At 70.6% G+C, this 57,671-nt stretch carries 47 protein-coding genes (1 of these 47 cut by a window edge); 18 read left to right on the forward strand and 29 right to left on the reverse strand.

What is annotated here, in order from left to right; genetic code table 11:
- The 4 genes from AB0C25_RS13455 to AB0C25_RS13470 form a co-directional block, all read left to right on the forward strand.
- Positions 1–852: hypothetical protein (locus AB0C25_RS13455; protein ID WP_357372848.1), on the forward strand; the 852-nt coding region annotated here is incomplete at its 5' end.
- 644 nt (positions 853–1,496) lie between these two features.
- The gene (locus AB0C25_RS13460) at positions 1,497–2,528 is read left to right on the forward strand and encodes a hypothetical protein (RefSeq protein ID WP_357372850.1); all 1,032 of its coding nucleotides are present in this window, start codon (positions 1,497–1,499) and stop codon (positions 2,526–2,528) included.
- On the forward strand, positions 2,525–3,625 hold the full coding sequence (locus AB0C25_RS13465; RefSeq protein ID WP_357372852.1) for a hypothetical protein: 1,101 nt from the start codon (positions 2,525–2,527) through the stop codon (positions 3,623–3,625). The genes AB0C25_RS13460 and AB0C25_RS13465 overlap by 4 nt, the downstream gene beginning before the upstream one ends.
- Before the next feature lie 133 nt (positions 3,626–3,758).
- Positions 3,759–4,301, forward strand: a complete 543-nt coding sequence (locus tag AB0C25_RS13470; RefSeq protein WP_357372854.1) for a hypothetical protein — start codon at positions 3,759–3,761, stop codon at positions 4,299–4,301.
- Positions 4,302–4,347: 46 nt separating this feature from the next.
- Here the strand turns inward: AB0C25_RS13470 and AB0C25_RS13475 are convergent, their stop codons facing one another.
- Complete coding sequence (locus AB0C25_RS13475; RefSeq protein WP_357372856.1) at positions 4,348–4,815, reverse strand: NUDIX hydrolase; 468 nt, start codon at positions 4,813–4,815, stop codon at positions 4,348–4,350.
- 338 nt (positions 4,816–5,153) lie between these two features.
- The gene (locus AB0C25_RS13480; RefSeq protein WP_357372858.1) at positions 5,154–7,844 is read right to left on the reverse strand and encodes an RICIN domain-containing protein; all 2,691 of its coding nucleotides are present in this window, start codon (positions 7,842–7,844) and stop codon (positions 5,154–5,156) included.
- Positions 7,845–8,407: 563 nt separating this feature from the next.
- Between AB0C25_RS13480 and AB0C25_RS13485 the strand changes: the two genes are divergently transcribed.
- The 3 genes from AB0C25_RS13485 (at position 8,408) to AB0C25_RS13495 (ending at position 11,563) form a co-directional block, all read left to right on the forward strand.
- Positions 8,408–9,526 carry a LacI family DNA-binding transcriptional regulator gene (locus AB0C25_RS13485; protein WP_357372860.1) on the forward strand — a complete coding sequence of 373 codons (1,119 nt, stop codon included), beginning with the start codon at positions 8,408–8,410 and terminating at the stop codon, positions 9,524–9,526.
- A 513-nt stretch (positions 9,527–10,039) separates the two neighbouring features.
- Positions 10,040–10,843, forward strand: a complete 804-nt coding sequence (locus AB0C25_RS13490) for an HAD-IB family hydrolase (protein WP_357372862.1) — start codon at positions 10,040–10,042, stop codon at positions 10,841–10,843.
- Between the two features lie 87 nt (positions 10,844–10,930).
- On the forward strand, positions 10,931–11,563 hold the full coding sequence (locus tag AB0C25_RS13495) for a TetR/AcrR family transcriptional regulator (RefSeq protein WP_357372864.1): 633 nt from the start codon (positions 10,931–10,933) through the stop codon (positions 11,561–11,563).
- 7 nt (positions 11,564–11,570) lie between these two features.
- Here the strand turns inward: AB0C25_RS13495 and AB0C25_RS13500 are convergent, their stop codons facing one another.
- Positions 11,571–12,317, reverse strand: a complete 747-nt coding sequence (locus tag AB0C25_RS13500; protein ID WP_357372866.1) for an oxidoreductase — start codon at positions 12,315–12,317, stop codon at positions 11,571–11,573.
- 333 nt (positions 12,318–12,650) lie between these two features.
- On the opposite strand from AB0C25_RS13500, the gene acs reads away from it, so the two are divergent.
- The 4 genes from acs (at position 12,651) to AB0C25_RS13520 (ending at position 21,564) form a co-directional block, all read left to right on the forward strand.
- Entirely contained in the window at positions 12,651–14,615 is a 1,965-nt protein-coding gene (gene acs / locus AB0C25_RS13505; RefSeq protein ID WP_357372868.1) for an acetate--CoA ligase, read from the forward strand.
- A 268-nt stretch (positions 14,616–14,883) separates the two neighbouring features.
- Positions 14,884–17,679, forward strand: a complete 2,796-nt coding sequence (locus AB0C25_RS13510; protein ID WP_357372871.1) for an immune inhibitor A domain-containing protein — start codon at positions 14,884–14,886, stop codon at positions 17,677–17,679.
- A gap of 343 nt (positions 17,680–18,022) precedes the next feature.
- Positions 18,023–20,461: an immune inhibitor A domain-containing protein gene (locus AB0C25_RS13515; RefSeq protein WP_357373358.1), complete on the forward strand. Its 2,439-nt coding sequence runs from the start codon at positions 18,023–18,025 to the stop codon at positions 20,459–20,461.
- A 170-nt stretch (positions 20,462–20,631) separates the two neighbouring features.
- Positions 20,632–21,564: an alpha/beta hydrolase gene (locus AB0C25_RS13520; RefSeq protein ID WP_357372873.1), complete on the forward strand. Its 933-nt coding sequence runs from the start codon at positions 20,632–20,634 to the stop codon at positions 21,562–21,564.
- Positions 21,565–21,568: 4 nt separating this feature from the next.
- Here the strand turns inward: AB0C25_RS13520 and AB0C25_RS13525 are convergent, their stop codons facing one another.
- Positions 21,569–21,934 carry a hypothetical protein gene (locus AB0C25_RS13525; protein WP_357372875.1) on the reverse strand — a complete coding sequence of 122 codons (366 nt, stop codon included), beginning with the start codon at positions 21,932–21,934 and terminating at the stop codon, positions 21,569–21,571.
- Complete coding sequence (locus AB0C25_RS13530) at positions 21,931–24,873, reverse strand: SseB family protein (protein ID WP_357372877.1); 2,943 nt, start codon at positions 24,871–24,873, stop codon at positions 21,931–21,933. Before AB0C25_RS13530 ends, AB0C25_RS13525 begins: the two co-directional genes overlap by 4 nt.
- A 152-nt stretch (positions 24,874–25,025) precedes the next feature.
- On the opposite strand from AB0C25_RS13530, the gene mycP reads away from it, so the two are divergent.
- Positions 25,026–26,249 carry a type VII secretion-associated serine protease mycosin gene (gene mycP, locus AB0C25_RS13535; protein ID WP_357372879.1) on the forward strand — a complete coding sequence of 408 codons (1,224 nt, stop codon included), beginning with the start codon at positions 25,026–25,028 and terminating at the stop codon, positions 26,247–26,249.
- Between the two features lie 85 nt (positions 26,250–26,334).
- On the opposite strand, the gene AB0C25_RS13540 is transcribed toward mycP, so the two are convergent.
- Entirely contained in the window at positions 26,335–26,628 is a 294-nt protein-coding gene (locus AB0C25_RS13540; protein WP_357251558.1) for a WXG100 family type VII secretion target, read from the reverse strand.
- Between the two features lie 22 nt (positions 26,629–26,650).
- Positions 26,651–26,971, reverse strand: coding sequence for a WXG100 family type VII secretion target (locus AB0C25_RS13545; protein WP_357251555.1), 321 nt, complete (start codon positions 26,969–26,971; stop codon positions 26,651–26,653).
- Between the two features lie 444 nt (positions 26,972–27,415).
- Here AB0C25_RS13545 and eccE point away from each other — a divergent pair, with 444 nt between their 5' ends.
- The 4 genes from eccE (at position 27,416) to rarD (ending at position 31,161) form a co-directional block, all read left to right on the forward strand.
- Positions 27,416–29,182 carry a type VII secretion protein EccE gene (eccE, locus tag AB0C25_RS13550; protein WP_357373360.1) on the forward strand — a complete coding sequence of 589 codons (1,767 nt, stop codon included), beginning with the start codon at positions 27,416–27,418 and terminating at the stop codon, positions 29,180–29,182.
- A 61-nt stretch (positions 29,183–29,243) separates the two neighbouring features.
- Positions 29,244–29,630: a phage holin family protein gene (locus AB0C25_RS13555; RefSeq protein ID WP_357251549.1), complete on the forward strand. Its 387-nt coding sequence runs from the start codon at positions 29,244–29,246 to the stop codon at positions 29,628–29,630.
- Between the two features lie 116 nt (positions 29,631–29,746).
- Complete coding sequence (locus AB0C25_RS13560; RefSeq protein WP_357372880.1) at positions 29,747–30,244, forward strand: GNAT family N-acetyltransferase; 498 nt, start codon at positions 29,747–29,749, stop codon at positions 30,242–30,244.
- Positions 30,241–31,161 (forward strand): EamA family transporter RarD, encoded by a 921-nt coding sequence (gene rarD / locus AB0C25_RS13565; RefSeq protein WP_357372882.1) that lies wholly within the window; start codon positions 30,241–30,243, stop codon positions 31,159–31,161. The genes AB0C25_RS13560 and rarD overlap by 4 nt, the downstream gene beginning before the upstream one ends.
- Positions 31,162–31,186: 25 nt before the next feature.
- On the opposite strand, the gene AB0C25_RS13570 is transcribed toward rarD, so the two are convergent.
- Both AB0C25_RS13570 and AB0C25_RS13575 read right to left on the reverse strand, forming a co-directional pair.
- Positions 31,187–31,906: a zf-HC2 domain-containing protein gene (locus AB0C25_RS13570; RefSeq protein WP_357372884.1), complete on the reverse strand. Its 720-nt coding sequence runs from the start codon at positions 31,904–31,906 to the stop codon at positions 31,187–31,189.
- Complete coding sequence (locus AB0C25_RS13575; protein WP_357373362.1) at positions 31,903–32,397, reverse strand: sigma-70 family RNA polymerase sigma factor; 495 nt, start codon at positions 32,395–32,397, stop codon at positions 31,903–31,905. Before AB0C25_RS13575 ends, AB0C25_RS13570 begins: the two co-directional genes overlap by 4 nt.
- 248 nt (positions 32,398–32,645) lie before the next feature.
- On the opposite strand from AB0C25_RS13575, the gene AB0C25_RS13580 reads away from it, so the two are divergent.
- Positions 32,646–34,760, forward strand: coding sequence for a PhoX family phosphatase (locus AB0C25_RS13580; RefSeq protein WP_357372886.1), 2,115 nt, complete (start codon positions 32,646–32,648; stop codon positions 34,758–34,760).
- Positions 34,761–34,875: 115 nt separating this feature from the next.
- On the opposite strand, the gene AB0C25_RS13585 is transcribed toward AB0C25_RS13580, so the two are convergent.
- A complete protein-coding gene (locus AB0C25_RS13585) occupies positions 34,876–35,658 on the reverse strand; it encodes an IclR family transcriptional regulator C-terminal domain-containing protein (protein WP_357372888.1) in 783 nt (260 codons plus the stop codon).
- Between the two features lie 154 nt (positions 35,659–35,812).
- Between AB0C25_RS13585 and AB0C25_RS13590 the strand changes: the two genes are divergently transcribed.
- Positions 35,813–37,051: an MFS transporter gene (locus tag AB0C25_RS13590; RefSeq protein ID WP_357372890.1), complete on the forward strand. Its 1,239-nt coding sequence runs from the start codon at positions 35,813–35,815 to the stop codon at positions 37,049–37,051.
- Between the two features lie 51 nt (positions 37,052–37,102).
- On the opposite strand, the gene AB0C25_RS13595 is transcribed toward AB0C25_RS13590, so the two are convergent.
- The 19 genes from AB0C25_RS13595 to AB0C25_RS13685 all read right to left on the reverse strand — a co-directional run.
- Positions 37,103–38,188, reverse strand: a complete 1,086-nt coding sequence (locus tag AB0C25_RS13595) for a polyprenyl synthetase family protein (RefSeq protein ID WP_357372892.1) — start codon at positions 38,186–38,188, stop codon at positions 37,103–37,105.
- A 90-nt stretch (positions 38,189–38,278) separates the two neighbouring features.
- The gene (gene nuoN, locus AB0C25_RS13600; protein ID WP_357372894.1) at positions 38,279–39,832 is read right to left on the reverse strand and encodes an NADH-quinone oxidoreductase subunit NuoN; all 1,554 of its coding nucleotides are present in this window, start codon (positions 39,830–39,832) and stop codon (positions 38,279–38,281) included.
- 55 nt (positions 39,833–39,887) lie between these two features.
- Positions 39,888–41,420 (reverse strand): NADH-quinone oxidoreductase subunit M, encoded by a 1,533-nt coding sequence (locus AB0C25_RS13605; protein ID WP_357372896.1) that lies wholly within the window; start codon positions 41,418–41,420, stop codon positions 39,888–39,890.
- Positions 41,421–41,484: 64 nt separating this feature from the next.
- Positions 41,485–43,410 (reverse strand): NADH-quinone oxidoreductase subunit L, encoded by a 1,926-nt coding sequence (gene nuoL, locus AB0C25_RS13610; RefSeq protein WP_357251521.1) that lies wholly within the window; start codon positions 43,408–43,410, stop codon positions 41,485–41,487.
- Between the two features lie 12 nt (positions 43,411–43,422).
- On the reverse strand, positions 43,423–43,740 hold the full coding sequence (gene nuoK, locus AB0C25_RS13615; RefSeq protein ID WP_357251518.1) for an NADH-quinone oxidoreductase subunit NuoK: 318 nt from the start codon (positions 43,738–43,740) through the stop codon (positions 43,423–43,425).
- Positions 43,741–43,855: 115 nt separating this feature from the next.
- Positions 43,856–44,626, reverse strand: a complete 771-nt coding sequence (locus tag AB0C25_RS13620) for an NADH-quinone oxidoreductase subunit J (protein WP_357372897.1) — start codon at positions 44,624–44,626, stop codon at positions 43,856–43,858.
- On the reverse strand, positions 44,623–45,264 hold the full coding sequence (gene nuoI / locus AB0C25_RS13625; protein ID WP_112585694.1) for an NADH-quinone oxidoreductase subunit NuoI: 642 nt from the start codon (positions 45,262–45,264) through the stop codon (positions 44,623–44,625). Before nuoI ends, AB0C25_RS13620 begins: the two co-directional genes overlap by 4 nt.
- Position 45,265: 1 nt before the next feature.
- Positions 45,266–46,618, reverse strand: coding sequence for an NADH-quinone oxidoreductase subunit NuoH (nuoH, locus tag AB0C25_RS13630; protein ID WP_357372899.1), 1,353 nt, complete (start codon positions 46,616–46,618; stop codon positions 45,266–45,268).
- A complete protein-coding gene (locus AB0C25_RS13635) occupies positions 46,615–49,116 on the reverse strand; it encodes an NADH-quinone oxidoreductase subunit G (protein WP_357372901.1) in 2,502 nt (833 codons plus the stop codon). The genes nuoH and AB0C25_RS13635 overlap by 4 nt, the downstream gene beginning before the upstream one ends.
- The gene (gene nuoF, locus AB0C25_RS13640; RefSeq protein WP_357372903.1) at positions 49,116–50,432 is read right to left on the reverse strand and encodes an NADH-quinone oxidoreductase subunit NuoF; all 1,317 of its coding nucleotides are present in this window, start codon (positions 50,430–50,432) and stop codon (positions 49,116–49,118) included. The genes AB0C25_RS13635 and nuoF overlap by 1 nt, the downstream gene beginning before the upstream one ends.
- Positions 50,429–51,613: an NADH-quinone oxidoreductase subunit NuoE gene (gene nuoE / locus AB0C25_RS13645; RefSeq protein WP_357372905.1), complete on the reverse strand. Its 1,185-nt coding sequence runs from the start codon at positions 51,611–51,613 to the stop codon at positions 50,429–50,431. The genes nuoF and nuoE overlap by 4 nt, the downstream gene beginning before the upstream one ends.
- Positions 51,610–52,935, reverse strand: coding sequence for an NADH-quinone oxidoreductase subunit D (locus AB0C25_RS13650; protein WP_357251500.1), 1,326 nt, complete (start codon positions 52,933–52,935; stop codon positions 51,610–51,612). The genes nuoE and AB0C25_RS13650 overlap by 4 nt, the downstream gene beginning before the upstream one ends.
- A 37-nt stretch (positions 52,936–52,972) precedes the next feature.
- Positions 52,973–53,710 (reverse strand): NADH-quinone oxidoreductase subunit C, encoded by a 738-nt coding sequence (locus AB0C25_RS13655; RefSeq protein ID WP_357372907.1) that lies wholly within the window; start codon positions 53,708–53,710, stop codon positions 52,973–52,975.
- Entirely contained in the window at positions 53,707–54,384 is a 678-nt protein-coding gene (locus tag AB0C25_RS13660; RefSeq protein ID WP_030486262.1) for an NADH-quinone oxidoreductase subunit B, read from the reverse strand. Before AB0C25_RS13660 ends, AB0C25_RS13655 begins: the two co-directional genes overlap by 4 nt.
- A gap of 14 nt (positions 54,385–54,398) precedes the next feature.
- Positions 54,399–54,764 (reverse strand): NADH-quinone oxidoreductase subunit A, encoded by a 366-nt coding sequence (locus AB0C25_RS13665; protein WP_007454588.1) that lies wholly within the window; start codon positions 54,762–54,764, stop codon positions 54,399–54,401.
- Between the two features lie 135 nt (positions 54,765–54,899).
- Positions 54,900–56,177: a geranylgeranyl reductase family protein gene (locus tag AB0C25_RS13670; RefSeq protein ID WP_210785486.1), complete on the reverse strand. Its 1,278-nt coding sequence runs from the start codon at positions 56,175–56,177 to the stop codon at positions 54,900–54,902.
- A gap of 139 nt (positions 56,178–56,316) precedes the next feature.
- Positions 56,317–56,541 (reverse strand): hypothetical protein, encoded by a 225-nt coding sequence (locus AB0C25_RS13675; protein ID WP_357372910.1) that lies wholly within the window; start codon positions 56,539–56,541, stop codon positions 56,317–56,319.
- A 126-nt stretch (positions 56,542–56,667) separates the two neighbouring features.
- Positions 56,668–57,378, reverse strand: a complete 711-nt coding sequence (locus AB0C25_RS13680; RefSeq protein WP_357251490.1) for a demethylmenaquinone methyltransferase — start codon at positions 57,376–57,378, stop codon at positions 56,668–56,670.
- 170 nt (positions 57,379–57,548) lie between these two features.
- Positions 57,549–57,671, reverse strand: the 3' end of a protein-coding gene (locus tag AB0C25_RS13685; protein WP_357372912.1) for an LPXTG cell wall anchor domain-containing protein. It continues 1,209 nt past the right edge of the window; only the last 123 of its 1,332 coding nucleotides appear in the window; its start codon lies beyond the right edge, outside the window; its stop codon occupies positions 57,549–57,551.

Here is a 57,671-nt window from a genome sequence, read left to right on the forward strand (position 1 = left end):
GGCCTCGCCCTGACCGCCCGTGTCACCCTGCGAACCCTGCGCGCCCTGAACGCCCGCCGTGCCCTGAACGCCCTGCGCACCCTGTGCGCCCTGAACCCCCGCTTCGCCCTGAGCTCCCGTGTCACCCTGCGAGCCTTGAAAGCCCTGCGCGCCCTGAGCGCCGGCCACGCCCTGAGCGCCCGTCACACCCTGCGCACCTTGGGCGCCCTGAACCCCGGCCTCGCCCTGACCGCCCGTGTCACCCTGCGAACCCTGCGCGCCCTGAACGCCCGCCGTGCCCTGAACGCCCTGCGCACCCTGTGCGCCCTGAACGCCCGCCTCGCCCTGAGCTCCCGTGTCACCCTGCGAGCCTTGAAAACCCTGCGCGCCCTGAACGCCGGCCACGCCCTGAGCGCCCGTCACACCCTGCGCACCTTGGGCGCCCTGAACCCCGGCCTCGCCCTGAGCCCCCTGAGCGCCCTGGACCCCCGCGCCACCTTGCGTCCCTTGAGCACCCGCGTCGCCCTGTGCACCCTGGAAACCTTGGGCGCCCGTGCTGCCCCGAGCACCTGCGTCGCCCTGCGCCCCTTGAGCACCTGCGTTTCCCTGCGCTCCTTGAGCACCTTGCGAACCCTGAACGCCGGCATCGCCTTGGGCGCCGGTAGCGCCCCGGGAACCCTGGAAACCTTGCGCACCCGCGTCACCCTGCGCACCCTGAGCGCCCGCGTCACCCTGGGGGCCTTGAGTGCCCTTGGCGCCGTGCGGGTAGTGCGGGTAATCCGACTTGGGCTTCTTGCCCTTGTCGTTCCCACCCCACGGACCCTGCCAGCCCTGGGGGCCACAGTCCGGTGGCGTGTCCGGGTGCTGGTCTGACGAATCAGGTCCATCGCCGTCCTGGCGAACGCTCGACCCGGACAACGGCCAGCTGGCGTACTGGCCGAGCGGACCGGGCGTACCGATGTGCATGCTCCGAGCAGAGGATGTCGCCTCCTCGGGTTGCGCTGCGGCTGCGGGTCCGCCCGTCATCCCGACTACCAGCAGAGCAGAGCTCAGCCCTGACGCGGCGCGACCATGCTTCAGGACGCGCTGCAGCCGCCGGTCGTTGTTCATGACCCCTCCAGAGAGCCACTCCGGACACACCCAGAGCTGCTTGGCAGTGACTTGCCGCCACGTCGTAGGCGAGGTGCGGCGTATTTGGCCGATTCAGACCTTACGTACGCTTTTGCCGTACATGGCAGTTTTCGTCAAGGTGGATGTTCGTCATGATTCGACGGACAGGCCGCAGCGCGATGCTCCTGTCCGGACCACCCTTCCCGAGTACTCGTCATATTTGGCCACGTGACTGCCGAGAGGGGACGTGACGCGCGTGGGCGAACGTCGATCACCGCTCCGAGCCTGCGACGACTGCTGACTCACCATGGGCCGGGATGTCGACAGCCGACGTTCCCCCGGTGGAGGGACGGCGTTGGCCCCTGCTGGGGAGGAGTGGTGCCCCCACCGGCACGGATGATCGGCCCATGACTGTCGATGAAGTGTCGCGTGGTCCCGGCCTCGACGGGCTGGCTCTCGGCCGCTCGCCGCGGGCGCGGGTGACCCGAATGCTGATCGGCTACGGGGTGGTCGCCGCGGTGCTGCCGTACCTGTTGCTGAAGATCTTGTGGATCGGCGGGGTGATGGTCGGCGTGCCGGAGGGTTCGCCGGCGCGTGGCACGGACTTCGTCGCACCGAACATCGTCACCGCGGCGATGGATGTCGTGGCGATCCTTGTCGCGGTGGCGTTCACGCACCGCTGGGGAATGCGGCTGCCCGAGTGGCTGGTGCTGGCACCGGTCTGGGTCGGCACCGGGCTGCTGACCCCGGCCGTGATCGAGGTGGTCAACGGCGCGGCGGCCGGCGCGGTGACAGGTGGCCGGGAGGTGAGTCTTTCCGGAGGCCTCGTGGCCCCATGGACCTATGTGGTCGTCTACACCTCGTTCGCGTTGCAGGGCGTGCTGCTGTCTGCCGCCTTCCTCGGGTACGCGCGGTCACGCTGGTCGTACCTGTTCGACCGTCCGTCGGCCGCCGGCATCGGCGCGACCCGTGGCCTGCAGGTGGTGCTCGCCCGCGCGGGTGGCGCGGCCGCTGCGGCGATCGCGGTCGCGCACCTGGTGATGGCGTTCGGCGCGGAGGGCGCATTCCGGGGTGCCTACCAGGAGGGGTGGGAGTACACGGCTCGCTCGGGCGAGGTCGTGAACGCGCTGATGGCGGTGTCCGCCGCCGTTGGTGTTCTGCTCATGCTGCGCCGGCCGTCCGGCGGCAGCCGCACGGCGGCGCGGGTGGGGTTGGCGCTGACCTGGCTCGGCACGGGCGCGATGTTCGGGTACGCGCTGCTCACCCTCCTGGCGGTGGTCCTCGGCGCGCCGGAATCGGACAACGTCACCGCCCTGAACGGGCTCACCCAGTTGGGCGCGCTGCTCGCCGGGGCCGCCCTGGCGATCACCGCCGCCCTGCATCTGCTGGAACGTCGCCCCGGTCACGAGCACCCTGCGTTCGCCGAGGGCACGCTGTGACGGCGGCGAACCGGCCCGACCGGGTCCGGACCCGGGACCGGTACGGCTACGCCGCCGTGATCGTCACCGGTGGACTCGCCGTGCTGGCGCTCATCTGCGCGGCAACCGGGAAGGGCTACCCGTTCGGACCGAACGATCCGGTCGATGACATGTCGCTGATCCGGGCCGTTCCGCCGGGAGCCGGTGCGGCACTACTGGCAGGCGTCCTGCTGGGCGCAATGCTGATCATGCTCGGGACGGCGGCGCGACGTACCGCGCGTCCAGGTGGTGCCGCTCGTGCCGCCGTGCTCGTAGCGGGGTACGCGGCGGTGGTCGTCATGCTGTTCGTGGTGCCCGACATCCGGCTCCTGGCCCTGGTCGCCTACCTGCCGATGCTCGTACTGGGGGCGCCGTTCGGTTGGCCGGACGTGGACTACCGCTCGATCGTGACCGCGGTGATCGCCTGGCAGGGCGTCAGTGTGTCCGTAGGACTGTTGGTGGCCGTCCGCCTGGTGCGCTGGCAGCGCGCCAGTCGGGACGCCTGCGTCTCGTGCGGCCGGGCGCACATCCGTACCGGATCGCCTTTCCACGCGGCCACCGTGGGTCGATGGGCGACCGGCGTCGCGGTCGCCGTGCCGTTGCTGTTCGCGATCACCCGGTACGCCTGGATGGCCGGTGTTCCCCTCGGTATCAGTGACGCGGCGATGCGGCACCTGCTGGAGACCGACGGACGCTGGCGAGGCGGTGCCCTGGCCACCTTCGCCGTGGTCGGGGCGGGGCTGACGCTGGGACTCGTGCAGCGTTGGGGCGAGGTGTTCCCCCGGTGGGTCGTGCGGCTCGGCGGGAGGCGGGTGCCGGTGCGCCTGGCGGTGGTCCCGGCCATGGTGGTTGCCGCGCTGGTCATGTCGGCCGGGCTGGGTCTGGTCAGCAACACCGACATCTTCTTCGGCGAACTCGGGGCGCAGCCGTGGCTGGTCGGCACCCACGTGCTGTGGCCGGTGTGGGCCGCCGCGCTCGGTGTCGCGGCCTACGCCTACCACCTTCGCTGCCGTGAACGATGTGCCACCTGCGGCGCCGGCGACAACGAGCGGCAGCCAGACGATCGGGAACGTACGTGACAGCGGTCATCGTTGTTCAGGACCGGGTCGGTCGTCCCCATCGATTCCGTGGGTCTGTGTATGTTCCGCAGGTGATCTTCGTGCGGATCCGCGACAGACCGGGGTTGCCGTGACGTCGGCACCACGTTGGCCGGTGGTCGCACCCACGGTCGCGGTCGGCCTCCTGGTGCTCGGCCTGGCGCTCAACGGCGCAACGATGGTCTACGACCTGACGAACCACGACGTGGTCTATCCCGTGCCGCCCGAGGAGGCCGGCAACCGCAACGGGCTGGCGGACCTCGGCCTCCTGGTGTTCAACCAGGTGGCCACCGTCGTGTCCGGCCTGGCCATGGCCGTTCTCCTGCTGTCGATGGTGGGGCTCGTACGCGGCCGGACATGGGCGCATGTCACCGCTTGCCTCGTGGCCGCCCCGTTCGCTCTCTGCTGCGGCGTGGCGTTCATCGACGGGCGAGGTTCCTTCGCCGGAAACCCAGACGGCCCGAGCGCCAACACGCCTCAACACACGTCGGCGTCAACCTGGGTCCTCGTCGCGGACGCGCTGGGGCCGCCCCTGATCGTCGGCGCGGCGATCACCGTCCTGATCCTGCTGTTCATCCCGATCACCTACCGGCGCTTCCACCCGCCCCGTGAGCAGAACGGCCCCGGATTCCGGCGAACGCTGTTCGGCGAGGAGTAGGCACGGCTTCCACCCGGCCTGGACAACCCGCTCCCGCACCAAAGGCCTAGCTGGCGCTGCCGTGTTCCGCGTACGCGGACATGCCGTTGATGCGGGCTGCGATCGCAGTGCGGATCCTCCGGGCGAGCCGGGGTGGGCCGTACTGCTCCAGGGACTCTGCGAGCACGTAACGCCACTCGGTCAGCTCACCGTCCGCGAAGCGGATCTCACGCTCCTGCTGTGCGCCGAGTGATCCGCCATCGAAGATGAAGAGCAGCTTGTCGCCTTCGTGTTCGGCGGGCGCCCAGTCCACCACGAGCATCGGCCCGAGCGCCGGGGTGAGAGCAAGCTCTTCTTGAATCTCACGCCTGCACGCGGCACGAGGCGACTCGCCGGGCTCGACGTAACCGCCGGGGATCTCCCAGTGCTCTTTGTAGCTGGGACGTACGAGGAGCACGCGACCTTCGTCGTCGAAGAAGAGGACGCCTGCGGCGACACGTGGGGTTGCCACGGCTGGCATCTCGTCGGTCGTCACCAGGGCAGCCTAGATGGGCGACTTCAGTCCAGCACCGTGAGTCGCGGGCCAATCCGACCAACTCGGCCGAGGGCTTGCCACGCTGCCGACGCGCTGCGGGACGCCTGTACGACGCGGTCACGACGACGGCCGGAACCTTGCGAGGTGCGGCCGACGTCGGCGAGACCGCGAGCCGGTCGGTGGCCCGCGCGAACAGCACCACGCACCCGTAGGCCGCCCTGCGGGATGGTCACCGATTGATCGCGGCCGACTCGGGCGCACAAACCGTGCCCCCGAGTCGGCGCGACAATCGGCAGCCCGTTACCGGCGGCCGAACCTGGCACTCACCTCCGCCACTGTCAGGCGGGTACGAACTGCCACTGCTGGTTGGTCCCGCCGTTGGCGGTCCACTGCACGACCTGCGCCCCGTCGCTGGTCGAGGCGGCGGAGACGTCAGCCACGAGTCCGCTGCTGCGGCTGACGATGGTGTAGTACCCGTCGCCGGTGGGCCGCAGATACCACGACTGGTTGGCGCCGCCATTGGCCGACCACTGCTGTAGTTGCAAGCCCTGGGTGGTGCTGCCGGCGTTGACGTCGAGCATCTTTCCCGAGGCGGTGTAGCGCAGGGTGTACGAGTCCTGCGCGGTGCTGATCGTCCACGTGGGGGAGCCGCTCTGCTGGACCGCCTTGGCACCGTCCGCGGTGGAGTTACCGGCGATGGCGAGGGGCTTACCGCTGTTGCGGTTGACGATGCGGTACGTGCCTGCTGCCGGCCCGGTTCCACCGCTTCCACCGAGGTTGAGGTACTCGACCGCGTCGGTGAAGACGGTGCTGCCGGACTTGGCGGTCGACAGCTGCAGGTACACGCGGCTGCCGGTGGCGGGGGCGGTGAAGGACACCGGTTGGGTGACCCGCGTGCCAAGTGGGATGGTCAGGTTGCTGCTGCCGGACGCGACGACCGCGCCGGTCGGGCTGTCGAGCCGGGCGGTCCAGGTGAAGCCCACCGAGGTGTTGGTGAGGTCGTCGTTGAACACGGTGATGTTGCGGGTCACCGTGGCGTTGCGGGCGTAGGTGGGCACCGCCTGTGCCAGCGGGAAGTTGCCGTTCGAGTCCGAATTGCCGGAGGCGGACCAGTAGGGGAGGTCGATCGCGGCCACCGGGTTGAACGCCGCCTGCACGCGCTGGATCTGCGGGTTGCTCCACGGATCGGGCAGGTTGTCCACTCCGTAGATCGGGTGACCGCCCTCTTCCGGGGTGAAGTCGGTGGACCGCACGCCGGGCACGACGCTGGCCCAGGCGGACAGCAGCGTGTACGGACGCAGGTCGGTGGCGCCCTTGCCGCGCTTGGCGGCAGTCGCGGTGGCGAACCACTCGAAGCCCTGCTTGTTGTTGCATGCCGGCCAGATGAACTCGCCCTCGCCGTCGGGCCGCCCGTTCACGGTGACCACGCCCTCCCCGTACCTGCCGAAGCCGTCGACGTAGTGCGGGATCACCGCGAAGTTGGCGTACGTCATCCCGGGATACAGGCTGACATTGTTGCCGACGCCCACCTCGACAATGATCGGCCGGGTGCCGTCGGCGCCGTTCATCGCCGCGTACAGGTCCTTTTCGAACTGTTCGGAATCCTGGCCGCTCTGGTTCGGCTCGTTGTTCTGACTCCAGCGGATGATCGCGGGGTGGTTGCGGTCGCGCAGGACCAGCGCACGGGCATGGTTGATCATGTTTTCGCGCCCGACGGAGTTCTGCCACTCCTGCGAGGACTGGGAGCCCCGAATCGCGACCTCGTCGATGATCATCAGGCCCATCTCGTCGGCGACATCCAACATGTACGGGCTCCCGGGCTCCTGGTGGATGCGCACCACGTTGTAGTTCAGCCGCTGGTAGTTGTCCACCGCCTGCGGCCAGCCGCCGTTGCCGGACGACGGGGGCAGGAAGCCGGGCAGGGTGTGGTACGCGTCGCCCTTGCCGCCGTTGTTGATCCGGTCGTAGTCGGCACCCTGGAGGTTGTCGCCGCGGAAGTTCACGCGCACGCCGTTGAGGTAGTAGTAGTCACCGTTCTGGGTGGCCTCGCGGAACCCGAACCGGTACTCGGCGTCGCTCGTCCGGCCGTCGTCGGTGACGGCATGCACCGTCAGTCCGTGCAGCTGCGCCCGGTACCCCGACCGGTACGGCACGTTGGGCCACCAGTACGAGGTGCTGTCGAGGTTCCACGCGACCGGCCCGACGGTCACGGTCGCGGTCGAGCGGGCCGCCACGGTGACCGTACGGCTGGGCAGTGCCGGGTAGCTGAAAGCCGTTCCGTTGCTGGACGCCAGCGACCCGGTCAACGTCACCGACCGGGAACTGCCCGACGTGTTCCGCACCGTCACGTCGTAGGTCAGCGTCTTGTTCGCCACCGACGTACGCACGAATGTGTCGCTGACGTACACCGCCGGGTACACCCGCAGGAACGCGGACCCGAAGATCCCCTGCGGTACCGCCTCGGACCACGTGGCGGCGTCGGGCACCAGGTACCGGCCGTTGGATGCCTTCAAGGCGCCGCGGCCCTTCACGTTCACCGTGATCGTGTGGGTGGTGCCGGGCGCCGCGTATGCGCTGATGTCGAAGTTCGACGGGGTGAACGCCGTCGTCTGGGTGGCGACCACGCGGCCGTCGACCGACAGTGTCGCCTGGTGGTTGACGGCGCCGAACTCGATCCAGGTCGACTGCGGCTGCCCCGAGTCCGGCACGGTGATGCTGCGTGAGTACACCGCCTCGTTCACGGTGGTGAAGCCCTGCTTGTACCAGCCGCCACCGGGTACCGCGATCGTGGTCGCCGCCCGGCCCGCAGGCGTGAAGGCCCACGTCCCGGCCAGGTCGACCGAGGAGATCGCGGCGTTCCCGGCCGCCACACCGTCGACACCGGCGGCCGCGACACTCTGCGTCGCGACCGGCGCCGCCAGGGCCAACCCGGGGGTCGCCAGGGCCACGCTCGCGGCGACCACGGCTACGGCCAGCCCTCCAGCCGCTGCCGGCAACCAGCCGCGCCGGCGGGCGTTCGAACGATGCATGCCAACCTCCTGTGACTCATCCGCCAGCTCCGCAACAACCGGTTCGGGGCACAGCCTCAAGGCCAATGCTCGAACCGGTTCGACAAATCTGCCGGCGTCGCCGATCACCCAGGAAGGGTGATTACGGCCCGATACATAGCTATGTATTAATGGGCGTATCGCGCGTGAAGTCAAGGTTTCGAGACGGTTAATTCCTGCTCCTGACGCCTCGCCGGCTTCGAGTGACCGACGATTAGTACGACCCTTCCGGAGCGCTGGGGCATCCCGCTCAGGCATTCCGTGTCGCCGGCTCATCGACGTGACGTCGATCGGGTAGCGAATCGATTCGCCTCTGCGGCACCCGGCCGCGCGGCACGTCGGAGGCGTGGACGGCACCGGGGTCCTCAGCGAAGTCGGCGGGCGTCCGGCCTGACCTGTTGAGTTCGAACTGGGGTTAGGGTGCCGGTGAGGGAACGTGCTTCGCCAACGTCACGGGCGGGTTACGGGACCTTGATGGCGAGTGTCTGATTGCGCAGACATGACTGCGCAATCATACCGGACTATGGCCGGCGATGGGAGGTGCCATGACGCGACTGGCGAGGCCGGGTGGAAGCCCTCCGACGCCGCGCAGCGTGGACGTCGCGCGGCTGGCCGGCGTCTCCCAGAAGACGGTGTCCAGGGTCCTCAACGACGAGCCGTACGTCTCGGCCGACGTGCGCCGGCGGGTCCTGGACGCCGCCGAGGAGCTCGGCTACCGGCGCAACCAGGCGGCCCGGGCGCTGGCCTCCGGGCGGACCCGGTCGATCGGCGTGGTGACGCTCGGCAGCGCCTTGTACGGGCCGGCGTCGTGGCTCATGGGCATCGAGCAGGCGGTCCGGAAGATGGGCTACACGCTGCGGGTGGCCACCACGATCGAGGGCGACCCGGGCGGCATCGCGAGCGCTCTGGCGTCGCTGCTGGACCAGGGCGTGGACGGCGTCGTCATCTCCGAGCCGATCGACGAGGGCGTCGGCCTCATCAGCGTGGACGTGCCGGTCCTTGTCCTCGGCGCGCCGCCCACCTTCACCGCGCCGCAGGTGGTGACCGCCAGGGTCGGCGCGGGCCGGCTCGCGCGGGCCGCGACCGAGCACCTGCTGGAGTTGGGACACGGGACTGTCCATCACCTGGCCGGCCCGCAGCGGTGGTATTCGGCACGGGACCGTATCGCCGGCTGGCGCGAGGCGCTGCGAGCCCACGGCGCGGACGAGCCGCCGGTCGTCGAGGGCGACTGGTCGGCCGCGTCCGGTTACGCGGCGGGCCGGGAACTGGCCGGCGACGGCACCGTGACCGCAGTGTTCGCCGCGAACGACGACATGGCGATCGGTCTCATCCGCGCGCAGCTCGAGGCCGGGCGCCGGGTGCCCGAGGACATCAGCGTCGTCGGGTTCGACGACATCCCGGTCGCCGCCTACGTCACTCCCCCGCTCACCACCGTGCGGCAGCCGTTCGACAAGGTCGCGCGGCAGGGCCTCGCGCTGCTGATACAGGTCATCGAGAAGCCGGACGTCGAGCTTCCACCGGCGGCCGAACAACCGGTCGAACTCGTCGTCCGCGCCTCGACGGCGCCACCACCGCCCCGGCCGATTCCGGAACGTGGCCGCCGAGCGATTCCCCCTGCCCGCGGTCAGCTCGCCGACAGCGAGGCCCCAGCCACCCGGCCCTGATCAGCGTCGATCTGCTCACCTACGGCGGCACGTCACCCGAGGCCCGCACTGGTCAGGATGGCGACGCCAGCACCAACTCCGCGCCCGCAGAGCTCAGCACACCCGACGCCTCAACCTCGAACTTCAGCCATGATCCCGAACGGCGGCTGCCGTACCAGCCGTCGCCTGGCCGGGAGCGCTCCCCACAAAGGGACGACCCCCGTCGGGGGGAGACGGGGGTCGTCGAAGGTTCGGCTCCGGGGGGGTCGAGCCGAACCACTCAGCGGCCACGGGGGGTGCAACCGCTGAGGGTCTTTGCCTGTTCGGGGATGTGAAAGCTCGTCGTACGGATAAGTCTGCCTGAGCGGACCCGTCACGTCGAGTGGTGCCGACCCCACTCACTGCGAAAATCTCCTTGCGGAGTGTGATCGTGATCACGCAGAGCGGGACTTTTGGTGTCAGCCCGCAGGTCTGAGGGGTGGCCTGACCCCGGGCACCCGCCGACGATAGACCATCCGGCTAGACTTTCGCGCCGTGGGCCGAAGTGCCGCTTTCTTCGATCTGGACAAGACCGTCATCGCCAAGTCGAGCGCCCTGGCGTTTGGTCGGCCGTTCTACCGGGACGGGCTGATCACCCGGCGTGACGTGGTCAAGTCGGCGTACGCGCAGCTGATGTTCCGGCTGGGCGGCACCGACGAGCAGACCATGGCCCGAACACGGGACTACCTGGCTGCGCTCTGCAAGGGCTGGCAGGTGGAGCAGGTCCGCCAGATCGTCGCGGAGACGCTGCATGAGCTGATCAACCCCTACGTGTACGCCGAGGCCGCTGTCCTGATCGCGGAACACCAGGCCGCCGGGCGGGACGTGGTGCTGGTGTCGGCGTCGGGCGAGGAGATGGTCCGGCCGATCGGCGAGCTGCTCGGGGTGACCGACGTGATCGCCACCCGGATGACGGTTCGGGATGGCCGGTACAGCGGCGAGGTCGAGTTCTACGCGGCCGGTCCGAGCAAGGTCGAGGCGGTCGGCGAGTTGGCCGCCGCACGGGATTACGACCTGGCCGACTCGTACGCCTACTCCGACTCGTACAGCGATCGTCCGCTGTTGGAGTGTGTCGGTCACCCGAGTGTGGTCAACCCGGACCGGCAGTTGCGCAAGCTGGCCGCGGAGAACGCGTGGCCGGTGCTGGAGTTCCGGCACCCGATCCCGCTGGGTCGCCGCCTGCGGGAACGCCCTGCCGTGCCGGTGGCCGCGGCGGCCCTGGGTGTCGGGGTGGGCGTGGCCATCGGTATCGCCTGGTACGGCCGGCATCGCCGGACCCGCGCCGCCGCGACCGCCTGACCGGTCCGGCCGCGCGACCTGGCTCGCCCACCTGGTCAGCGATGCGATGATCGCACCGCCGCACCCGGCCCGCCCCCGAGGAGAGCCATGTCCGACACCAAACAGCGCCTCCTCGACGGCACCATCGCCGCCATCCGCGAGCACGGCATCGCCGGCGTCTCCGCCCGTACCATCGCCGCCGCCGCCGGGGTGAACCAGGCGCTCGTCTTCTACCACTTCGGCACTGTCGACGTCCTGCTCGCGGCGGCCTGCCGGACCAGCACGGCAGCGCGGGTCCAGCACTGGTCGGCACGGTTGGCCTCGGCCGGGTCGCTGCGCGAGCTGCTCGCCGTCGGGCGGGCGCTGCACGACGAGGAACGCCAGCTCGGCAACGTCACCTTCCTGGCCCAGATGCTGGCCGGGGCACAGGCGGACCAGCGGATGGCCGCGCCGACGGCCGCGGCGCTCCAGCTCTGGGTGGACGAGATCGAGGCGGTCCTGCGCAGGCTGCTCGCCGGGTCGCCGTTCGTCGAGGTGGCCGACGTGCCCGGCCTGGCCCGCGCGGTGTCGGCCGCCTTCATCGGGCTGGAGCTCTACGAGGGGGTGGACCGGGCGGGCGCCGACCAGGCGTTGGCCGCGCTCGACCAGCTCGCGCTGCTGCTGGAGATCGTCGACGATCTCGGGCCGATCGCCCGCCGAGCGCTGCAAGCCAAGGTCAACCGCGCGGTACGGCGGGAGTGACCGTCACTCAGGCGGCGGCGAGGATCTCGTCGCCGATGACGGTGAGCTGGTCGGCGCCGACCTCGACCGCCGCCAGGTAGTGGCGCAGCCACGAGCGCAGCCCGTCCGGGGTGCCGGTGGCGAAGGCGCCGGCCGAGCCGACGTACTCGGGCTCCCGCTCGCGGTGACCGACGTCGACGGCGAGCAGCCCGCGCGGGTCGAGGCCGCTGGCGAGCAGCACCAGCCGGGCGGCGCCCCGGGCCACCACGCCGGACGGCCCGGCGAACGGGCGCAGGTTCAGCAACTCGCCGTGGACCACGGCGGCGAGCACCAGCGGTGAGACGGTGCTGCCGCCGGCGACCAGCCCGGCCAGCCCGTCCAGCCGGGCGGCGACCACGGGATCGGCCACCGGCCGGCCCAGCTCGGCCTCCGGCACCAGGTCCCGGGCGGCGAGCACGTGCAGTTTCGCGAGGGCCTGCCGCGGGGCCTTCGGCCAGAGCTCACTCAGGCCGGGCAGCGCCCCGGCGACCCGCAGCGCCCCCTGGAGCACGGGGTCGGTGACGGTGCCGGCGCGGACCGCCTCGCGTTCGTGCCCGGCCCCCTCCAGGGCGGCGCTGGCCACCGCCGAGCGCAGGCTCACCTCGGCGGCGACCTGCCCGCCGTGCCGACGCAGCGCACGATGCCCGAGCGCCTGGTCGAACCGCTCGCGGGCACGCTCGACGGCGGCGGCGATGTCGGCGAGCGCGAGCAGGGGCGCGAGCGGGTCGGTGGTCACCCCGCCACGCTAGCGACCCGGCCCGGCCCGACGGGTCGCACCCGGCCACGACGCGACCCGCACCACCCGCCCAGGCGCCCCCGTTCGGGCCGACACAGGTCGCGGGCAAGATCAACACGGGTTCCGTGAAGTCGGGGTGTCCGCCTGGCCTGGACACCGCGATTTCAAGGAACCCGTGTCGATCAAGGTGCCACCGGCGGCGACCCGGGCCGTCGGGCGCGCGGCGGGAGCCGCTCGGCGCGACGGGGCGGGCAGCGGTCGCCTGGCGCAGGACCCGGGACTACCCTCGTGCCCAGCGAGACGCAGGTCACCCGAGGACGAAGGAGTCACGGCATGAGCGAGGCATTGGCAAATCTGCTGAACGAGACGCGCCAGTTCCCCCCGCCGGCCGAACTCGCCGCGCACGCCAACGTCACCATCGACGCGTACGCGGAGGCCGACACCGACCGCCTCGCCTTCTGGGCGAAGCAGGCCGACCGGCTGGCCTGGTCGAAGAAGTGGGACGAGGTGCTCGACTGGTCGAACCCACCGTTCGCGAAGTGGTTCGTCGGTGGGCAGCTCAACGTGGCGTACAACTGCCTGGACCGGCACGTCGAGGCGGGTCGGGGCGACAAGGTCGCCATCCACTGGGAGGGCGAGCCGGGTGACACCCGGACCCTCACGTACGCCGACCTGCACGAGCTGACCTGCCGGGCGGCGAACACACTCACCGAGCTGGGTGTGACGGCCGGCGACCGGGTGGCGATCTACCTGCCGATGATCCCGGAGGCGGCGGTCGCGATGCTGGCCTGCGCCCGGATCGGCGCGGCACACAGTGTGGTCTTCGGCGGCTTCTCCGCCGACTCGCTGAGCAACCGGATCCAGGACGCCAGCGCCAAGGTGGTGATCACCGCGGATGGCGGCTACCGGCGGGGGAAGCCGTCGGCGCTGAAGCCGACCGTGGACGAGGCGGTGGCGAGCTGCCCGTCGGTGGAGGCCGTGCTGGTGGTCCGCCGCACCGGCGAGGACGTGGCGTGGTCGGAGCGGGACCACTGGTGGCACGAGACGGTGGAGACCGCGTCGGCGGAGCACACCGCGCAGCCGTTCGACGCCGAGCACCCGCTGTTCATCCTCTACACCAGCGGCACCACGGCCCGCCCGAAGGGCATCCTGCACACCACCGGCGGCTACCTGACCCAGGCGTCGTACACGACGCACGCGGTCTTCGACCTCAAGCCGGAGACGGACGTCTACTGGTGCACCGCCGACATCGGCTGGGTCACCGGCCACTCCTACATCGTGTACGGCCCGCTCTCGAACGGCGCCACGCAGGTGATGTACGAGGGCACCCCGGACACCCCGCACAAGGGCCGGTTCTGGGACATCGTCGAGAAGTACAAGGTCAGCATCCTCTACACCGCTCCGACGCTGATCCGCACGATGATGAAGTGGGGCGAGGACATCCCGGCCGGGCACGACCTGTCGTCGCTGCGGCTGCTCGGCAGCGTCGGCGAGCCGATCAACCCCGAGGCCTGGATGTGGTACAGGGAGTTCATCGGCGGCGGAGCGCTGCCCATCGTCGACACCTGGTGGCAGACCGAGACGGGCGCCATCATGATCTCCCCGTTGCCAGGGGTGACCGCGACCAAGCCGGGATCGGCGATGGCCCCGCTGCCGGGCATCGTGGCCGACGTGGTCGACGACCAGGGCCAGTCGGTGCCGAACGGTGGCGGCGGTTACCTGGTGCTGCGCGAGCCGTGGCCGTCGATGCTGCGGACCATCTGGGGTGACGACAACCGGTTCATCGAGACCTACTGGAGCCGGTTCGACGGCATGTACTTCGCCGGTGACGGGGCCAAGAAGGACGACGACGGGCACATCTGGCTGCTCGGCCGGGTCGACGACGTGATGCTGGTGTCCGGGCACAACATCTCGACCACCGAGGTGGAGTCGGCACTGGTGTCGCACCCGGCGGTGGCCGAGGCGGCGGTGGTGGGCGCGACCGACCCGACCACCGGGCAGGCCATCGTCGCGTTCGCCATTCCGCGCGGCAGCACCGACATCGCCGGCGACGCCGGTGAGCAACTCATCGCCGAGCTGCGCAACCACGTGTCGAAGACGCTGGGGCCGATCGCCAAGCCGCGGCAGATCATGCTGGTGGCGGAGCTGCCGAAGACCCGCTCCGGCAAGATCATGCGCCGGTTGCTGCGCGATGTCGCGGAGAACCGGTCGCTCGGTGACGTGACCACGTTGCAGGACTCGTCGGTCATGGAGCTGATCTCCTCGGGGATGAGCGGGGCGAAGTCCGACGAGGACTGACGGCAGTCGTACACACCGGAGGGTGGCGGTCCGTGCGGACCGCCACCCTCCGTCGTGTCTTACGGGTACGACTCACACCGGCGCGCCGCTGTCACATCGGTCGGTCGGCTGACCCGATAGCGGCTAAACGGCCACAGACGGTGGGTCACCTCTGTCCTTTCGGCCAGTTGTGACTTAGGTTCACGCAGGTTGGAAGAGTTCGACACTCGTCACATCGACGGTCGGGCGATCCCACGTCCTCCTCCCCATGCCCGAGAAACGGAGCGGCATGAACCACAAAACCCAGTCCGGGTCGCGGCGACGACTACTCGTCGCACTGCCCGCCATCGCCCTCGCAGCCACGTCACTGACCGTGACCGGCAGCGCGGCGGCCCAGTCGGCGTCCCCGACGCCCCGGGCGGTGATCGGCGCGGATGAGCACTACATCAACTACGCCGAGCCCGAGGTGCAGCCGGACACCACCGGCCGCGAGGTGAAGGGCAAGGGTGGCGTCTACACCCCTGCCATGCAGTCCGCGCGTGAGTTCGACCAGAAGCACGCTCGGGGCAACCCGGTGACCGCGCGGCAGTTGGCCAAGGACGAGGCCAAGTCGCTGAAGACCGGCCAGAACCCCCGCAAGTTCAAGAAGGCGCCGACCACGCAGACGGCGAAGCTGTTGACGCTGCTTGTCGAGTTCAACGACAAGGCCAACGACGACTTCACCGACGTGATGGTCCCGAAGACGGTGTTCGAGGACCGCACCTGCGTGCCCGGCACCGTGCAGAACGGGCCGAAGCACAACAAGATCCCGGACCCGTCGAGGCTCCCGCACGAGGACAACAACTCGATGTGGGTGCCGGACTTCTCGCCGTCGCACTACAACAAGATGCTCTACAGCAAGAAGGGCATCACCGAGCGGGTCCGCACGGACCTGCGGGGCCCGGACGGCAAGAAGGGCATCGACCTGTCCGGTCGCACCATGCACAACATGTACCTGGAGATGTCCAAGAACGCGTACACGGTGGACGGGCAGGCCAGCCCGTGGATCACCGTGCCGCACTCGGAGGGCTGGTACGCGGCCAACCGCTGCTTCCAGGACGAGACCGGCGCCTGGGTCCCCGGCCGTGAGCAGTCGATGAACGGCCACCCGGACAACCCGGCCGGCGCGGGCCGCCTGGCGACCGACGCGATCGACGCGCTCGTCGCGAAGGACCCGAACTTCCCGTGGGCCGACTACGACATCGAGGACCAGGCCGACCGTGACGGTGACGGCAACGTCTACGAGCCGGACGGCGTGATCGACCACCTCGTGCTGGTGCACGCCGGGCAGGGCAAGTCCCGCGGTGGCGGCGACCAGGGCGTGTACGCCGTGTGGGCGCACTCCTCCACGGTTGCCGGTGGCTACACCATCCCGGGCACCAACCTGAAGGCGTCGAACTACATCGTGCAGCCGGAGGACGCCGGCGTCGGCGTCTTCGCCCACGAGTTCGGCCACGACCTGGGCCTGCCGGACCTCTACGACACGTCCGGCAACGCCGACTCCGACGTGGACTTCTGGGACCTGATGGCCTCGGGCTCGCACTCGGGTGAGATCTTCCAGGCGCTGCCCACGCACATGGGCATCTGGGACAAGTGGGTGCTCGGTTGGGCCGACCCGCTGACCATCCGCCCCGGGTCGAACCCGCGTGAGGTGAAGCTCGGGCAGACCTCGCGTACGCCGATCGACTCCGAGGACGGCATCAAGGTCGACCTGCCGGACAAGGTGACGACGCTGGCAACCCCGCACAGCGGCACCAAGATGTGGCACAGCAACAACGACCAGGAGTGGGCCGACGTCAAGCTGAGCCGCTCGGTCGACGTGCCGGCGGCAGCCGACTCGAAGTTCTGGATGTGGAACAACTACATCATCGAGGAGGACTGGGACTACGGCTTCGTCGAGCTCTCCACCGACGGCGGTACGACCTGGACCGAGCAGAAGGTGTACGACGAGGCCGGCACGGTGGTCACCACGCCGGACGGCTACGCGGACCCGAACGGCCGGATGAACGACTTCGGCGGCAAGAAGTACGGCCTGACCGGCAGCACCGACGGCTGGCGGCACGACTACGTCGACCTGTCGGCGTACGCCGGGACGACCGTGCAGCTGCGGCTGCGTCAGGCCACCGACGAGGCGTTCCAGGAGCGCAACTGGTTCGTCGACGACTTCTCGGTCACCGGCGGCGGCGCCACCACCTGGAGTGACGACGTCGAGGGCGGCGCCAACGGCTGGACGGCCACCGTCGGCACCTTCGTCGACACCACCGGCGGCGGCTGGAAGGTCTCCAGCGGCACCGAGGTCCACGCGCAGTTCTACCTCGCCGAGTGGCGCAACTTCGACGGCTTCGACAAGGGCCTGAAGTACGCGTACGACACGATCTACTCGCACGAGGCGTGGAAGGTCGACCGGATCTCGTACAACGCGCCGGGCATGCTCGTGTGGTACCGGGACAGCGCGCTCGGCGACGTCAACCACGTCACCGGGCAGATGACCGCGCTGCCCAGCTACGGCGCGAAGGGTGGGTTGCTCATCGTCGACTCGCACTTCGACCCGTACCGCCGCACCGGGGTGGCGGCCGAGAAGGACCCGTCGGTGACGGACAACCTGCCCAGCCGCCCGCAGTCGGCCAACGCGGCCTTCACGCTCCAGAAGACGTACCCCTTCACGGAGTGCCTGGAGGCGGCGGACGAGCCGTACAGCGAGTACTGCACCAAGTTCAAGGCGCAGGCGCCCGTGAAGTCCTTCACCGACGCCAAGACCTGGTACCCGGGCATCGAGATGCGCGACGGGGCCGCGTACGCCCGGGACAACGACGCGTCGGTGGTCGTTCCGTCGCGGAACAACGCGCCGTACACCACCCGGGTCACCCACCCGGACGGCAGCCCGGCGCCGGAGTTCTACGGCGTCACCCTGGGCGGCGGCGCGATCGTGCTGGGCACCGGCAACCCCGGTGACGCGGGCGTGAACTACGGCGTGTCGCTCACCATCAAGAAGGCCGCGAAGGACAACTCGTCCGCGACGATCTTCGTCACCCCGGCGAAGAAGTGACGATCTGCTGAGCGGTAACCGATAACAGCGGTGTGGTGGGGCCGGTGGCGGAGACGCCTCCGGCCCCACTGTCGTACATTGATCACATTGATCGAAATCTGTCGCTGCGCACCGGCACCGTCGGCCCGCCGCAGGTCACTGTGGCTGGTGAAGCGCTGGGGGTGTGACGGCGGAACGCATTACCAACAAAATCTTGCAACAAATCGACGCGTTCATCTTCCCAGGTGTCCCAGCAGTAACTATGTTCACCCTTGGTCCCACTCGTGGGATCGATCTCCCACCGGCCCGTACCCCCGTGGGGCCGGTTCCCTCACACCGGAGGTACCACGTGCGCAAAGTCGCAGTGGGTCTGCTCGGGCTCTCACTGACGGCGACAGGCCTGTTCTACGGCCCGTCCGCCTCGGCGGCGCCGCAGCCCAAACTGCCGGCAGCACCGGCCGCTGCGGAGCCGCAGGCGCTGAAGGACGAACTCCCCGACAAGCTCGAGGACAAGCGCCGCGCGCTGCGTCAGCAGGGTCTCAGCGACGTGCTGAGCGGTCGTAGCAAGCCGATCGAGCGCAACGGCAGCACTGTCGTCAAGGTCGGCGAGGTCGGCAAGGCGGCCACCAACGGCAACGCCCGCTCCGCCGCCGGCGCTCAGGCCACCCAGGATCAGTACGTCGAGCTTGAGCGTGAGCGGACCGACAAGATTTTCGTGATCCTCGCCGAGTTCGGCGACGAGCGGCACCCGTCCTACCCGGACAAGGACATCGCCCCGGAGATCCCCGGGCCGGCGACCTTCGAGGGGCCGCTGCACAACAAGATCCCCGAGCCCAACCGGGCCGTGGACAACTCCACCATCTGGCAGCCGGACTTCAGCCCGGAGCACTTCCGCCAGATCTACTTCGGCACCAACCCGGGCGACGAGTCGCTCAAGCAGTACTACGAGGCGCAGTCCTCGGGTCGCTACACCGTCGAGGGTGAGGTGACCGACTGGGTGAAGGTCCGGTACAACGAGGCCCGCTACGGTCGCTCCGACGACCCGATCGCGGACGACGACCCGGACAACCCGGCCAACGACCCCGCCGTCTGCGGCGACAACGTCTGCTCGAACACCTGGGCCCTGATCCGCGACGCCGCCAACCAGTGGGTCGTCGACCAGAAGGCCAAGGGCCGGACGGACGCGCAGATCGCCGCGGAGATGAAGTCCTTCGACCAGTGGGACCGGTTCGACTACGACGGTGACGGCGACTTCAACGAGTCGGACGGCTACATCGACCACTTCCAGATCGTCCACTCCGGCGGCGACCAGGCCGACGGTGACCCGCAGCAGGGTGAGGACGCGATCTGGAGCCACCGCTGGTCGGCGTTCAACAGCTCGCCGGTCGGCCCGCCGAACTTCCCGATCGGCGGCACCCAGATCGGCAACACCGGCGTCTGGATCCGCGACTACACGATCCAGCCGGAAAACGGCGGCCGCAGCGTCTTCTACCACGAGTACGGCCACGACCTGGGCCTGCCGGACGACTACGGACCCGCGGACAACAACAACGAGCACTGGACCCTGATGGCCCAGAGCCGGCTCGGCGCCAAGAACGACGCCGGCATCGGCGACCGGGGCGGCGACCTCGGCGCGTGGAACAAGCTCCAGCTCGGCTGGCTCGACTACAAGGTGATCGTGGCGGGCCAGGACAAGAAGGTGGAGCTCGGTCCACAGGAGTACAACTCGGATAAGGCACAGGCCGCCGTGGTGGTGCTGCCCCAGCGGGAGTACACCTTCAATTACGGCGCACCTATCGAAGGCTCCAAACAGTATTTCTCCGGTAACGAGGACGACCTCGACAGCAGCATGACGAGGACGTTCGACCTCACCGGCAAGTCCTCGGCGGCGCTGTCGCTCAAGGGCAAGTACAGCATCGAAGCCAACTACGACTACCTCTACTTCGAGGCGTCGACCGATGGTGGCCAGAGCTGGACCGACCTGAACGGCACGGTCAACGGCCAGCCGATCGGCGTCGACGGCGCCGGCCGCCCGGCCCTCTCCGGCAGCAGCAAGGGCGCCTGGGCCGACATCAACATCCCGCTGACCGCGGTCGCCGGGAAGGTGGCACAGCTTCGCCTGCACTACGTCACCGACGGCGGTGTCTCCGAGGGTGGTTTCTTCGGTGACGCGATCACCGTGACCGCCGACGGGCAGACCGTGTTCAGCGACGGCGCCGAGACCGACGCCGGCTGGGCCCTGGAGGACTTCCAGGTGGTCGGCGCGACCTACACCCGGCTGTTCGACAACTTCTACATCGCCGGCAACCGGTCGTACGTCTCGTACGACAAGTACCTGAAGACCGGCCCGTACTTCTTCGGCTACGCGAACACCCGCCCGGACTGGGTGGACCACTACGCGTACCAGGAGGGCCTGCTCATCTCGTACTGGAACACCCGGTTCTCCGACAACAACACCGCGCCGGTGTCCGAGGCCAACCCGGGTGGTCACCCGGGTGAGGGTCGCAACCTGTACATCGACGCGCACCCGGAGCCGATCTACAACCTGACCGGTGCTCCGTGGCGGGCCCGGATCCAGGTCTACGACGCGCCGTTCAGCCTCAAGAAGGCCGACTCGTTCACCCTGCGCCTCAACAGCCAGCCGCAGTACATCCGCGGTGAGGCTGCGCAGCCTCTGTTCGACGACACCAAGAAGTACTTCTACGAGGAGCTGCCGAACCACGGCGTCAAGCTCCCCGCGACCGGTGTCAAGATCAAGGTTCTGGAGCAGGACGGCACCTCGATGAAGATCCGGATCTTCTGACCGACGATCCCGCACCACCCAGCGGCGCCCGGGCAGCTCGTCTGCCCGGGCGCCGCCCTTTGTCCAGCCGGCACCGCGAACCCTCCACCGGTAGGGGACAACCCGGGCTTCTCCCTGTTCAACGCGACCGCCGGGGCCGCCTGCGACAACCGGGTCCTAGGCTGTCTGCCATGACCGACCAGCGCGGCGGAGTCGTCGACGAGTCCTGTGTCCTCACCGAGGGGCCGTGGACGCACCGTTTCGTCGGCGCCAACGGCACCCGGTTCCACGTGGTCGAGGCCGGTACCGGGCCGATGGTGCTCTTCCTGCACGGCTTCCCGGAGCACTGGTGGGCGTGGCACCAGATGCTGCCGGCGGTCGCCGACGCCGGCTTCCGGGCGGTCGCCGTCGACCTGCGCGGCTACGGCGCCAGCGACAAGCCACCCCGGGGGTACGACGGCTACACCCTCGCAGCCGACATCGCCGGGTTGATCCGTGCGCTCGGTGAACGGTCGGCGACGATCGTCGGCAGCGGCGTCGGCGGCATGGTGGGCTGGACGGTGGCCTCCTTCCACCCGCCCCTGGTCCGCCGCCTCGTGGTGTTGGGGGCGCCACATCCGCTGCGACTGCGCGCCGGCATCTTCGCCGACCCACGCGGGCAGTTCGCCGCCTCCACTCCCGCGCTGAAGTTTCAGCTACCCCGCTACGAGCACGTACTGACCCGGGACGGCGCGGCGGCCATCGCGGAGATCCTGCGCCGCTGGGGTGGGCCACGTTGGGTCGCCGGGCCGGACTTCGAGGCGTACGCCGAGCGGTGCCGGGAGGCGATGTGCATCCCACAGGCCGCGTTCTGCGCGCTTGAGGGTTACCGCTGGGCGTTCCGCTCGCTACTGCGGCTGCACGGCTACCGGTTCGTCCGCCTCATGCAGAAGCCGCTGGCCACCCCGACCCTGCAACTGCACGGCGCGCTGGACACCGCCTCCCTGCCGCGTACCGCCCTGGGCTCCGGCCGCTACGTCGTCGCCCCCTACGAGTGGCGGCTGCTCGACGGGGTGGGGCACTTTCCGCACCTGGAGGCACCGGAGTTGGTGCTCGGCGAAATCCTGCGCTGGGCCAAGAGCTGACCGCTCAGACCCGCTGCTCCCGGAGGTCGGTGACCTCGGAGGCCGGCGCCCAACCCTGGTAGACGCCGAAGTCGAAGACCTCCAGCCGCATCGCCTCGGCCACCGGCCAGCGGCCACCCGTGTATTCCACCCGCAACCAGGCGTCGTGCTCGCCGAGCACGATGAACGGCTGCCCCTGCCAGGTGCAGGTGGTCCGCACGTACGCCAGGTCCTCGATCTCGCTCGTCGGCAGCACCCGGACGTACCGGCCGGCGCGGACCTCCTCGAAGCCCTCGCCCGGCTCTCGTTGGTAGAGGCGGATGTTGTCGCCATCCGGGCTGGCCTGGTATTCCCGGCCCTGCCACCGGGCCACGTAACCGTCGCGCATCACGCCTCACCGACCCGTCGCCAGGCCACCGTGTCGGTGTCCAGTTCGGCGATCACCCGCTCGGTGCCGTCCGCGCCGATCCGCCAGAGCTGCGCGCCGTGCGGGAGCCGCGCGCTGTCCACTTTGAACTCCGCTACCACGTCGCTGCTCTCGCCCGGGGCGAAGCCGTTGCCTCGGAAGGGGGGACGCTCGATGACCCACCCCTCCATGGCCCGCATCGCCGGCTCGTTCTGACCGCCGTAGGGGATCCGGTAGAGGCTCGGCCGGTGCGCCGGCCAGCGCAGCACGTAGATCTCCTCGGCGTCCCGGGCGAACGGCGAACCGGGGTAGCTGAGGCCGAGTGCTTCGTACACCTGCGCGGGCGTGGTCAGGTGGGCCAGCTCACCGGCGCGGTGCACGAAGCCGGAGACCCGGTCGTACCCGCGGTCCAGGTAGTAGGCGAGTTGGCTGGGCGCGACCGCCTTCTGCATGACCGTCGGTCGGGTCGGGTCGACCGCCGTCGGGGCGTACCGGGGGCGGGCGGTGGGCTCCGCCACGGCCGGCGCTTCCTCCGGGTCCACCTCCAGGTCGTCACCGAGCCCCACCTCGGCGGCCCAGTTGGCCAACGCGACGATCTGCTCACCGGGCAACTTGGCACCGACCGGAGTGCCCGGGTTGACGGCGAACGACCAGTCCTCGTCGGGCCACCGCCGGATCAGTTGGGCGAACTTCACGCGGACGGTGACCACGTCGCCCTCGACGTGGTCGGCGAGGCGCTCCGGTGACGTGTAGACCACCACGTACGTCTCGCCGTCGAGCTGCGCCGTCCGCCAGACGAAGCCCGAATCACCGGGACGGCTGCCCGGCAGCGAATCCGGGGCGGCCGGCAGCAGCACCCGGGCCAGCAGCAGCGTGGACAGGAACGTGTCGGTGCTGCCGGCACCTGCGGCACCGAGGAGGTCCTCCTCGACGGTGTTGGCCGGCTCGAACTCGACCGGGGCCGGCTCGTCGACGGGCGGCGGCTGCCCGGTGCCGTGCCCGGTCGCGTTCTCGCCGCCGGCGACTCGATCCGCCCCGGTCACGCCTACCGACGAGCCGTCGACGTCGGTGCGGTCGCCACTGACCGCGACGCCGCCGTGGTCGTCGGTGTGCCCGCCGCCCGTGCCGACGCCGCCGAGGTCGTCCAGGGTGTGGCCCCCGTCCAGCGGGGCGCTGGAGGGCGACGCCGATGGACTCGGACCGGGGTCGAACGACGCGGGACCGGACGGGCTGGGGCTGAAGGACGACGGCCGGAACAGGTCCGGACCGGAGGGCGCCGGCTCGTACCGCGGCGGGGCGGCCTGGGCGGGGCGGGACGGCCGGGCCGGGTCGAACAGACCGCTTGTCTCGACCGGCTCGGTGAGGTCGCGGGACTCGATGATGGTGCCCTCGATGACGATGGGCGTGAAGCCGCGGCGCGGCGCGGGCGGGCTGGAGACCGGCTCCGCGACGGACGGCGACAACTCCTCCACCGGCCCGAATCGGCTCGGCCGGTCGTGCGGGATCGCCTGGGTCACGTCCGCCGACGGGCTGGGCCGCTCCGGCACCCGGCTCAGCGGCTGCTCACCTGTCATCCGGAAGGCGCGGGTCGGCTCCTCGGCCACCGGGGCGGGTCGGCGCGGTGGCAGTGGCTGGGTGATCTCCTCGCCGGGCGCGGGTGCGCGTGCCCCTCGGAACGCGCCGAGGTCGCCGGTCGGCGGTCGCAGCGGCCTGGTGGCGTCCGGATCCGTCATCGGAAAGGCCCGGGTCGCGGCCTCCTCGGCCGGCGCATCGGCCGGACGGCGGCGAGGGAAGGGTTGGCTGCCCCGCCCGAAGCGGGTCGGCGGAGCCGCCCGGCCAGCGGAGCGCCCACCGCCCAGCGGCGGGTCGGACGCCCGTTCCCGGGCGGTGGTGGGTTCGAAGAAGGAGCGCCGAGCGGGCTGGGGGCCTCCGTTGCCGTTGGCCGCTGCCGGGCCGTCGGCATCGCTGGGCCGATTCGCTGCCGGCCAGCCCACGCCCGGCCCGGGGGCGTCGGCCGGACCGACACCGGGACGGTCGGTGGGTGCCAACGGCGTGAACCGGGACGGCCGCCCGCTGCGGGGCAGGGCGCCGATGCCCGGCGCTCCGGGTTGGGGCGGGGCGCTCCGGTGCCGCTGACCGGCGGCGGGTAGGTCCTCCTCGTAGGGTCGGCGCGACGGCTCGACGGGGCCGGGCGTCCGCGACGCCGGGCCGGGCGCCGGCGGGGCGCCGGGCGGCCGGCTCGCCGGATCCCACGCGGCCCTCCGGGGCGGAACCGGAGCAGGCGGAACCGGAGCGGGCGGCACCGGAGCGGGCGGAACCGGAGCAGGCGGCACCGGAGCAGCGGGAACCGGAGCCGGCGGAACCGCGGCAGGCGGCACCGGAGCCGGCGGGACCGGGGTGGGGCCGGACGGTGTCGCACCCGTCGTGGGAGGCGATCCAGCAGCCGGCGCGGCGTCCCGACCGGGCGTGCCGGTGCGGGTGCGGGCGAGGGTCTCGGCCCGCTCCAACCGGGCGCGGGCGCCCATGGCACGGCCGGGCAGGCGCACGTCACCCCGGGAGAGCTGAGACACGAACCACGCCGGCAGGTAGCCCTCGACGGGCAGACCCGGGTTGACGGCGAGCCACCACTCCTGGTTGGGCCAGCCGACCGCGAGGTCGGCGAAGGGAACGCGTCGGTTGGTGCCGGGGTGCTCACCGAGGCAGACCCGCAGTGCGGCGGCGGACGTGAAGGCCAGCACGTGCGTCCGGCCACCGGTGGTCCAGGTGCCCCACCCGGGTGGTGCCTGGCCGGGCTGCGCCGGCGCGGAGACCGGCAGCAACAGGTCGGTGCGGGACAGGAGTCGGAAGTAGAGCTCCTGGTCGTTGGCGCTCAGCGCGTCGCGCATCGCCACCTCGGCCTCCGTGGCCGGCTCCCATGCGGTCACGGCCACCTCCCCTTCCGAGAACAGGCCACAGGTATCGCGTACAACCTACAAGGTGGTACCAAGATCACAATGGCTGGCCGTCGGCGGTCCGCCGGGGCACGGGCGAGCCGATAACATCCCGTTCCGGAGCCGACACGATACGGAGGCTGTCGATGTCCCGATCGATCACGCGCCCGGTCCTCGCAGGTCTGGCCGTCAGCGTGCTGACCGTACCGGTCCTCCCCACCGTCGCCGCCACCGCCGGGCTCCGGACGGCACCGGCGTGCACAACCCCACTCGCCCCCGTCCAGCCGGTCACGGCCACACCCTGGCCACAGCAGCGGTACGACCCGACCCGGCTCGCGCCGCTGGCCACCGGCGCCGGGGTGACCGTCGCGGTGGTCGACTCGGGGGTGGACCGGGTGCACCCCCAGTTGGCCGGGCGCGTGCTGGCCGGCACCGATCTGCTCGACCCCGGCGGCGACGGCAGCCGGGACTGCGCCGGCCACGGCACCGGTGTGGCGAGCATCATCGCGGCCGCGCCCCAGCCCGGAGTCGCCTTCCGCGGTCTGGCGCCGGATGCCCGGATCATGCCGGTGCGGGTGAGTGAGCAGCAGGTGGTGCAGGGGCGCGAGTCGGGGCGCACGGTCAGCGCCGACGAGTTCGCCCAGGCCATCCGGTGGGCCGTCGACCACGACGCCGACGTGGTGAACCTGTCGGTCGTGTTGTACGCGGACGACCCGGAAGTCCGTTCCGCCGTGCGGTACGCGGTCGACCGGGACGTGGTGCTGGTGGCCGCCGCCGGCAACCTGCACGACGGCGGGGATCCCCGACCGTTTCCCGCCGTCTACGACGGGGTGCTCGGCGTGGGGGCGATCGGCGCGAACGGTGGACGGGCGGCCTTTTCCCAGACCGGTTCGTACGTCGACCTGGTCGCGCCGGGCAGCGAGGTGCTGACCGCCGCCCCCGGATCGGGCCATCATCAGGTCGAGGGCACCAGCTACGCCGCGCCGTTCGTGGCCGCCACCGCCGCGTTGCTGCGCGAGTACCGGCCCGAGTTGACCGCCGCCCAGGTCGCGGAACGGATCATCGCCACCGCCGATCCGGCTCCCGACGCGGGCCACGGCGGCGGGTACGGTGCCGGCGTGCTGAACCCGTACCGGGCGGTCACCGAGACCAGCGGCAGCCGCGCGGCCGATCCTCGACCGGCCGCCGTGCTCGCCGACGACCGGGCCGACCCGGCACTGCTGGCCCGCCAGGCCCGCCGGGCGACCGCGCAGAAGCGCGCCCTGCTGGTCGCCGCGGCGGTCGGCACGGTGGCGGCCAGCGTGGCGCTGCTCGCTCTGGTGGTGCCCCACGGTGCCCGGCGACGCTGGCGCCCGGCCGACCCGGCCTGACCCCGACAGCCGACCGCCCGGACCGACGACCTGCGGCGGGTGGGTGCCTGACCGGGACACGGTCAGCGCTCCCGACCCACCGCGTTCACTGGAACAGCCCGGTGTTCTTCTTCTCGGTGTCCAGGTAGTCGGTGGCCGAGTCGTGCACCGCCACCTTGATGTCCCGCAACATCGCCTGGAGATCCTGCGAGGCGGACCGCCACCGCGCCTGCCGCTGCTCGTAGGCCTGACGGGCCTCACCCGTCCAACTCGCCACCAGCGGGGCGGCGTCTCGTTCGAGTTGACCGAGCTGCGAGTCGAGCGTGTTCAGCGCCTTTTGAATGTCCGCGCCGGCCTGCTGGAGCGCGGCGAAGTTGACGACCAGCACACCATGGTCCATCGGATTTCCCTCCCGATCGGGATCAGAGCGGCAGCTGGATGCCGCCGCGATTGGTGCCGGCAACCCGGCTGGCCACCTCGTCGTCGGAGACGTCGTACTGCCGGCCGGCGGTGCGGATCGCCCCGGCGGTCTCCCGCAGCGCCCGGTGCAGCGCCACCTGGTCCTGGGACCACTGCTGTTTGACCTGCTCGAATGACCGGCCGCCAGCACCACGCCAGGCCTGCTGCAACACCTGCAGCTCGGCCAGCAGGCCGGTCAGCATGGACTGCAACGACTGGTCGATCTGCTCGAACTTCGCGGCGGTCTGCTGCATCACCGCGGCTTCTGCCTGGGTCTGGGACACCCGGACGTCACCTCGTCTCCCTGATCGCGCCTTGGCCGTCGACGCGCCCGCCCTGTGGACGCGTCGTTCGCTTGGCCCGGTCGTCGAGCACTGAGACGCGGGTCAGCGATGACTTCGTGGCTGACGGTAGCGGCCTCGTTGCGGTTCTGCTACCCCTGCCGTCTCCCCTGTGGACAACCACGTGAGCCATCGGTCGCTTACGATGTGCCGCAGCCACGTCGCGGCGAGTGACGGGCCGTCGGAGGGCGGGCCGGTCGCCGGGACCCCGGTCCCACTGGTCGAGGAGGCACGGTGCCGGCGATCACCACCGGAGGGCCGCACCCGGCGACCCCGGTCGGGTCCGGGCCGAGCGCCGGCCCGCGAGCGATCGGGCCGGGTGAGCCGGGGGGTGCCGAGGTCAGCCCGCACCCCACCGGTCCGCACACCGCCCGCCGCCGGCCACCCCTGGACCGCTGGGCCTGGTCCGAGCGGCGGGCCGGCACCGGGGTACGGGCCGGTCAACTGGTCACCGCGCAGGTCGCGGCGGCGCTCGTCCTCACCGCCGTGGGCCGGCCCGCGCCGGTCGTCATCACTGTCGCACTGGTGGCCGCGCTGCTGCTGGCGGTCGCCGGGGTCCGCTTCCGGGGTCGGTGGCTCTTCGAGTGGCTGGGCACCGCGGTCGGGCACCTGACCCGCCGCCGGACGCTGGCCGGGCCGACCGGAGCGGCCGAACTGCTCGAACTTGTCGCTCCCGGCACCGTCGTCCGCTCGACGGAGCTGACCGGCGGTCCGGCCGCCGTTCTGGTGGACACCGCGGGCCTGGTGGCGCTACTGGAGCTCGGCGACCCCGGTGACCTGCTCGGCGACGTGTCCCGGGCGATCCCCGCGCCGGCCGCGTTGCTGCCCCCGGCCGGTCCGGACGTGCCCCCGCTGCGGGTCCAACTGCTGCTCGCCGGGTCGCCCGCGCCGGTGCCGGCCGTCGGTGGCACGGCCGGCACGTCGTACCGGCAGCTCACCGACGGGCGGCTCCCCGGGCGGGAGCGGGCGGTGGTGGCGATCCGGGTGCCGCGGGTGGACGGGTGGTCGGAGGAAGACCTGCGCCGGGTGCTGGCCGGCACGGTACGTCGCGTCGTCCGCCGACTCGGACCGCTGACCGCGCGGCCACTCGGTGTACCCGCGGCTCTGCGCGTCCTGGCCGAGCTGGCCCACCACGACGGCCAGCCGGTACGGGAGTCCTGGCCGGCCCTGCGCGCCGGCGCCCTGGTGCAGGCCACCTTCCGGCTGGTCCGGTGGCCGGAGTCGGGCGCTCCGGGTGGGCCGCGGCTGGTGCCCCGGATGCTCGCGCTGCCGGCGACCGCGACGACCGTGTCGATCACCGCGGGCCCGTCGCCGAGCACCGGCGCCGGCCCGGTGCCGACCGAGCTGACCGTACGGCTGACCGCCACGACGACGACCGAGCTGACCGCCGCCACCGAGGCGCTGCACCGGCTGGTGGCCGACCTGGGCGGGGAGCTGCGACGCCTCGACGGTGCTCACCTGCCCGGGTTGGCCGCCACGCTGCCGCTGGCGCTGACCACACCCGGGGCCTGGCCACGCATCGCGATGGACGACTGGGAGCTGACCCTGGGCGACGCGGGCATGATGGTCGGCACGAATCGGCATGGCAGGGCCGTCACCGTGCGACTCTTCCGGCCGGAGAGCACCCGGGTACTGCTGGTCGGCGGGGTGCGCGCGGCCCAGTTGGTGACCCTGCGCGCACTGGCACTCGGCGCGCTGGTGGTGGTGCAGACCGCACGGCCACGCACCTGGGAGCCGTTCGTCCGGGGGGTGGGCGCACCGGGCGGGACGATCCCGCTGCTCCCGCCGGGTCGACGGGTCGCCGACGGGGTGGGCACCGCCCTGCGTCCGTTGTTGTTGGTCGTCGATTCCGGGCCGGTGCCGGCGGAGGCCGAGCCGGATCCGCCGTGGCGGGCCACGCTTGTCGTACGGGACGAGTTGACCCCCGCCGACGTCGACGCGTTGAGCCGGGCCGACCTCGCGTTGCTGCAACCGCTTGACGACAGTGAGGCCGCGCTGGCCGGCGCTGCCCTGGGGCTGGGCGGCTCGGCCGAGTGGCTGACCCGGATCCGGGACGACATGGTCGCCGTGGTCAACCGGCGGGCGCTGCGCTGGGCGCTGCTCTCCCCCACGCCGATCGAGGCACAACTGATCGGTCGGCCGGGCCGCGGCTGACCCACCGGCATGGTCAACTGGCGGGTTACGCCGGTGCGAGGTCCGTGGCACGATCCCCGCCATGGGTTTTCTGAAAGGTCTGCTGATTCGGCTGGCCAGCACAGCGCTGGCATTCTGGCTGGCCACACTCCTCATTCCGGGCATCTCGCTGGAGTCGGACTCCGCCGTCGAGACGGTCACCGCGCTGCTCCTGGTGGCGGTGATCTTCGGCGTGGTCAACGCGGTCCTCCAGCCGGTCATCAAGACCGTCGGGTGTGGCTTCTACCTGTTGACCCTGGGTCTCATCGCGCTTGTGGTGAACGGGCTGCTGTTCCTGCTCACCAGTTGGATCGCCGACCAGGCCGGGCTGCCGTTCACGGTGGACGGTTTCTGGCCGGCCGCGGTGCTCGGTGCCCTGTTCGTGAGCATCGTGACCTGGATCCTCGGCGCGGTCCTCGACCGGGACTGACCGTCCACGGACCGGAGTCGATCCGGCCCACCGCGGGCTGCGACCACGGCCGGCCAGTGACCAGGATCTGGGAATTGGCCGGTCTGGCCGCCCATCGGGGCGGCTAGCGTCGATGCGTGTTCTCGTTGACTCGCACCGACGGCTATCTGCTCAGCAACGACCCCGCCCGACTCGATCTGGCCCTCGTGCATCTCTGGTTGTCCACCGACGCGTACTGGGCGCTCGGTCGGGACCGGGAGACCACGGCACGGGCGTTCGCCGGCTCGCTGCCGTTCGGCGTCTACCGACCCGAGGACGGCCGGCAGGTGGCGGTGGCCCGGGTGGTCACCGACGGCGCCACCTTCGCATGGCTCTGCGATGTGTACGTCGACCGCGCCGCCCGCGGCCGCGGGTTGGGCGGCTGGCTGGCCGGCGCGATCCGCGACCACCTGGACGACCTCGGCGTACGCCGGATCCTGCTGATCACGAACGATGCGCACGAGGTGTACGCGCGGGCGGGCTTCACGCCGTTGGACGTCCCGGAGCGGTGGATGCAGCTCGACCGGCGTACCCCGGTGACCCCGGTCACCAGAAAGGAGCAAAGCATCAGTACGCCCCTTACGGTGGAGGGGTGACGCCACTTCGCCTGGGATACCTCTACGGCTTCGGCGCGTACCTGCTCTGGGGCTTCTTTCCGTTGTATCTCAGACTGTTGCGGCCTGCCGGGCCGCTGGAGGTGCTGGCCCACCGGATCGTCTGGTCGGTGGTCTTCGTGGCCCTGCTGCTGGCGGCGCTGCGCAACATCGGCTTCCTGCGGGCGCTGGTACGACGTCCCTGGGCGATGGCCGGGATCGTCGTCGCCGCCATGCTGATCGCCGTCAACTGGGGCACCTACATCTACGGGGTCAACTCCAACCGGGTGGTCGAGACGGCGCTCGGCTACTTCATCAATCCGCTGGTCGTGGTGCTGCTCGGGGTGACCGTGCTGCGGGAGCGGCTACGCCCGGCGCAGTGGCTGGCGCTCGGAATCGGAGCGTCGGCGGTCGTGGTGCTCACCGTGGACTACGGCCGGGTGCCCTGGTTGGCGTTGACGCTGGCGTTCAGTTTCGCCGGCTACGGCCTGGTCAAGAAGCGGCTCGGGCTGCCGCCGGCGGAGGGTCTCTTCGTCGAGTCGGCGGTGCTGGCGCTTCCGGCGTTGGGCTACCTGGCCTGGCTCACCAGCCGCGGGCAGTCCACTTTCGGCCACGTCTCGGCCGGGCACACCGCGCTGCTAGTGCTCGCCGGCGTGGCCACGGCGATCCCGCTGCTCCTGTTCGCCGGGGCGACCAACCGGCTACCCCTGAGCGGTCTCGGCATGATCCAGTATCTGGCGCCGATCCTCCAGCTCGGCTGCGGCGTGCTGATCTTCCACGAGCCGATGCCACCAGCCCGCCTCGCCGGGTTCGCGCTGGTGTGGCTGGCCCTGATCGTCTTCACCGCCGACGCCGTCCGAAGCTCCCGCCAGTCCCACCGCACCCGTGCCGCGGCCGAAACACCCGTCCCGGCCCTCTGACCCACCCCGCCTGCGCCTGGGCAGGTCAGGGGACCGCGTACGTCAGCAGGGGTGTGCCGTCGGATCGTTGGAGTTCCACGCTGACCAGCTCGGCGTCGGTGAAGCGGGTGAGGCCGGAGAAGCTGAGGTCGTCGCCGGGGGCCGCCAGCCAGGAACCGATCTGCTCGCTGCTGCCGTTCGGACCGTGCGCCACCAGCCGGAACGGGTACGCCTTGCCGTAGCTCGTCCGCGCGTCGTACCCGCAGTGCATGGTCACCCGGGTGCCCCACTTGGTGCCGATCAGCCCGATGTCGGCGTGCACCGGTCCGGTGCTGGCCACCGGACGCATGGCGACCATCGACACCTGCGGCGCCGGCGTGCTGCTCTGGGCGACCGGCGGGCCGGGCGGGCCGGCGGTCCGGGGCAGCACCACGGCGGTGCCCACACCGACGAGCACGGCCAGCCCGGCGGCGGCCAGCGAGGTCAGCGCGTACCGTCGCCGGTCCGTGGCGCGTTCCCGACGCCGACGACGCCGGGCCTCCTCCAGCAACGCGGGCACCCGGGGCGGAGCCGGTGGCGGCAGGATCTGCTCCAACCCCACCGGGTCGAGCCGGCCGAGCAACCCGGGCAGGACGGCGATCTCGGCGACCGCCTCCCGGCAGGACGCGCAGCCGCCAAGGTGCCGCTCGTAGGCCGCCCGCTCGGCGGGGGCCAGGGCACCCAGCACGTACGCGCCGTCGTCGTGCGCGAACTCGCACCGGGTCATCCCGTCACTCCCATCTCAGCCAGGACCAACCGTAGGGACCGCAGCGCGTAGTGGGTGCGGGACTTCACGGTCCCCGGTGGCACGCCCAGGCGGGACGCCGCCTCGGCCACCGACCGTCCCTGGTAGAAGCACTCGACGAGCACTTCCCGGTGGGTCGGGCTGAGCCGGTTGAGCGCCTCGGCGACGGTCCACGCCTCCACCGCCCGCTCGGCCTCGTCGATCACCTCGGGCGGTTCGGGAAGGTCGTCGGTGAAGACCTCACCGACCCGGGTGGAGCGCCGCCGCCAGGCGTCGATGGCCAGGTTCCGGGCGGTGGTGAAGAGCCAGGACCGCACCGAACCGCGCTGAGGGTCGAGCGACTCCGGATGTCGCCAGGCCCGCAGCAGCGTCTCCTGCACCAGGTCCTCGGCTCGCTGCCGGTCGCCGTTGACCAGCCGCAGGGCGTGCGCGTACAGCGCATCCGCGTGCTCGTCGTGCAGCGCGCGCAGCAGTTGGGCGTCGTGGTCGCTGATGGCGGTCTCCCTCGCTTCCGGCGCGCGTCCGGCGTTGCGTTCGCTCGGGAATACGTGCGGTCACGCCGATCGGTTCAGCCCGAGGTCAGACCGGTTACGTGCGGTAGCCACCCGCACAGGTGTTCACGGCCGGTTCACATCGTGGCCGACGGGTGCTCACCACGTCCTCCTAGCGTCCGCCTGGTACGCCGCCTGCCGTGCCACCGACTTCTCTGGAGGCTTCCCCCATGAGCGACCGCCCCCGGCTGCTCCCCCTGTTGACCGGCACCCGCCATGGCACCCGTGACGCCATGACCTGTCTGTACCGCTGCGGAAACGCCTGTGACCACCCGGTACCGAACACCTCCGACAACGCGTACTTCGGAGACGTGGTGCACGCGGAGGTCTCGCGACGCGGCGTGGTCCGGGCCGGCGCGGTCGGCGCGCTGGTCCTCGGCTTCGGCGGCGCGGCTGCCGGTGCGGCCCCGGCCCTGGCTGCCCCCGCCACCCCGGACGTCCCGGAGTCCTTCGGTTTCGGCCGGCCCAGCACCGGGGTAGGCACCGGCGCGCTGACCTTCAAGCCGATCCCACCGAACAAGTTGGACACCCTGGTCGTCCCGAACGGCTACGACCACGCCGTGGTGATCAAGTGGGGTGACCCGGTGCTGCCGGGTGCGCCCGAGTTCGACCTGCACCACCAGACCGCCGCGGCGCAGTCCAGGCAGTTCGGTTACAACAACGACTTCGTGGGCGTGCTGCCGCTGGACAAGCAGGGCCGGCGCGCGCTGCTCGTGGTCAACCACGAGTACACCAACGAGGACCTGATGTTCCCGGGCTTCCCCGGCCTGGACGGGCTCTCCGTCGAGCAGCTCCGCACCGCCATGGCCGCGCACGGCATGTCGGTGGTGGAGTTGGAGCGGGTCGCGGGCACCGGGCAGTGGAAGCCCGTCGACACCGGCCGGAGGCCGTACAACCGGCGGGTCACCGCGCTCGCCACCAGGTTCGACCTGACCGGCCCGGCCGCCGGTTCGGCCTGGCTGCGGACCGCCGCCGACCCCAAGGGTCGTACGGTCGTCGGCACGCTCAACAACTGCGCCGGTGGCGTGACCCCGTGGGGCACGGTGCTCTCCGGTGAGGAGAACTTCAACCAGTACTTCGTGGGCGCCGACGCCGCGCCGGCCGAGCTGAAGCCGAAGCTGGACCGCTACGGCATCGGCACCGCGAGCCGTTATCCCAGCGGCAGCCGCAAGTGGGAGCGCGCCGACGAGCGTTTCGACCTGGCCAGGCACCCCAACGAGGCGCACCGGTTCGGCTGGATCGTGGAGATCGACCCGTTCGACCCGGAGAGCCGCCCCCGCAAGCACACCGCGATGGGCCGGTTCAAGCACGAGGGCGCGAACGTGATCGTCGCGAAGGACGGCCACGTGGTCGCGTACATGGGCGACGACGAGCGGTTCGACTACCTCTACAAGTTCGTCTCGGACCAGAAGTTCCTCAAGGGCAACTCCTGGGCCGCCCGTAAGCACAACCTGACCCTGCTGGAGTCCGGCACGCTCTACGTGGCGAAGCTCGACCAGACCAGCGCCGCCGAGATCGACGGCTCGGGCCAACTCCCCACCGACGGCGCGTTCAACGGCCGGGGGCGCTGGATCAAGCTGGTCAGCGGCAACCGGTCGTTCGTCGACGGGATGACCGCCGCCGACGTGCTCACCTTCACCCGGCTGGCCGGCGACAAGGTCGGCGCGACCAAGATGGACCGCCCCGAGGACGTGGAGCCGAGTCAGCTCAGCGGCAAGGTGTACGTGGCGCTCACCAACAACACCGACCGCGGCAAGGCCGGCAAGGCCGCGGCGGACGAGGCCAACCCGCGCAACGCCAACAAGCACGGGCAGATCCTGGAGCTGGTCGAGGACCGCAACGACAACACCGCGGAGACGTTCGCCTGGTCGCTGCCGATCGTCTGTGGCGACCCGACCGACCCGTCGACCATCTTCGCCGGGTACGACAAGACCAGGGTCTCCCCGATCTCCTGCCCGGACAACGTCGCCTTCGACGCCACCGGCAACCTGTGGATCTCCACCGACGGCAACGCGCTGGGCAGCAACGACGGCCTGTTCGCCACCGCCGTCGAGGGCCCGGAGCGGGGTCACCTCAAGCAGTTCCTGACCGTGCCGATCGGCGCGGAGACCTGCGGCCCGTTCATCACCGGCGACAACCGCTCGGTCTTCGTCGCCGTGCAGCACCCGGGTGAGATCACCGGCGCCTCGGTGGAGAACCCGGCCTCGAACTGGCCCGACGGCGACTACGCCAAGCCGGGCGTGGTGGTCACCTGGCGTCTCGACGGCGGCCCGGTGGGCAGCTGACGGTGCCGCCACGGTCGGTGGATCGCTGAACGTCACTCACGGCGGGTCCGGCGCTGGACCGCCACGAGAGGCCCTCTCCCAGCCCGGGAGAGGGCCTCTCGCCGTCGGTGGGACGTCAGGTGTCGCCGGCGATGCCGTCGGCGACGCTGCGGGCGACGGTGAGCAGTTTGGCGCGGACCACCCGGGCGGAGGTCATCATCTCGCTGGCCGGCAACGCGCACGCCAGCACGACGCGGCGTTCCATGTCCTTGTCCGGCGCGACGAGCACCGCCGCACACGCCACCCCCTGGCGGAACTGCCCCATCTCCAGTTGCATGCCACGCCGGTCGCCGGCGGCCAGGTCGGCCTCGAACGCCTCGGTGGCGGTCAGCGTGGCGCTGGTGAACGGGCGCATGCCGTACTCGCGCAGGTAGCGGTAGCGCTGATCGACGGTCAGGGTCGCGAGCAGTGACTTGCCGAGAGCCGTCGCGTGCGCCCCCTCGTCGAAGCCGGGGACCAGATCCTCCAGGTACGGCGAGCGGTGCCCCTCGGCGACCGCCGTGAGGGCCACCTGTCCGCCGACGAAGCGACCCAGGAAGTGGCTGTAGCCGGTGTCCAGGGCGGCCCGCCGCAGCGTCTCACCGACCACCGGGGGGCCGCGGAACGCCGTCACCAACTCCCGGTAGCGGTCGGCCACCTCCAACCCCACGATGTACGTGCCGTCCTCGCGACGAATCACGTAACCCTCGTAGGCGAGCGTGCGGACCAGGTGGTAGGTGGTGGCCACCGTCAGCTCACACCGCCGGGCGATCTGCTTGACGGTCAGGCCTTTCGGGGCACGACCTACCGACTCCAACACCCGCAGCGCTCGGGACACGCTGCGGATCAGATCCGAAGGTTCTGCCAAGGGGTCGCGCACAACCACCTCCGCCGCCGGGGACTTACACCATATGAAAAACAGGCCCAGTGCGAAATGCCTGTTCGGGTGGAGGATGCCAGATCATCACCAACAGTGTGTACCCCGATGGTCACCAAGAGTTGCTTGAGTAGGGTTCACGTAGCTTTGCCGGACGATGACCAACACCGTCTCCACCCCCGACCCGACCACCGCCCGACCCCGCCCGGTCCGGGCCAGTGCCGGCGCAGTCGTCACCACCGTGGCCTGCGTACTGCCCGTCTTCCTGCTCGGTGGTCTCGCCGTGCAGATGGGGGCGGACCTCGGCTTCTCCCCGGCCGGCCTCGGCCTGGCCGTGGCCGTCTACTTCGGGGTCAGCGCGCTGACCTCGGTACCCTCCGGCCGGCTGGTCGAGCGGTACGGGCCGGCCCTGGTGGCCCGCTGCGGCATCGTGCTGGCCGCCGGGTCGATGCTGGCCGTGGCCGCCCTCGCCCGGTCGTACCCGACGCTCGTCGGCCTGCTGGCGCTCAGCGCCGCCGCGAACGCGCTCGGCCAGTTGGCCAGCAACGCGGCGTTGGCCCAGCACGTGCCGGCCCGACGACAAGGGTTGTCGTTCGGCGTCAAACAGGCCGCCATCCCCGCCTCCACCCTGCTGGCCGGGGCGGCGGTGCCCGCCTTCGCGCTCACCGTGGGCTGGCGCTGGGCGTTCGTGGCGGCCGCCGTGGCCGCGCTGACGACGCTGCCCGCCGTACCCCGGCCGTTGCCCGGCCCGGCGCGGCGGGCCGGCGCGGCACGCGCGGGTCGGGCGACGGTGGCGCTCGTGGTGATCGGCGCGGCGGCGACGTTGGCCGCGGCCGCCGCCAACACGCTGGGCACCTTCCTGGTGGACTCCGCCGCTGCTCGGGGTCTCTCGCCCGGCATCGCGGGCCTCACCCTGACCCTGGGCGGCACGGTCTGCATGGTGGCCCGGGTGGCTGCCGGCTGGTTTGCCGATCGGCGCGACACCGGTCACGTCGCCCTCATCGCCGCGATGCTCGTCGTCGGCGCGGCCGGGTTGGCCCTGCTCGCGGCGACCGGCTCGGTGCCACTGGTGGCCGGCGTGGTGCTCGGCTTCGGCCTGGGGTGGGCCTGGCCCGGCCTGATGAACTTCGCGGTGGTCCGACTCCACCCGCAGTCACCGGCCACCGCCACCTCGATCACCCAGACCGGGGTGTACGCGGGCGGCTGTCTCGGCCCGCTGAGCCTCGGCCCGCTCGCCGCCCACCTCGGCTACTCCGTGATGTGGACAACGGCGGCCGTGGCGATGCTGCTCGCCGCCGCTCTCATGCTCGTCGGCGGTCGCCTGTTGACCCGCACCGCTCCACCCCGCCGTGATCATGACGTTATCGTCGGATCACACGGCGTGTTGCGGCGATAACCTCATGATCACCGCTGAGCGGCGGAGGTGCTGGCGTGTGGACCGCAGGGGTCAGCTGGTGCGATCGGCGATGTAGTCGCAGAGCGATTCGAGGGCCTGCCGGGACGGACCCTGCGGAAGCGGGCCCAGGCGCGCGCGAGCGTCCTCGGCGTAACTGCGAACGGTCTCCCGGGCGCGCTTGAGCGCCGGGCTCTCCCGCAGGAGCCCCAACGCCTCCGCGTGCAGCGCGTCGTCGGTCAGCGGGCCGGTCGCCAGGATCTCCCGCAGCCGCACCGAGGACGCATCGGCGTCGTCCGCTGCGCGCGCGTAGAGCACCGGCAACGTCGGGACACCCTCGCGCAGGTCCGTGCCGGGCGTCTTGCCCGACTGACCCGACTCGGAGGCGATGTCCAGCAGGTCGTCGGAGAGTTGGAAGGCGACGCCGATCGTCTCGCCGTACCCGGCGAGCGCCTCCACGTGCTCCGCGGGGGCGCCACCGAACATCCCGCCGAACCGGGCCGACGTGGCGATGAGCGAGCCGGTCTTCTCGGCGATCACGTGCAGGTAGTGGGTCACCGGATCGTCGTCGACGCGGGGACCGACGGTCTCCGCGATCTGACCGTGCACGAGCCGGGCGAAGGTGCGCGCCTGCAGCCGGACCGCCTCCGGGCCCAGATCGGCGGCGATGTCCGCCGCCCGGGCGAAGAGGTAGTCGCCGACCAGGATGGCGACGGAGTTGGTCCAGCGGGAGTTCGCACTCGGCGCGCCCCGACGGACGGCAGCCTCGTCCATCACGTCGTCGTGGTAGAGGGTGGCGAGGTGCGTGAGCTCCATCACCACGGCGGCCGGGACCACCTGCGCGCCGCTGGGATCGCCGAACTGGGCGCCGAGCGCCACCAGCAGCGGCCGGAAGCGCTTCCCGCCGGCCTCCAGCAGGTGCCGGGCAGCCTCGGTGACGAACGGGTCGGCGCTTGCCACACTGGCCCGCAACTCGACCTCGACCATGTCCAGTACACCGAGCACGGACGCCTCGACGCGGGGATCGGCGAGATGGAGGCCGAGCGCGCCGAACTGACTCGTGCTCGCCCGACCCCGCCGACCGCCGGAGCCGGAGGAACCTGAACGCTCGCCCGCCGGATTCACCACGCCATCAACCATGCCACACCCGTTCTACCTGCTCCGGGCCGGGGATACGCACCGGGGGCCGGCCCGTGAACACGCGCCAACCCCCGGTGATCGTTCCCTCGGTCATCGAACGAATTCGGCAGCTCCGGTGGCCAGCTCGAGCAGCGGCGCCGGGGCGACACCCAGCACCAGGGTCGCCAGTACACCGATCATCAACGCGGCGGAGGTGAGCCCACCGGGCACGGTGACGGTCGGGGTGGACTCGCCCGGCTCGGACAGCCACATCATCACCACGACCCGCAGGTACGGGAACGCCAGCACCATGCTGGTCAGCACACCGGCGATCACCAGCCAGGCCTGACCACCCTCCAGCGCCGGCCCGAAGACGGCGAACTTGCTCATGAAGCCGCTGGTCAGCGGGATACCGGCGAAGGCCAGCAGGATGAAGGTGAACAGGGCGGCGAAGAACGGCGAGCGGCGGCCCAGCCCGGCCCACCGGGACAGGTGGGTGGCCTCCCCGTCGGCGTCGCGCACCAGGGTCACCACCGCGAACGCGGCCAGCACCGAGAAACCGTACGCGACCAGGTAGAACATCGTGCCAGCCAGCCCCTCGCGGCTCGGCGCCAACACACCGACCAGCAGGTAGCCGGCGTTGGCGATCGAGGAGTACGCGAGCAGCCGCTTGATGTCGGTCTGGGTGACCGCGAGGACCGCGCCGATCAGCATGGTCAGCACCGCCACCACACCGAGGACGGGGGTGAAGTCCCAGTTGGCGTCGGCGAACGCGACGTGGAAGACACGCAGCAGGGCACCGAACGCGGCGACCTTGGTGCAGGCCGCCATGAAACCGGTGACCGGCGTCGGGGCGCCCTGGTAGACGTCCGGGGTCCAGACGTGGAACGGCGCCGCCGCGGCCTTGAAGAGCAGGCCGATGGCGAGCAGCGCCATGCCGGCGAACAGCAGCACCTGGCTGGCCGGCGACTCGCTCACCGCCGCGTTGATGGTGGCGAAGTCGACGCCGGCCACCCGGCCCGGGGTACCGGCGGTGAAGCCGTAGATCAGGGCGACCCCGAACAGGAAGAAGGCGGAGGCGTACGCGCCGAGCAGGAAGTACTTCATCGCGGCCTCCTGACTCAGCAGGCGGCGACGACGGGCCAGCGCGCAGAGCAGGTAGAGCGGCAGGGAGAAGACTTCCAGCGCGATGAACATGGTCAGCAGGTCGTTCGCCGCCACGAAGATCAGCATGCCGCCGATCGCGAACGTGGTCAGCGGGTAGACCTCGGTCAGACCGTTGCGCCCCTCGGCCTGCCGCCGGTCGTCGGCCGACTCGGCGGTCACCGCGGCCTGGGCGACGAACGCCCCACCCAGCTCGACCGAGCGGTCACCGATCAGCAGTAGCGCCATCGCGGCCAACACCAGGATCGCGCCCTGGAGGAACAGCGTCGGACCGTCGATCGCGAGGGCCTGGCCGGCGGTGATGATCCGCTCGTCGGCGTTGAGCACCACCATGGTCAATGCCGCGAGCACCGCCACCAGCGCCAACGTCAACTGCACGACGTGCCGCCAGCGCCGGGGCACGAGGGCCTCGACGAGCACGCCGAGCAGGGCGGTGCCCAGCATGATCAGAATCGGGGAGAGCGCCGCGTAGTCGATCGACGGCAGTTTGATATCGGTCACTGTGCCGACCTTTCGTTCGCGACTGCGAGGCTCCGCTGCGCTGCACTCCTCGCGCTCACCGGCGCGCCTCCTGGACGGTGCCGACCGACGGGGCCGGGTCGGTTCTGCCGATGTCGTCCATGGTCGCCTGGACGGCCGGGTTGATCACGTCAGTGACCGGCTTGGGGAAGAAGCCGAGCAGCACGATCAGGGCGATCAGTGGAGCGACCACGACCTTCTCGCGCAGGTTGAGGTCCCGGCGCATGCCGTCGACCTCGGTGAGCGTCGGGTTGAGGGTGCCCTGGGTGGTGCGCTGCACCATCCACAGCACGTACGCGGCGGCCAGGATGATGCCGAGCGTGGCGATGATCGCAACCGGCTTGTTCACCGTGAAGGTGCCGATCAGCACCAGGAACTCGGAGATGAACGGCGCCGTACCGGGCAGCGCGAGCGAGGCGAGACCGGCGAAGAAGAGCACCCCGGCGAGCACCGGGACCAGCTTGCCGGCACCACCGAAGTCACTGATCAACGCGGAACCCCGGCGGGAGATCAACATACCCACCACCAGGAACAGCAGGCCGGTGGCCAGGCCGTGGTTGAGCATGTAGAGCACCGCGCCGGTGCCGGCCTGGGTGGTGAAGGCGAAGATACCCACCCCGATGAAACCGAAGTGCGCGATCGAGGTGTACGACACCAGCCGCTTGAGGTCGTTCTGACCGACCGCCAGCAGCGCGGCGTAGACGATGCCGATCACGCCCAACGCCAGCGCCCACGGCGCGAACCACTTCGACGCCTCCGGGAACAGCGGCAGGCAGTAGCGCAGGATGCCGAACGTGCCGACCTTGTCCAGCACACCGACGAGCAGGGCCGCAGCACCAGCCGGGGCCGCCCCACCGGCGTCCGGCAACCACGTGTGGAACGGGAAGAACGGCGCCTTGATGGCGAACGCGAGGAAGAAGCCGAGGAACAACCACCGCTCGGTGCCGGTGCTGATGTCGACCTGCGAGAGCGCCTGCCAGTCGAAGGTCTTGCCACCGACCACCCACAACCCGATCACGGCGGCCAGCATGAACAGACCGCCGACGAGCGAGTAGAGGAAGAACTTCACCGCCGCGTACTGCCGCTGGTGGCCGCCGTAGCTGCCGATCAGGAAGTACATCGGCACCAGCATGACCTCGAAGAACACGTAGAACAGGAAGACGTCGGCGGCCGCGAAGACACCGATCATCGTGCACTCGAGGACCAGCAGCAGCGCGAAGTAGACAGGCACCGACCGCTTCGACGACTCGGCGTCGTGCCACGACGCCAGGATCACCAGCGGCACCAGCACCGCGATCAGCATCAGCATCACCAGCGCGATGCCGTCGGCGGCGAAGGTGAAGCTGACCCCCCAGTTCGGAATCCAGGAGTACGACTCGCGGAACTGGAACCGGTCACCGCCGGCGTTGAAGCTGACCCACATCACCACCGAGAGCACCAGCACCAGCAGCGACCAGACGAACGCCACCTGCTTGGCCAGCTCCGGCCGATGGCGCGGCAGGAAGGCCACCACCAGGGCGCCCACCAGTGGCGCCACGGTGAGCACCGAGAGGAACGGGAAGTTGGACATTATGCGGCCTTACCTCCGTCGTCACTGCGTGGTCCGCCGGCGGGGGCGGCCGGGAACAGGTCGATCACGCCAGCCACCCCGCCTGCACCGCCAGGAACGCCGCCATCACCAGCAGCGCACCGGCCAGGATCGAGGTGGCGTACGAGCGGACGAAGCCGGTCTGCATCCGCCGGAGCCGACCCGAGCCACCGCCGACCGCGGCGGCGAGCCCGTTGACCAGCCCGTCGATACCCCGGTTGTCGAGGTAGACGAGCGCCCGGGTGAGGAAGATGCCCGGCTTCTCGAAGACCGCCTCGTTCACCGCGTCCGCGTACAGGTTGCGCCGGGCGGCGGTGACCAGCACCCCGGCCGGCTGCGGTGCGGTGGCCGTACCGGCCCGGAACAGGAACCAGGCCAGCCCCGCCCCGAGCACGGTCACCAGCAGCGACAGCGTGGTGATCACGGCGTGCGAGAGGACCGCCTCGTGCTCCGCGTGCTCGCCGCCCAGGCCGGCGGTCGCCGTCAGCCAGTCCGGCACCGACGTGGACAGCAGGAAACCAGCGCCGACCGAACCGGCCGCCAGCAGGATCAGCGGAATGGTCATCAGCTTCGGCGACTCGTGCGGGTGCTCGATGTCGTCGGTCCAGCGCTTCGGGCCGTGGAACGTGAGCACGAACAGCCGGGTCATGTAGAACGCGGTTAGCCCCGCGCCAAGCAGCGCCGCCCCGCCGAAGAGCCAGGCGGTCCAGTCCTCCCGCTCGAAGGCGGCCACGATGATCGGCTCCTTCGAGAAGAAGCCGGAGAACGGGAACATGCCGATGATGGCCAGCCAGCCCATCATGAACGTCAACCAGGTGACCTTCATGTACGTCGACAGCCCGCCGAAGCGGCGGATGTCGACCTGGTCCTTCATGCCGTGCATGACCGAGCCGGCGCCCAGGAACATGTTGGCCTTGAAGAACCCGTGCGCCAGCAGGTGCACGATGGCCAGCGCGTACGCCCCGCCACCCAGGCCGACGCCGAGGAACATGTAACCGATCTGGCTCACCGTCGACCAGGCGAGCACCCGCTTGATGTCGTCCTTGGCCGCGCCGATGATGCAGCCCATCAGCAGGGTGAGCGCGCCGACGCTGACCACCACGAGCTGGAGCGTGGAGTTGGCGGAGAAGATCGGGTTGGACCGGGCGATCAGGTAGACGCCCGCGGTGACCATGGTGGCGGCGTGGATGAGCGCCGACACCGGAGTGGGGCCCTCCATCGCGTCCGGCAACCACGCCTGGAGCGGGAACTGGCCGGACTTGCCGGCCGCACCGAGCAGCAGCAGCAGGCCGAGGACCAGCACGGTGGCGCCGGTCAGCGCACCGACACCGTTGAACACCTCGTCGTACTGGGTGGTGCCCAGGGTGGCGAACATGATGAAGATGCCGATGGCCAGGCCGGCGTCACCGACCCGGTTCATCAGGAACGCCTTCTTGCCGGCGGTGGCCGCGCTCGGCCGCTCGGTCCAGAAGGAGATCAGCAGGTACGACGCCAGCCCGACGCCCTCCCAGCCGAAGTACAGCATCACGTAGTTGTTGCCGAGCACCAGCAGCAGCATCGCCGCGACGAACAGGTTGAAGTACGCGAAGAACCGGCGACGGCCCGCGTCGTGCGCCATGTACTCCACCGCGTACAGGTGGATCAGGAAGCCCACCCCGGTGATCAGCAGCACGAAGACCGCGGCCAGCGGGTCGAACAGCAGGCCGAAGTCGACCCGCAGATCACCGACCGCGATGAAGTCCCAGAGGCTCAGCTCGACCGACTTGTTCTCCAGGCCGCGAAGCTGGACGAAGAACGTCAGGCCGAGCACGAACGCGGCACCGATGGCGGTGACGCCCAACCAGTGCCCCCAGCGGTCGGCCCGGCGGCCGAGCAGCAGCAGGATGGCCGCGCTGAGCAGCGGGATCGCCACCAGCAGCCAGACGCCCCCGAGCAGCCCCGTGGCCTGGGCGTATTCCACAGTCTCTTCCACCGGTGGACCCCTCTAGTACTTGAGCAGGTTGGCGTCGTCGACACTCGCCGAGCGTCGCGTCCGGAAGATGGACATGATGATCGCGAGCCCGACCACGACCTCGGCCGCCGCCACCACCATCACGAAGAACGCCATGATCTGACCGTTGAGATCACCGTTGATCCGGCTGAAGGTGACCAGCGTCAGGTTGGCCGCGTTGAGCATCAGCTCCACGCACATGAACAGCACGATCGCGTTGCGCCGGATCAGCACCCCGGAGGCACCGATGGTGAACAACACCGCGGCGAGGACGAGGTAGTAGGTCGGCTCGACCGAGAAGAACGATCCCATTACGTGGTTTGCCTTCCGTTCGCGACTGGGCAGCCCTCTGCCCGCGACTGCGGGGCTCGCTGCGCTCTCTCCTCGCGCGGGCGGCTGGGGCTCCGCTTCGCTGCACTCCTCGCGCTCACCGGTCCGTACCCTTCAGAGCCGTCTCCTCGGCGGTCAGCTCGCGCTGCGGAAGGATCGCCGGGGTGCTGCGGTCGGTCAGGCGGCCGTCGGGCAGCCGGGCCGGGGTGGCCACCGACGAGGAGGTCGCGAAGACGCCGGGGCCGGGCTTCGGTCCGGGGTAGTTGCCCGGGGCGAAGCGCGCCCGCATGGTCGACACCTGGTCGACCTTGTCCTGCTTCCGCCGTTCGACGTGGGCCAGCACCATCGCACCGACCGCCGCGGTGATCAGCAGTGCCGAGGTCAACTCGAACGCGAAGACGTACTTGGTGAACAGCAGCCGGGCGATGCCCTGCACGTTGCCCTCCGTGTTGGCCTGCTCCAGGCCGACCGCGGTGGTCCCGTCCAGCGCCTGGTAGAGGCCGGTGGCGACCAGGCCGGCGAAGCCCAGGCCGAGCACGATCGCGGCGACCCGCTGGCCCCGCAGCGTCTCGATCAGCGAGTCCGTCGAGTCCCGACCGACAAGCATCAGCACGAAGAGGAACAGCATCATGATCGCGCCGGTGTAGACGATGATCTGCACCATGCCGATGAACGGACCGGCCTGGAGCACGTAGAACACGCCCAGACAGAGCATGGTGAGCACCAGCCACAGCGCCGAGTGCACGGCGTTGCGCGCGGCCACCATCCCGATTGCGCCGATCAGCGCGAGCGGGGCGAGGATCCAGAAGGTGACCGCCTCGCCGCCGGACACCGTACCGGCGGCGGCGAGCACCGTAGACGTGGTCATGCTTCCTCTCCCTTGCCGGCCGCGACGCGCTGGGCGGCCTGCTCGGCGCCCGGGAACGTCACGCCGGGGTGCTCCTCGACCTGGTAGCGGCCGGGACCCATCGGGGACGTCTCCGCACCGGCGGAGGTGCCCGGGTTGTCCAACGCGCCGACGTAGTAGTCCTTCTCGCTGTCACCGAGGCGCATCGGGTGCGGCGGCTGCTCCATGCCCTCCAGCAACGGCGCGAGCAACTGCTCCTTGGTGAAGATCAGGTCCTGCCGGTTGTCCCGGGCCAGCTCGTACTCGTTGCTCATGGTGAGCGACCGGGTCGGGCAGGCCTCGATGCACAACCCGCAGAAGATGCACCGGGCGTAGTTGATCTGGTAGATGCTGGCGTACCGCTCACCCGGCGAGAAGCGCTGCTCGTCGGTGTTGTCGCCACCCTCGACGTAGATCGCGTCCGCCGGGCAGGCCCACGCGCACAGCTCACAGCCGATGCACTTCTCCAGGCCGTCCGGGTGCCGGTTGAGGATGTGCCGCCCGTGGTAGCGCGGCGCCGACACCGGCGGCTTGAACGGGTAGTCGGTCGTGACGACCTTCCTGAACATGTGCGAGAAGGTGACACCGAATCCCTTGAACGTTCCGGTGATCGCGCCCACGTCACACCTCCCTGGAGTCCGAGCCGGCAACGATGTTGGCCGGCTCCCGCTCGGCGACCACGCGCGTGATGCGCGGGCTCGGTGGTACCTGAAGATCCATCGGTGGCAGCGGGAAGCTCCCGTACGGCCGGTTGTCGACCTGCTCCTGCGTCGTCGGCTTCGGCTTCGCCTTCCGGCTGGGCCAGAAGATCGTGACGATCAGCAGGATGCCGGCCGGAATGCCGACCGCGATCACCTTGCCGCGCGAGTCCCAGTCCTCGATGGACCGCAGGCCCGACAGGACCAGGATCCAGACCAGGTTGATCGGCAGCAGCACCTTCCAACCGAGGCGCATGAACTGGTCGTAACGCAGCCGGGGCAGCGTGCCACGCAGCCACACGAAGACGAAGACCAGGGCGATCACCTTGCCGAAGAACCAGAGCATCGGCCACCAACCGGAGTTGGCGCCCTCCCACAGCGTGATCGGCCAGGGTGCCCGCCAGCCGCCGAGGAACAGCGTGGTGGTGACCGCGGACATGGTCACCATCGCGACGTACTCGCTGAGCATGAAGAGCGCGAACTTCAGCGAGCTGTATTCCGTCATGAAGCCCGCGACCAGCTCGGACTCGGCCTCGGGCAGGTCGAACGGCGCCCGGTTGGTCTCACCAACGGTGGCGATGAAGAAGATGACGAAGCTGGGCAGCAACAGGATCGCGTACCAGCCCGGCGCCGGGATCGTCTGACCGAAGACGCTCAGCTCGGTGCCGTCGCCCTGTGCGGCGACGATCCCGCTGGTGCTCATCGTGCCGGCGGTCATGAAGACCGCCACGATGCTCAGGCCCATGGCGACCTCGTAGGAGATCATCTGGGCGCTCGACCGCAGACCACCGAGCAGCGGGTACGTCGAACCGGAGGCCCAGCCGCCGAGCACGATGCCGTAGACGCCCATCGACGAGCAGGCCAGCAGCAGCAGCACCGCCACCGGCACGTCGGTGACCTGCAACGGCGTGTGGTGGCCGAAGATGCTCACCATCGGGCCGAACGGCACCACCGACAGTGCGGTGACCGCGCAGATCACCGAGATGGTCGGGGCGAAGAAGTAGACGACCTTGTCGGCCGCCTTCGGCAGGATGTCCTCCTTGAAGGCCATCTTCAGGCCGTCGGCGAGGGTCTGCAGCAGGCCGAACGGACCGACCTGGTTGGGGCCGGGCCGCACCTGCATGTAGCCGACCACGCGCCGCTCGAACCAGACACCGAGCAGGGTGGCCAGCAGACCGAAGGCGAACGCGAAGACGATCTTGCCGAGAACCAGCCACCAGGGATCCCGGCCGAAATCGGCAAGCGTCGGATCCTGGGCGAGGTAGATCGCGCTCACTGGTTACCCCCAGAACTGAGGAGCGGGAGACCGGTCTCGTCCGCCGCGACCCGCCCGGCCGGAACGACCGCGCTCGGTGCGGGAACGGAGATCCGGACGACCGCGCCGGACGTCGCCCCGAGGCTGCGTCGCACGGTCGAGCCGGGTGAGTTGGTCGGCAGCCAGACCACGCCGTCCGGCATCTCGGTGAGCTCGGCCGGCAGGGTCAGCGCCCCCCGGTCGGTGCCGACCGTGACCGCGTCACCGTCGACCACACCGAGCGCCTCGGCGGTGCCCTTGCCCAACCGGACCACCGGCGGGCGAGCGGTGCCGGCGAGGTTCTCGTCGCCCTCGGTCAGGCTGCCGAGGTCCACCAGTTGGTGCCAGGTGGCCAGCACGGCCTCCCCGTCGCCCGGGTGCGGCACCCGGCCCGGCGCCACCGACGGCGCGGACGGTCGCGACGTACGCGTCGCCGGCAGCGCGCCCAACTCGCGACGCACGCTCGGTACGTCAGCGGTGCCGAGCCGCACGTCGAGGAGCGCGGCCAGCGCGTCGAGCACCCGACCGTCGGTCATCGCGGCAGTGGTCAGCACCGCCTCGAACGGGCGCAGCCGACCCTCCCAGTCGAGGAAGCTGCCGGCCTTCTCCGCCACCGGCGCGATCGGCAGCACCACGTTCGCCCGCCGGGTCACCGCGGTGGGGCGCAGCTCCAGGCTGACCAGGAACGGCACCGCGTCCAGAGCGGCCTCGGCCAGTCGCGGATCGGCCAGATCGGCCGGGTCGACCCCGCCGACGACAAGCGCACCGAGCTGCCCGTTGGCAGCGGCGTTGAGGATGCCGTCGGTGTCCCGACCAGCCTGGCTCGGGATCACCCCGGCCGGGATGTCCCACGCCTCACCCAGCTCGGCGCGGGCGGCCGGTTCGTTGACCAGCCGTCCACCGGGGAGCAGGTTGGGCAGGCAGCCCGCGTCGACGGCGCCGCGGTCACCCGCGCGCCGCGGCACCCAGGCCAGCTTCGCACCGGTACGCCGGGCCACGTCCGCCGCGGCGGAGAGCCCGCCCGGCACACTTGCCAGCCGCTCGCCGACGATCAGGATCGCGCCCGGTGCGCTCAGCGCCTCGGCGACCGTGGCGTGCTCGGCGAGCACGCTGGCCTCCTCGCCCGGCACGACCCGGGCCAGCTTGGCACCGAGCTTCTCCAGGCCGCGGGTGGCGAACGGGGCCAGCGCGTACACCGTCAGGGTCTTCTTCAGGTACGCCTTGCGCAGCCGCAGGAAGAGGATCGGGCACTCCTCCTCCGGCTCCAGGCCGACGAGCACCACCGCCGGCGCGTTCTCCACGTCGGTGTAGGTGACGTCGGTGACCCCGGCGACCGAGCTGGCCAGGAAGTCGGCCTCCTCGCGGGAGACCGGCCGGGCCCGGAAGTCGATGTCGTTGGTGTTCAGGGCGACCCGGGCGAACTTCGCGTACGCGTACGCGTCCTCGACGGTCAGCCGGCCGCCGGTGAGCACCGCCGTGCCCTGGCCGCCCTCCCGAGCGGCGTGCAGCCCCTCGGCGGCCACGGTGAGGGCCTCGCTCCAGGACGCCTCACGCAGCTCACCGCTGCGCTCGTCGCGGACCAGCGGGGTGGTCAGCCGGTCGGTGGCGCGGGTGTACTGGAAGCCCCACCGGCCCTTGTCGCAGTTCCACTCCTCGTTGACCTGCGGCTCGTCGCCGGCCAGCCGGCGCAGCACCTTGCCGCGTCGCCAGTCGGTGCGCTGCCCGCAGCCGGCCGAGCAGTGTTCGCAGACGCTCGGGCTGGAGACCAGGTCGAACGGGCGGGCCCGGAACCGGTACTGGGCACCGGTCAGCGCCCCCACCGGGCAGATCTGCACGGTGTTGCCGGAGAAGTAGGAGTTGAACGGAACGTCGCCGGCGTCGCCCTCCTCGCCGTACGCGTCGTCCCGGTAGATGTTGATCTCTTCGGCGGACGACCGGCCCATCAGGTCGATGAACTTGTCGCCGGCGATCTCCTCGGAGAACCGGGTGCACCGCTGGCAGAGGACACAACGCTCGCGGTCCAGCAGCACCTGGCTGCTGATCGCCATCGGCTTCTCGTACTCCCGCTTGTGCTCGTGGAAGCGCGAGTCGGTGCGGCCGGTGGACATCGCCTGGTTCTGGAGCGGGCACTCGCCGCCCTTGTCACACATCGGGCAGTCCAGCGGGTGGTTGAGCAGCAGCAGCTCCATCACCCCCTCCTGCGCCTTCTTGGCGACCGGCGAGGTGAGCTGGGTCCGGACGACCATGCCGTCGGCGACGGTCTGGGTGCAGGAGGCGACCGGCTTGCGCTGCCCCTCCACCTCGACCAGGCACTGCCGGCACGCGCCGGCCGGGGCCAGCAGCGGGTGGTCGCAGAACCGGGGGATCTCGGTGCCCATCTGCTCGGCGGCCCGGATCAGCAGCGTCCCCTTGGGGGCGGTGACCTCGACGCCGTCGATGGTGAGGGTGACGGTCTCGGTCTTCTTTGCTACATCAGTCATCAGTGCGCCCCTACCAGGGTCTTCTCTGACAGCTTCGGTGCGGTCCGTCCCTCGATGTAGTCGAGGTAGTCCTGCTTGAAGTACTTCAGTGACGAGGTCACCGAGCTGGTGGCGCCGTCACCCAGGCCGCAGAACGAGCGGCCGAGGATGTTGTCGCAGGTGTCCAGCAGGGTGTCCAGGTCCTCGTGGGTGCCCTGACCGGCGAGGATGCGCCGGTAGACCCGGACCATCCAGTAGTTGCCCTCCCGGCACGGGGTGCACTTGCCGCACGACTCGTGGTGGTAGAACTCCAGCCACCGGTACGTCGCGTAGACCGGGCAGTCCTGGTCGGAGAAGATCTGGGTGGCCGTGGTGCCGAGGATCGAGCCGGCCGCCGCCACGCCCTCGAAGTCCAGTGGCACGTCCAGGTGCTCGGCGGCGAGCAGCGGGGTGGACGAGCCGCCCGGGGTCCAGAACCGCAGGTTGTGGCCCGGCTGCATACCGCCGGCCAGTTCCAGCAGCTCGCGCAGCGTGACGCCCATCGAGCACTCGTACTGACCCGGGTCGACGATCCGGCCGGACAGCGAGTAGATCATCGGCCCGGAGGACTTCTCGGTCCCCATGGACTTCCACCAGTCGGCCCCACCGAGCACGATCGGCGGCACGCTGGCGATGGTGCCGACGTTGTTCACCACCGTCGGGCTCGCGTACAGGCCGTGGGTGGCCGGGAACGGCGGGCGCAGCCGGGGCTGACCCCGGAAACCCTCGAGCGAGTCCAGCAGCGCCGTCTCCTCGCCGCAGATGTACGCCCCGGCGCCGGAGTGCACCACCAGCTCCAGGTCGTATCCGCTGCGCAGGATGTTCCGGCCCAGGTAGCCCTTGTCGTACGCCTCCTGGACGGCGTTGCGCAGCCGGCGCGCGGCGTGCACCGCCTCGCCCCGGATGTAGATGTAGGCGCGGCTGGCCCGGATCGCGTACGACGCGATGATCACGCCCTCGACCAGCGCGTGCGGGTCGTGGGTCATCAGCGGCAGGTCCTTGCAGGTGCCCGGCTCGCCCTCGTCGGCGTTTACCACCAGGTAGTGCGGCTTGCCGTCGCCCTGGGGGATGAAGCCCCACTTGAGGCCGGTCGGGAAGCCGGCGCCGCCGCGCCCACGCAGCCCCGAGTCCTTGATCAGCTGGATCAGGTCGTCCGGGTGGGCCTTGAGCGCCTTGCGCAGGGCGGCGTAGCCGTCGAGCTGCTCGTACGTGCCGATGCGCCAGGCGTCCGGCGACAGCCAGCGCTTGGTCAGCACCGGCGTCAGCTTGGCCACGGTCTCCGGGCGGGGAGTGGTCACTTCTGGGCCCCCGTTTCGTTCGCGTCCGCCGGTCCGGCGCCGTCGGCGTCCGTACCAGCCTTCGCTTCGGTGAGGTTGCGCTCCTGCGCCCCGGCCTCGTCGCCGGCGGGCTTGCCGTCGCCGGCCGGCGGGTTGGCCGCCACACCGGCGGCCTCGGCCGACCGTGCGTCACGCGGCTCGGACGCGGTGCTGTCCGCCGGGACCTTGGTGCCCGGTGCGTCCGGCACCGCCGTGCCCGCGTCCGGCTGCCGGGTCTCGGCGGTACGCACCTGCGGCGACTTGTCGTCCGGTGCCTTCACGTCCCGCGTGGTGCTGCCGGTGGCATCCGCCGGCTTGGCCGGCTCGGCCGCAGTTGCCGGCTTGGCCGGCTCGGCCGCCCCGGTCGGGGCGGAGGCCCCGTCGCCACCCTTGACCGGCGCCGCGCTGGCCTCGACGGGCGCCGGCTTGGCGGCCTCCGCCTTCGCCTTCGCCTCGGCGGCGGCCTTGTCCGCCTCCGCCTTGCTCCGGATCGGGGTGTTCGGGTCGAAGCCCGGCACCGAGACGCCGTGCTCCTGCGCCAGCCGCAGCCCGCGCAGGGTCGGCTCGCCCGGCCCGCCGTCGGCGACCGCGCCGTCCCGCTCGTCGGCGAAACCGGCGAGCTGCACCGCCATCTCCTTCAGGGTGCAGAGCCGGGCGCCCCGGGTCGGCATCGGCCGCCCACCCGCCCGCAACTCGTCGACGACGCCGACCGCGGTCGACGGGTCCACCCCGTCGAAGAAGTCGTAGTTGACGGTCATCACCGGGCCGTAGTCGCACGCCGCCAGGCACTCGGCGTGCTCCAGCGTGATCGTGCCGTCGCCGGTGGTCTCGTCGTGCCCGACGCCCAGGTGCTCGGAGAGCGTGTCGTAGACCTCCTGACCACCGAGCACGTTGCACATGGTGTTGGTGCAGACGCTGACCAGGAAGTCACCCGTCGGCTTGCGCTTGTACATCGTGTAGAAGGTGGCCACCGCGCCGACCTGGGCCTTGTTCAACCCCAGCACCTCGGCGCAGAACGTGACCCCGGCCGGGGAGACGTACCCCTCCTCGGCCTGCACCAGGTGCAGCAGCGGCAGCAACGCCGAGCGGGACCGGTCCGCCGGGTAACGGGCGATGATCTCGCGCGCCCGCTCCCGGGTCTCGTCAGTGAAAGTCGTCGTCATCGGTCACACCCACCCATCACCGGGTCCAACGAGGCACCGCCGGCGATCACGTCGGCGATCAGGCCGCCCTCGGCCATCGCCGGGAGGGCCTGGAGGTTGACGAAGCTCGGCTCCCGGTAGTGCACCCGGTACGGCCTGGTGCCACCGTCGGAGACCGCGTGCACGCCCAGCTCGCCGCGGGGCGCCTCGATGGCGACGTACACCTGGCCGGGCGGGACCCGGAAGCCCTCGGTCACCAGCTTGAAGTGGTGGATCAGCGACTCCATCGACTGACCCATGATCTTCGCGACGTGCTCCAGCGAGTTGCCCATGCCGTCCACGCCGATGGCGAGCTGCGCCGGCCAGGCGATCTTGCGGTCGGCGACCATCACCGGTCCCGGACGGAGCCGGTCCAGGGCCTGCTCGACGAGCTTCATCGACTCCCGGATCTCGGCGAGCCGGACCTGGTAGCGGCCCCACACGTCACCGTCGGGGTGGGTCGGCACGTCGAACTCGTAGTTCTCGTAACCGCAGTACGGCATGGTCTTGCGCAGGTCCCAGGCGAGGCCGGCGGAGCGCAGTACCGGGCCGGTGATGCCGAGCGCGACACAACCGGTCACGTCCAGCACCGCGACGTTCTTCGTCCGCTCGGTCCAGATCGGCTGACCGGAGAGCAGGTCCTCGTACTCCTTGAGCTTCTTCGGCATCATCTTGAGGAACTCGCGGATCTTGACGATCGCGTCGTCCGGCACGTCCTGCGCCACGCCGCCCGGACGGACGTACGCGTGGTTCATCCGCAGGCCGGTGATGGTCTCGAAGATGTCGAGGATGTACTCCCGCTCGCGGAAGCCGTACAGCATGATCGAGATCGCGCCCAGCTCCATGCCGGTGGTGGCCAGCCAGACCAGGTGCGACGAGATCCGGTTGAGCTCCATCATCAGCACGCGGATGGTGGTGGCCCGCTCGGTGATGTCGTCGGTGATGCCGAGCAGCTTCTCGACCGCGAGCGCGTACGCCGTCTCGTTGAAGATCGGGGCGAGGTAGTCCATCCGGGTCACGAACGTCGAGCCCTGAACCCAGTTGCGGTATTCGAGGTTCTTCTCGATGCCGGTGTGCAGGTAGCCGATGACGGAACGGGCCTCGCGGACCGTCTCGCCCTCCAGCTCCAGGATCAGCCGCAGCACCCCGTGCGTGGACGGGTGCTGCGGACCCATGTTGACGACGATCCGCTCGTCGTTGATCGGGTCGGTGCCCGAGACGATGGTGTCCCAGTCCCCACCGGTGACGGTGAAGACCCGACCCTCGTCGGTCTCGCGCTCGCTGGCGTAGTTCGACGTCGTCACAGTGCCGGCCCTCCGATCGCGACTGCACTCCTCGCGCTCACTGGTACGACCTCCGCTCGTTCGGCGGCTGGATCTCCGCGCCCTTGTACTCGACGGGGACACCGCCGAGCGGGTAGTCCTTGCGCTGCGGGTGGCCCTCCCAGTCGTCCGGCATGAGGATCCGGGTCAGGTTGGGGTGGCCGTCGAAGACGATGCCGAACATGTCGTAGGCCTCCCGCTCCTGCCAGTCCGCCGTCGGGTAGATGGCGGTCACGCTGGGCAGGTGCGGGGCCGCCACGGAGACCGCGGCCTCCAGCCGGACCCGACGCCGGTACGTCATCGAGGTGAGCAGGTAGACCACGTGCAGCCGGCGCTCGTCGGCGCCCAGGTAGTCCACGCCGGACACCGAGGAGCACAGCTCGAACCGCAGCGCCAGGTCGTCGCGCAGCACCTGGCAGACCTCGGCGATCCGCTCCGGGCGGACGTGCAGGGTCAACTCGCCCCGGTCGACGACGACCTTCTCGATCGCGTCGGCGAAGGCCGGGTACGCCTCCTCCAACGCGTCGCGGACCTCGTCGAAGTAGCCCCCGTACGGCCGGGACGCCTCCTCGATGGGCTGGCGCTGGCGGACCAGGCCGCCGTACCCGGACACGTCGCCGGTGCCCTGGTTGCCGAACATCCCGCGACCGGCCGGGCTGGCCGGCGGGAGCTCGGCGGGGGCACCGCTGGTGGCGCCGGCCGGCGTGACCGGCACCGGCACCCCGCCGTCGTTGGGCTTGTCCGTGGGTGACGTCATTTGGGGCCTGCCTGCGGGTGGAGGTGGTTCTGAGCGTTCATCCAGTTCTCGATCCGCAACTGCTCCTCGCGACCCTCGCGGACCGCCCGGGTCCACTCGGCACGGCGGGCCTTGTCGCTGCGGTACGAGGAGGGCATCGAGCCGTAGGGCACGACCGGTACGTCGCCGCGCTCCTGGCGGGCCGCCAGCATCTTGCGACCGTTCGGGCCGAGCGGCTCATACATGATCTTCTCGCGGAGCTTGAGGATCGCGTCGATGAGCATCTCCGGCCGGGGCGGGCAGCCGGGGAGGTACATGTCGACCGGCACCACGTGGTCGACGCCCTGCACGATCGCGTAGTTGTTGAACATGCCGCCGCTGCTGGCGCAGACGCCCATGGAGAGCACCCAGCGGGGCTCGGCCATCTGGTCGTAGATCTGGCGCAGCACCGGAGCCATCTTCTGACTCACCCGGCCGGCCACGATCATCAGGTCTGCCTGCCGGGGGGACGCCCGGAAGACCTCCATGCCCCAGCGGCCCATGTCGTAGTGCGGACCACCGGCGGCCATCATCTCGATGGCGCAGCAGGCCAGGCCGAAGGTGGCGCCCCACACGGACGACTTCCGGGACCAGTTGACCAGCTTCTCCACCGAGGTGAGCAGGACGCCGGCGGGAAGCTTCTCCTCGATGCCCATCTGACGTTCCTTCCTCAGTCCCAGTCCAGGCCGCCGCGCCGCCACACGTAGGCGTACGCAACGAAGACCGCGACGATGAACAGGACCATCTCCACGAAGCCGAAGATCGGCAGGGCGTCGAACGAGACCGCCCAGGGGTAGAGGAAGATGATCTCGATGTCGAAGACGATGAAGAGCATCGCCGTCAGGTAGAACTTGATCGGGAACCGGCCGCCGCCGACCGGCTGCGGGCTGGGCTCGATGCCGCACTCGTAAGCCTCGAGTTTGGCCTTGTTGTAGCGACGGGGACCGGCGAAGCGGGCGGCGCCAACGGAAAACAGCGAGAACGCCGCGGCGAGGGCGAACAGCCCGATGATCGGTGCGTAAGGCGAGAGCGACATCGTTTTCTCCTGCTCGTCCTTCCCTGCCCTCGGTGCTTGACGAAAATCACACTATTCACGTCCCTCGCAGTGGCAGTCGGCGGGGGTCGATCTTTGTCGGCGTCGGGGCCGTGACCAGCACCGATGCCGTCCTACTCAGACAGCTGGCGCGGCCTTCGTCATCGCGTTGATGACCCGGTCCATCGCGTCCCCGCCACGCGGGTCGGTCAGGTTGGCCAACAGCTTGAGCACGAAACGCATCAGCGTCGGGTGCGGCATGCCGTGTTTGGTGGCGATCCGCATGATCTCCGGGCGGCCGATCAGTTTCACGAAAATGCCGCCCAGCCGGTAGTAGCCGCCGAGGCGGGCCTTCAGCTCGTTCGGGTACGCCAGCAGCGCCCGCTCCCGCTCCGGCCCGGCCGGCCGGGCGAGGGCCTGGACCATGACCTCCGCGGCCAGTTCGCCGGACTCCATCGCGTACGCGATGCCCTCGCCGTTGAAGGGGTTGACCATGCCGCCCGAGTCGCCGACCAGCAACACCCCTCGGGTGTAGTGGGGCACCCGGTTGAAGCCCATCGGCAGCGCGGCGCCGAGGATCGGGCCGTCGGCGTTCGTCTCGTCGGTCATCCCCCAGTCTTCCGGGGTGTTCGCGAGCCAGTCGGTGAGCAGCCGGCGGTAGTTGGTCTTGCCGAACGCGGAGGACGAGTTGAGCACCCCGAGGCCGACGTTGACCCGCCCGTCGCCCAGGCCGAAGATCCAGCCGTACCCGGGCAGCAGGTTGTCGCCGCTGTCCTTGCTACGCAGCTCCAGCCAGGACTCCAGGTAGTTGTCCTCGTGCTTGGCCGGCGAGCGGTAGTAGCGGCGGACGGCGACACCGATCGGTCGGTCCTCCCGCTTGGCCAGCCCGAGCGCGAGCGGGAACCGGCCGGAGACGCCGTCCGCCGCGACGACCAGCGGGGCGTGGAACGTGGTCGGCTCCTTGCCCGGACCGACCTCCGCCTCGACGCCGGTGACCCGGCCGTCGCCGTCGAGCACCGGGCCCAGCACGTTGACGTTCGTGCGCAGCTTGGCGCCGGCGGCCACCGCCCGCTGGGCGAGCAGGTCGTCGAAGTCCAGCCTCGTGCGCACCAGGCCGTAGTTGGGGAAACTGGCCAGCTCGGGCCAGTCCAGCTCCAGACGCACGCCGCCGCCGATGACCCGCAGGCCGCGGTTGTGCAGCCAGCCGGCCTCGGGTGAGGTGTCCACACCCATCCGGACGAGCTGGCGCACCGCGCGCGGGGTCAACCCGTCGCCGCAGACCTTCTCCCGCGGGAACTCGGTCTTCTCCAACAACAGCACCCGTACGCCGTGCCGAGCCAGGTGGTACGCAGTAGCTGACCCACCGGGACCGGCGCCCACGACAATGACGTCGGCGTCATGTTCCACCGCGGTCATTCGCGCCTCCTCCCGCACGCTCGTGAAATGCTTCACAAGCCAGACGGGACGAGTGTATGACCGGCGTCATACCTGCGCAGGATCAGGGGTACCTAACTCGCCGATGTGACAGCCCTCGACCGTCCACAGCGGTCGAGTGTCAGGCCGGGGTGGAGGCGTCCAGACCCGCATCGACCCGAATGGCCTCCGGCAGATGCTCCCGGAGCGCACCACCGGCCGCCCGGTCCAGTGCCGCCAACACCTCGGCGACCACCTGTCGGACCTCCACCGGATCGGCTCCGGCCAACGCGCGCAGTTGCGCGACGAGTTCGGCAGCGTCGTCGTCGGTGGCGGCCACCGGGTCCGCCGGGTCTGCTCCGGTCATGCGGACGAGCGTACGGGGCAAAGTGGACTAAAGGCCGACATTCACGAAACCTGAGCAATGTCCGCGTGAGCGGCGTCCGGCCCGCCGGCTCGGTGATCGTCGTGCAGCCCGCGTCGGTCGCGGCGACTACTCGCGGATCCCCCGGTGCAGGGCCACCACACCACCGGTCAGGTTGCGCCACGCCACCCGGCCCCACCCGGCCGCGGCGACCCGGCCGGCAAGCGCCTCCTGCGCCGGCCAGGCCCGCACCGACTCGGCGAGGTAGACGTACGCGTCGGGGTTGCTCGACACCGTGCGGGCGACCACCGGCAGCGACCGCATCAGGTACGACAGGTAGACCGTTCGGAAGACCGGGTTGACCGGGGTGCTGAACTCGCAGATCGCCAACCGCCCACCCGGCCTGGTGACCCGGGCCAACTCGCGCAGGGCCGCGTCGGTGTCGTTGACGTTGCGCAGCGCGAAGGAGATGGTCACCGCGTCGAAACTGGCGTCGGCGAACGGCAGCCGCAGCGCGTCGCCGGCCAGCAGCGGCACCTCGGGACGGACCCGCTTGCCGGCGTACAGCATGCCCAACGACAGGTCAGCCCCCACCGCGTACGCCCCGGACTGCGCCAACTCCCGGGTCGAGACGCCGGTGCCCGCGCCCACGTCCAGCACCCGCTCGCCCGGCCGCAGCCCGAGCGCCGCCCGGGTGGCCCGACGCCAGGAGCGGTCCTGGCCGAAGGAAATCACCGTGTTGGTCAGGTCGTAGCGCTCCGCCACGCCGTCGAACATCGCGGCGACCTCGTGCGGCTGCTTGTCCAGACTGGCGCGCTGGCCCTGCGGGGAACGGCTCACCCCTCCACTCTGCCAGCCGCACGCCAGGCGGTGCCCGTGGGGGCGGTGGTCGCCAGCACGGGCGTGCGCTCGGGCAGGTGCGGCACCCCCGGTACGCGAAGGGGCGGGGTGGTCGCCCACCCCGCCCTCGCGTCGTTCCGGCGTCCGGACGCCGACTGCCCGTACCGCTGTCAGTCGGTGGGCTTCTCGTCACTCGGGGCGACCAGGACGACCTTGCGCCGGCGGGAGAGCACCAGCAGCGCACCGCCCACCAGCAGGATGAGGCCGCCGATGCCACCGATCAGACCGACCTG

It is taken from the genome of Micromonospora sp. NPDC048839 (genome assembly GCF_040649915.1).
Classification (GTDB): Bacteria; Actinomycetota; Actinomycetes; order Mycobacteriales; family Micromonosporaceae; genus Micromonospora.

Bases quoted from the DNA above. Each gene is read 5' to 3' on its own strand.
- AB0C25_RS13460 (WP_357372850.1), top strand. From the start codon at position 1,497: ATGACTGTCGATGAAGTGTCGCGTGGTCCCGGCCTCGACGGGCTGGCT.
- AB0C25_RS13480 (WP_357372858.1), bottom strand. From the start codon at position 7,844: ATGCATCGTTCGAACGCCCGCCGGCGCGGCTGGTTGCCGGCAGCGGCT.
- AB0C25_RS13485 (WP_357372860.1), top strand. From the start codon at position 8,408: ATGACGCGACTGGCGAGGCCGGGTGGAAGCCCTCCGACGCCGCGCAGC.
- AB0C25_RS13495 (WP_357372864.1), top strand. From the start codon at position 10,931: ATGTCCGACACCAAACAGCGCCTCCTCGACGGCACCATCGCCGCCATC.
- acs (WP_357372868.1), top strand. From the start codon at position 12,651: ATGAGCGAGGCATTGGCAAATCTGCTGAACGAGACGCGCCAGTTCCCC.
- AB0C25_RS13510 (WP_357372871.1), top strand. From the start codon at position 14,884: ATGAACCACAAAACCCAGTCCGGGTCGCGGCGACGACTACTCGTCGCA.
- AB0C25_RS13520 (WP_357372873.1), top strand. From the start codon at position 20,632: ATGACCGACCAGCGCGGCGGAGTCGTCGACGAGTCCTGTGTCCTCACC.
- mycP (WP_357372879.1), top strand. From the start codon at position 25,026: ATGTCCCGATCGATCACGCGCCCGGTCCTCGCAGGTCTGGCCGTCAGC.
- AB0C25_RS13540 (WP_357251558.1), bottom strand. From the start codon at position 26,628: ATGGACCATGGTGTGCTGGTCGTCAACTTCGCCGCGCTCCAGCAGGCC.
- AB0C25_RS13555 (WP_357251549.1), top strand. From the start codon at position 29,244: ATGGGTTTTCTGAAAGGTCTGCTGATTCGGCTGGCCAGCACAGCGCTG.
- AB0C25_RS13570 (WP_357372884.1), bottom strand. From the start codon at position 31,906: ATGACCCGGTGCGAGTTCGCGCACGACGACGGCGCGTACGTGCTGGGT.
- AB0C25_RS13580 (WP_357372886.1), top strand. From the start codon at position 32,646: ATGAGCGACCGCCCCCGGCTGCTCCCCCTGTTGACCGGCACCCGCCAT.
- AB0C25_RS13590 (WP_357372890.1), top strand. From the start codon at position 35,813: ATGACCAACACCGTCTCCACCCCCGACCCGACCACCGCCCGACCCCGC.
- AB0C25_RS13595 (WP_357372892.1), bottom strand. From the start codon at position 38,188: ATGGTTGATGGCGTGGTGAATCCGGCGGGCGAGCGTTCAGGTTCCTCC.
- AB0C25_RS13605 (WP_357372896.1), bottom strand. From the start codon at position 41,420: ATGTCCAACTTCCCGTTCCTCTCGGTGCTCACCGTGGCGCCACTGGTG.
- nuoK (WP_357251518.1), bottom strand. From the start codon at position 43,740: ATGGGATCGTTCTTCTCGGTCGAGCCGACCTACTACCTCGTCCTCGCC.
- AB0C25_RS13620 (WP_357372897.1), bottom strand. From the start codon at position 44,626: ATGACCACGTCTACGGTGCTCGCCGCCGCCGGTACGGTGTCCGGCGGC.
- AB0C25_RS13635 (WP_357372901.1), bottom strand. From the start codon at position 49,116: ATGACTGATGTAGCAAAGAAGACCGAGACCGTCACCCTCACCATCGAC.
- nuoE (WP_357372905.1), bottom strand. From the start codon at position 51,613: ATGACGACGACTTTCACTGACGAGACCCGGGAGCGGGCGCGCGAGATC.
- AB0C25_RS13655 (WP_357372907.1), bottom strand. From the start codon at position 53,710: ATGACGTCACCCACGGACAAGCCCAACGACGGCGGGGTGCCGGTGCCG.
- AB0C25_RS13660 (WP_030486262.1), bottom strand. From the start codon at position 54,384: ATGGGCATCGAGGAGAAGCTTCCCGCCGGCGTCCTGCTCACCTCGGTG.
- AB0C25_RS13665 (WP_007454588.1), bottom strand. From the start codon at position 54,764: ATGTCGCTCTCGCCTTACGCACCGATCATCGGGCTGTTCGCCCTCGCC.
- AB0C25_RS13670 (WP_210785486.1), bottom strand. From the start codon at position 56,177: ATGACCGCGGTGGAACATGACGCCGACGTCATTGTCGTGGGCGCCGGT.
- AB0C25_RS13675 (WP_357372910.1), bottom strand. From the start codon at position 56,541: ATGACCGGAGCAGACCCGGCGGACCCGGTGGCCGCCACCGACGACGAC.